Below are 57,671 nucleotides of genomic sequence, written 5' to 3'. Positions count from 1 at the left end.
ACCCAATTGTTTATCGATAAACATTCCGTCTCCTTTCTCAACTGTTCTCTATCAACATGATTTTTTATTTAAAGACCGCACTGGCTAATGCTTGCTGGATTTCAATGACACTGTTGTCACTCTTGAATTGTAAAACTTCTGAAGGTTCCACTGCTGAAGAGACCCAGATTTTTAATTCAGCATCCAAATCAAAATGACCGGAAGTTTCTACTGAAAATCGAGAGATGGAGCGATAAGGAAGGGATTTGTAGGAAGTTTTCTTTCCTGTTACTCCTTGCTTATCCACCAAGATCAAACGAAACTCTGTAAAGACGATTAAATCACGAATCAAGCTAAAAGCAAGTGTGACTTGCTCTCCCGGCACCAAGATATCTTCCAGATCTCTTTCTACTTTATCAACATTCTTTTGAGAGGCATTGCCCATCAAACCACTTAGTAATCCCATAGTTTCTCCTTTATAAGCGAAAACGGGTAGATTTTCGTCTTCTTATTCTATTGTTATGGATCGGTTTTGAAAACGTTCCTTATCCCATCTTTTCTTCCAACTCAACGTCAGGATACTTGTCCGCAAACCAACGGAGGGCAAAGTCATTTTCAAAGAGGAAGACTGGCTGGTCAAAGCGATCCTTGGCCAAGATATTTCGGCTTGAAGACATGCGCTCATCTAAGTCTTCTGGTTTGATCCAGCGAACAGTCTTTTTACCCATTGGGCTCATGACCACTTCGGCATTGTATTCATTTTCCATGCGGTGTTTAAAGACTTCAAACTGAAGTTGCCCGACAGCACCCAACATGTATTCACCTGTTTGGTAGTTGGTATAAAGCTGGATGGCTCCTTCTTGCACCAATTGCTCAATCCCTTTGTGGAAGGATTTTTGCTTCATGACGTTCTTGGCAGATACCTTCATGAAAATTTCAGGCGTAAAGGTTGGCAGTGGTTCAAATTCGAACTTGTTTTTACCAACTGTCAGCGTATCTCCAACCTGATAAGTCCCTGTATCGTAGACCCCGATGATGTCTCCTGCTACGGCATTGCTGACATTCTCACGGCTTTCGGCCATAAATTGAGTCACGTTAGATAACTTAGCGCCCTTACCAGTACGAGGCAGGTTGACGCTCATCCCACGCTCAAATTCGCCAGATACGATCCGCACAAAGGCGATTCGGTCGCGGTGACGAGGATCCATGTTGGCCTGAATCTTAAAGACAAATCCTGAGAAATCCTTATCATAAGGATCGACAAGTTCTCCATCTGTCTTCTTGTGGCCGTGTGGTTCCGGAGCAAACTTGAGGAAAGTTTCCAAGAAAGTCTGTACTCCAAAATTGGTTAAGGCTGAGCCGAAGAAGACGGGAGTCAATTCACCCGCAAGGATGGCTTCTTCTGAGAATTCGTTTCCAGCTTCTTGCAAGAGTTCGATGTCGTCTTTCACTTGTTCGTAGAAAGGATTGTTAGCAAAAAGCTTGTCTCCGTCTTCTAGACTAGCAAAACGCTCATCTCCTTTATAGAGTTCCAAACGTTGGTTATAAAGGTCATAGAGTCCCTCAAAGGCTTTTCCCATCCCGATCGGCCAGTTCATTGGGTAACTCGCGATGCCCAAGACTTCTTCCAATTCTTGCAAGAGGTCCAGTGGCTCACGACCGTCCCGGTCTAGCTTATTCATAAAGGTAAAGACGGGAATGCCACGGTGTTTCACAACCTCAAACAATTTCTTGGTTTGAGCCTCGATCCCTTTGGCAGAGTCTACGACCATAACCGCCGCATCCACCGCCATCAAGGTCCGGTAAGTATCTTCTGAGAAGTCCTCGTGCCCTGGGGTGTCTAGGATATTGACCCGTTTTCCATCGTAATCAAACTGCATGACAGATGAGGTTACCGAAATCCCACGTTGCTTCTCGATATCCATCCAGTCAGATTTAGCAAAGTTTCCAGTTTTCTTCCCTTTAACAGTACCGGCTTCCCGAATCTCTCCCCCAAAGTAGAGCAACTGCTCTGTAATCGTCGTTTTACCAGCATCCGGGTGGGAGATGATGGCAAAGGTACGGCGTTTTTTAATTTCTTCTTGTACGTTCATATTCCTAATTCTTTCTCTTTTTATTTTCTGATAAATTTACAAATTCATCTCTACATCGGATTTCTCCTCAATTTCTCTATCTTTTCTATTATAGCGAAAAGAGGCACTTTTTTCAATGATGGATCTTTTTGGGGACGCAAAAAAAGACCAAAATCCGTAGATTCTAGTCCTCTTATCATGACTGTTAGAAGGCTCCAAATCCTCCGCCACCGCCACCATCAGAAAAGCCACCGCCGTCAAAACCGCCACTGCCATCTGAGGAGTTAGTAGAGAAGCTTGAAACGCTATAGGAATCATCTGCATAACTCATCAAGGTAGAGCCGTCTAGGAAGGAATTTGAAGAGGTCGTTATCCAAACAACAGCATCCCAATCCTCATATGGTAAGGAAATCTGATGATTTTTGAGTACCTGACTCACTTTTTTAGCTTGACCATACATAGTTGCATAGACTAGGATACGATTCCATAGAACAACACTCTCCAGTTCCGCTTGGTTGAAATTTGGAATACTTTCGATCATATTTCGAAAGGCCATCCATTCAAATTGTGCATCCAAGTTCTCTAAGGATTGGAGATGTTCTTCGCGAATTTTCACAAGAATATAAAATGGAATGAAGAACAAAACCAAAAGAAAAATGATCCAAAAATAGAAGGAAGATAGGTGTGATCCAAATCCGAGAGATAAGAAACACATGCTCACAAATAAGATCAGTAAGAGCCAGAAATGTAGGGCGCAACCTGTTTTTGAAAAAGCTTCTTCTTTTTCAGTTAAGTCTCTAAAATAAGAGGGCAATCCTAATTTTGCAATTTCCTTTTCTACACCTTTTGACAATTGCTGGGCATCCTTTTTTAAAAGGGATTGAACTTCATTTCCGATCTTTCGAATACGGTCTCGTTGCGTGTCTGATTTAGCAGCTCGAAAGTCTTTTTTTAGGGCTACTTTATCAATTTTATACTTTGAGAATACCTCACGGATATTGATTTTAGATTCTTGATCAAAAATCATTTCAATAAACTTTAATTCAAAATCAGCCAAGCCTTCATAATGGAGACAGGTCAAGGTTTCCCCATTTTCATCCCTAGTCAACCGAAGATTTCCTCGATCAATAAGATCTAACATGGTTGCCTGGATGAGATGATTAAATTTTAGTTGCCCCTTCTCTCTAGACATCACCATCCGTTCAAAATCAAGTTGATACAGTGCCTTAGCTAGGACAAGAGGAGGTAAATTCTGTGGTGGTTCGTATAATCGTACTCCTTTTGAAATTCGACGAGTTCTGGTACTGATAAAATACCGGATCCATGGAATGAAAGCTAGGATAAATAAAAGAACAGATACAATTGGAACGACCTTGAGTAGAAGGGTCCGATAAAAGAATGTTTTTTGTTCAATGGATTTTTCTTTTTTGAGAAATGCATCTTTTCTATTTTCTTTTTGAATATGACTCGATTGGGACTGTCGTAAGGCATCTGTCATTGGCCAATAGGCATGTAGTTCGAGCTTTCCATTTTTTGGAAAATCCTTTGTCCAAATATGATAACCAGTTGCAGTCCGTTCGACTTGGGCTGGTGGATTAAAGTAACCAGTATGGGCATACAGTTTTCCCTGCTTGGCATCCAAGCCATCTACATAAAAATCTAATTTCGCGACTTTCTCATCTCCATCTGAAATAGGAAACCAATTCAGTTCTGCAATATCCTTGTAGAAAGTCAAGAGATGATCAATCTTCCATTTTACTTTGATCTTGACCGTTCCTCCGACGATACGGGCATTGTATATTTTTAATTGCCGACCATCTTCCAGGTCTGTCTCCTCTACACGAATCTCACGTTTTTCCCCATCCACATAGGCTTCCACCTCAGGATGACGATGAATCTTAAACCCTTTTGGAAGAGGATCTGCGCTTCCTAGGGTTACATATTGACCATGATAGCCTGTCTGAAACTGATAGGTAATCTCTTGTGTAAATGTTGCTTGGCTATCTTCCTGCAATTGGAGGTGTCCTACATAGGATTCAATCGAATAGCGAACTTCATCATCTGCATGTGCGATCGTGATTGTACAAACCAAACTCCAAATAAGGGAAATCATTAGCAAGAAACGCTTCATATATTCTCCTTTAATATAAAACAGGGTTGAGACCGAAATGTCCCAACCTTCCTACTTGTTATTTTCTCACTTTCACCCGCTCACTTCTGCGGCTGAAGAACTGATTAAAGAGTAATAAAGCAAGGGCTAAAATACTGGATACAACCAGATAGTTGAGCCATACCTTATCCCCTCTCATAATCGGAGGGCGGGCCATCAGGCCATAATTTCCTCCCGTCAATTGATTGACTCCAACCAGGAATAAATCTAAGCCAAAGGTATAGAGAACAATCTGACTATTTTTTAAGAGGTTTCGATCATACCATCTCAAAAGATAAATCAAGGAATTGATGAGGAGACAGTAATGTCCGAGGAGGAAAGAAAAGCTCGTAATATGAGGGAAAGTGTAGGGATCAAAGACTGGATAGCCCAAAGCAAAGATGGCTCCACTCACTCCCATCAAGGCAAAGAACTGTTTGCTTTTCCATCGGTCTGGTAAAAACAAGACCGCAAACATGGCCAAGCGGCAATGATAAAATGGTAAGCTATTGGACCAAGGAATGTGGTAGGCAAAATACCACAGATACAAGCAAATTAACTGGAAGCCTTGTAAGTATTGAAAGCATTTACGAAATTGCTCATTCTGATAATAGCGAAGTGACATCATAATCGCTGTCACAACGAACAAGACCATCACACTATACCAAAGTGCTGAGATTGCTGGTGGTGCTGTTGATTCTGTAGTGAAAAAATGATGCATAAAATCTCCTTATTTAAACAGATTTAGGTATTCTTCTTTTCTTACTGTACTGAACGATAATATTGATGAAAATCAGTGTCCCCGTCATGAGAACTGTCACGATCAAATAGTTGAGCACAAGGCCATGGTCACCGATCACAGGTGGGCGACGCATAAAGCCGTAGTTTCCACCCGTTGCGAGATTCGCAAGCTGAATAATGGCATTGACCCCAAACGTCATCTGACAGATCTTCCAAACAGCCCCTTCTTCCACCTGGTAGGATTGAACCAGATAGATCAAACAGTTGGCCAGGAGAGCCCAGTGACCAAAGACATTGTTGATCGAGGATACGTGAGGAAAAGGGTAGGGATAAAAAACGGGATGAACCAAGGCCATAATGGAGCCAAAGACTCCCACAAGTGCAAAATATTGCTTGAAGCTGCCCTTAGGAGCTAAGAGAATAATCCACATGGCCATCCGGCTATGATAGAAGGGAAGACTCTCTGAAAGAGGCAAGCGAGCAGCTAGATACCAAGCGTTGATAATCAGCAACTGGATCAACTGCCCCCAATACCAAAAGTTTTGGTAGCCTTTAGAGTGAGCAAATCGAATGGACAGAACTCCCACTACCACCAATGAAGTCGGCAATAAGAAATACCAGACCCCCAATTGAGGAGGGGCCGTTGGTTGACTGGTGAAAAATAAGTCCCAAAGTGTCATGATTTCTTTCCCTTATCTGCTCTTTTTATTCTGAACGCGAAACGATATTCTCTTCTACCATCTTGTATTTGTATTTATAGCGTTGATTGACCAAGCAAATACCAGCCACCATCACGATGCTGACCAAGAGGTAGTTCAAAAGAGCACCGTGGTCTCCAATGATTGGTGGACGCTTTAAGAAGCCGTAATCTCCTCTGGTCAAGAGGTTGACCAAAAAGATGACTGCATTCATTCCAAAAGTGATCTTAACAATTCGTAAGCTGTCTTGTTTTTCCGACTGATAAAAATCTTGCAGGTAAATCAAACTATTGGCAAACAAGGCCCAGTGACTAAAAATCAGATTGAGCACGGTAATATGGGGGAATGGGAAGGGGTCAAAGGCTGGATAAACCAAGGCCGCAATGGATCCTAGAACTCCCAACAAGGCAAAATATTGCTTGATATAGGTTCCTCTCGGAGCAAAGAGTATTGCAAGCATGGCCAAGCGACAATGATAAAAAGGCAAATTATCCGTCAAAGGCATGTGGGCGAGAATATACCAAGCATTGATGGTCAAGACTTGAATCAATTGTGCCCAGTACCAAAAGCGTTGGTAGCTTTTTGACTGCGCATATTTGATAGAAAAGTAGCCAACCACCAACAAGGAAGCTGGTAGGAAAAAGTACCAGAGTCCAAACTCAGGCGGGGCTGATTTTTGGTTCGTAAATAATAAATCCCAAAGTGTCATGTTTATATCCCTTTAATTTATAGATCGTTTTTAATCACAATACAAATCTCGTTTCCCATCATAAACCTCCCAAAGGAAATTCAATTGTTCTTCTGTATTGCGCTTGGTAGAAAGAGCAGGTATCTTCTCTCTCTCAAAAAATGCAAGATCGGAAATTTCCTGATTCTGTTGAAAACTTCCATCCAGCAATTCACATTCAAATACCAATTTCACATATTGGCGGCTTTGCAATTGGTAGCGATTGGTATCAAATACTGCCAACAAGCGATTGACACGTGCTACATAGCCCGTTTCTTCTTGGATTTCCTTTAAAATATTTTCTTTAGGAGAATAGCCAACCTCACCAAAACCACCCGGCAAGGCCCAGGTCTCTTCTCCCTGACCTTTCACCAGACAAAGTTTTCTATCTTTGACAATCCAAGCGCTAACATCAATTAAGGGGGTGTCATAATAGTTTGTCGGTCGAAACAAATCCGATAATTCTTGTGAATTCAGATCAGTCATTTCTCTCACAAGATCCTGTAAAATTTCACGAATATCCTGGTAGCGCTCTTGATCAAATGGATCTTTTGAGAAGGCTAAGCCTGTATTGGTGATTGAAATCAAGCGCTGAATGTCCTTCAGTACATTATTACTTACCATTCTCCAATTCCTCTACTAATTTGGCTAGATTCATGGAATTGCTTCCCTTGATAAGGATTTGGTCTTGCTCTTTCAAGCTTTCCTTGACTTGTTTGACCATATCCTCAAACTGGTCTTCCTCAGCTGTCTTCTTGAAATAATAGACATGTCCGAGTGGGAACATCTGGCTCGCTAACTGAGCCAATCCCGCAATGTCTTGGCCGTAGAAAATAACCGTATCCAAGACATCTGGCGAGAGACTGAGAATCATTTGGTTGTGTAGATCAATAGATTGCTCCCCTAGTTCTTTCATATCTGCCAGGACGGCTAATTTTCGACCATTTGGATTAGCAGGAATAGTCGAGAAAGTTTCTAAGATTAGGCGCATAGCCGTCGGATTGGCATTGTAGACATCGGATAAGATATCTGCTCCATTACTGGCCTTTTTCCATTCTGTCCGGTTGCGCGTCAATTGCAAGGTTTCAAAACTATCACGAATTGCAGCTTCACTCACTCCTTCTTTCAAAGCAACATAAGCTGCAATCATGGCATTGGTCGCATTGTATTTTCCTGTTACCGGAAGATCAATCGCTTCTTCTAAGAAATTAGCTCGGAAAGTTAAGCTATCCTTTCGCTCGATTAACTCAGTAATAAAAATCTCCTCGTCTGGCCCAAAGCGAACCAATTTTTGTTTTTCAGGGAGGTAGGCATTCACGATCGGATCAGCTGGAACCACCAGAAGGCCACCTTCTGGCATGCCATCCGCAATCTGGAGTTTTCCTTTTGCGATCTCACTTCGATCTTTAAAGAATTCCAAATGGGCTTCTCCAATCAAGGTGACAATAGCAGCTTTTGGATGCGCCAGTTCTGACAAGAGATGGATATCTCCTAGGTGGTCTTGCCCCATTTCGAGGACTAGTTTGTCTGTCCCTTCTGGCATATGCAAAACCGTATAAGGAAGACCAATTTCGTTGTTATAGTTTCCTTGTGTTTTATAGGTCAGGTAGGTGGTGGACAAAAGCTGTGCCAACATATCTTTTGTGGTGGTTTTACCATTTGACCCCGTCACTGCAAAAACATCCACTTTTGTCTTTTGAAGATAGGCTGCAGCTAGTGTTTGAAAAGCGCTCAATACATCTTCCACCAAAATATAAGGGTGGCCTTCTACCACTTTCTCTGAAAAAGTGGCTACAGCTCCATTTTCAAAAGCAGTCTCAATAAAGTCATGACCATCACGCGCTCCCTTTAAAGGAACAAACAGATCTCCAGGCCCAATCAAACGGCTGTCAAATTCAGGCTTGACGAGGGCCACATCTTCAAATTGGCTGATATCATTTTTTGCATGTACTAGATGAGCAACTTCATGTAATGTGAGATTCATATCCGACTCCTCAGTTCTCCGTAGCGTCTTCAAAAATTTGGACGCTCCTATCAAATTCTTCTCATTATACCATATTCTAGACCACAAAAAAAGTGGCTGGGACAGAAGTCCTAACCTCTTGATTGTTTTTGGATTGTCAAGCAAGACGCAGTGGTTGAGTGGGCTCTACTACACTGATTTCATCAGCTTTTACAGCCCTACTTAACTGTGCGGAGGTGGGACGACGAAATCGAATTCTAACGAATTACCGATTTCTGTCCCACTCTCTCTTTTCTTACAACAAATGCGCTTCGTGTTTTTGGAAGACTTCTTTTCCAAGCTCTACTAACTTGGTGATCAAATCTGTATAGTTGAGTCCCATATTGTCCCAAAGCAAGGGATACATAGACCATTGGGTAAATCCTGGCATGGTATTGAGTTCGTTTAAGAAGATGTCTCCTTTATCGGTATAGAAGAAATCACAGCGAGCTAAGCCCAAACCACCGATTGCACGAAAAGCTTTTTCTGCGTTGGTCCGCATGATTTTCACAACCTCAGGGTCCAATTGAGCTGGAATCGCCATGGTAATTTTGTTGTCGATGTATTTGGCATCATAATCATAGAAGGCCACATCTTTCACAACTTCACCTGGCAAGGTGCTCTTCACATCATAGTTTCCAAGCAGTCCAACTTCGATCTCACGCGCATTAACCCCTTGCTCTACTAAGACACGGCTATCGTATTTGAAGGCCAATTCGAGAGCAGCCCGAAGTTCTGTTTGGTTTTCAGATTTTGAAATCCCTACGCTTGAACCCATATTGGATGGTTTGGTAAAGACAGGATAAGAGAGAGTCGCTTCAATTGCAGCAATTTTCTCATCCACGTCATCGCCTTCCACTACAGCTACATAAGGAACTTGCGGAATTCCTGCAGACTCTAAGACCCGTTTGGTCGTGATCTTGTCCATCGCAACACTAGAAGCTAGGATACCACAGCCAACATAAGGCATCTTCAAGACTTCTAAGAAGCCTTGAATGGAACCATCTTCTCCCATCGGTCCATGAAGAACTGGAAAGACCACTGCTCCTTCCTTGTAAATCGCAGATGGAGCCACTTTTTTAGACCAGTCCACTGTATCGTTGGTCATCAATTTCTCATCATCCGCTGGTTTCTCTTCAAAAGCTTGCGTCTGGATGAAGTCTCCTGACTGCGTAATAAAGTAGGTTTGAACCGAAAATGCTTGGTAATCAATCGCGCGCATCACGCTTTCTGCTGAAAGAACAGATACTTCACGTTCTGCACTACGTCCACCATACAACAGGATTAAGTCTTGTTTACTCATAGTTTCTCCCTAATTGTTCCCTTGATTTCTTACTTGATAGTATACCACAATGATAGCCCTTTCGAAAGAACTTCTCTTATAATTCTGTCCGATTTTCGATCGCACGAAGCAAGGTCACTTCGTCCGCATACTCGATATCGGCTCCAACTGCCAGACCACGTGCCAAACGTGTTACTTTGATCCCTGCAGGTTTGAGCACGCGCGAGATATACATAGATGTCGCTTCCCCGTCTGCTGTTGCATTGGTCGCAATAATGACCTCTGTGACTGTTCCATCCATCAAGCGACTAATCAAACTCTTGAGATTGATGTCATCAGGTCCCACGCCATTCATGGGCGAGATCAAGCCATGTAAGACATGATAGTGGCCATGGTATTCCTGGATATTTTCCATAGCAGATACATCCCGGCTATCTTCTACAACAAGAATGAGGGATGGATCCCGCGTTTCATCTCGACAAATCTCGCAGGTTTCTTCATCGGTTAAATTGCCACAAATACTGCAATACCCCAGCTCACGCTTGGCATTGAGTAAGTTTTTGGCAAATTCATTGACATCATCATCTGACATACCAATGGTGTAAAAAGCCAGACGAGTCGCTGTTTTGATCCCAATTCCTGGCAACTTCGAATAGCTGTCAATTAATTTTGCAATAGGTGCTGGATAAAGCATAGTTTCCTCTCTAATTCATGGGGTGTTTCTGATTGTATAAGTTAATAATGTCACGCGTAATGGAATGACTGACTGTCGCTTGTAGATTGGTATTATGTGGAAAGACCACCGCTACCGCAATCTTTGGATTGTTTGACGGTGCATAAGCCACCACATTGGTATTAATGGCTTGTTTGCCTCCATCGACTGTGGTTTCGGCCGTACCGGTCTTGGCACTAATGGAGACACTGGCACCTTGACCAACAGTTTTCCCTGTCGTCAACCCACTCGTACCATTGGCAACCTGGTAGAACCCTTGCTTGATCAAAGCCATGTCCTCCGCTGAGATATGGACCTGATTAAGCTCCTTGGTTTCGATCGCTTTTTTCAACTGACCAAGGCCCCCTTGATCATTATTGTCATAGATGCCTTCGACGACATGAGGACTCACCCTCTTCCCATCATTTGCAACGGTTGCCGCATACTGGGCCAATTGCATCGGCGTATAGTTGTCAAACTGACCAAAGGCATTGGTCAAATAATTACCGACTGTATAGTCTTTTGGAATAAAACCGGTCGATTCATTGGGAAGGTCAATCCCCGTTGACGTTCCAAGACCATATTCCGCAAAAGTAGAGCGCAGTTTTTTCATAGCAGGTTCAACCTGATCCACTTGTAAGGTCATGTTTGGAGTGTAAGGCTGCCCCATCATCTTAAGGGCAATTTGGACCATATAGGTATTAGAAGAGTATTCCAAAGCTTCTACCGCATTGATGGAACGACTACCGTATTGGGTAAACCAAGAATTGATAGGAGCGGATCCTGCAAAAACAATCGGCTGATCGGTCAGAACCTGGTTCCCAGAAATGGCTCCATTTTCCCATCCAGAAGTCAAGGTTGCTCCTTTGACCACGGATCCTGGAACGAAGACGTTGGTCACTGTTCCCAACGCATCTGCCGATAGATCTTGACTACCAGCCTGGTGTTTAATCCCTGCCATGGCAAGGACCTTCCCCGTATCGGGCTCCAGAGCTACGGCATAAACACCTTCAGAGTAGGTCGCATTTCCAGCTTGCAACTCTGCGCTAAAGGCAGAGCGAAGGATATCTTCCACTCCTTTTTGGAAATCCAAATCAATCGAGAGCTTGAGGTTTTCTCCTTTGGCCCCTTTTGAAACGTCGACCACTTTTTCCATGTTGCCATTTTTATCTAGGAGAATTTCTTTTTCACTGCGTTTTCCTTGAAGGACATTTTCGTATTCTTTCTCCAAATAAGAGGTACCAACCCGGTCATTGAGAGCATAACCTTTTTTGACATAGTCCTCAACCTCTTCTGCTGGAAGCCCCGCCTGCTCGGTCGATACGTTTCCAATAATAGAAGCTAAAGGAGTGTCCAAAACCTTGCGGTCCCAGCTAGTCGTGATGGCAATTCCCGGAAGGTCCTGACTGTCCGCAGCGATGGTCGCAATCTGCTCAGCTCCTAGTGCCTGCGTCGTAATGATCCCTGTCGCAAAATTCTCCACCGCATTCATCTGGCTATAGAGATAAATAATCTTTTTCTCATCATCTGTATAGCCGAGTTTTGAAGGGTCGATACTATCCACTGCCGCTTGATAAATCTTGGCTTCCGGCAGGCGGTTGCCATCGGTATCAAATTTCTTTTTCTCAGGCAGGTGTTCCACGACCTCTTGGTAGACCTTGGTATTGGCTAGATAGTAATCCACTTCTTGCCGTTCGGTTACTTGAGGATTTTCTACATCGACATACTGTAAGAGTTTCCCAGCTGTCTCTCGCATTTCTTGGGCCGTCATTTTACGATCCCGCGTAAAAGTCAGGACCTGTTTGCCCACATTTTCCACCAAGGGTTTACCAGAAGCATCATAGATTTGCCCTCGCACACTCCCTTGTTTGACCGTCTTTTTCGTAGCTTTTGCCAATTTATCCGTATAGTAGGCTTGGTGAGTGATCTGCATATAGCCAAGTCGGGCAATCAGCACCAAAAAAAGAAGGCAAATCAAACTAAACAGCAGGTAGAGTCTGCGTGTAATCGAATGATTCTCAAACTTCCGTATTTTCTTCTTCATGAAATTTTCTATCCTTCTTTTCTAATGAACACTTACCTTCCATTTTACTATTTTTCCCAGAGTATCTCAAGAAAAGGAAGAGGCCTTTCCTGGAATTTTATAAAGAAAAAAGATTGGACAGGCTCGTCCAATCTCTTCTTTTAATAGGTCACAACATTGATTTTTCCTTTGTCATACTCCGCAATGAAAATATCCAAAACGTTGTCATAGCCTTCTTTTTCCAATTCAGCCAGCAACCACTCTTCACTTTTCCCAATTGTTTCCAAAATTTCAAGCTGAACCACGCCATCAGTAATGATCGGGTATTTAGGATTTTCATCCCCCGCACGGACAACGATCATTTGACCGTTTTGTTCAATGACAGCTCGTTTCACTCCCTTTAATTGGAAAATTCCTTGTGAACGCAATTTCAGGGCAACGTCTGAAGCAGAAAGTCCCTTGGATCGACAAGCTTCCGGATCAAGCTTCCCATCTTTGATAATGACAGTTGGTTTGCCATCGATCAAGTGCTTCATAAAACGGACATTGGTATTGAGCCATTTTAAGAGTAAGATCAAAATAGTCCACATCAAGAGAATCACAATGTATTGAAGAATGGTAATGGAGCTATTGTAGATGACCCCACCAATAATTCCCCCAAGAACAAAGTTCTGTATCTGGTCTACTGCAGAACTTGGTGCTAAGTTTCCTTTCCCGGTCACATTGATTACAAATACCAAGGAAATCAAGCCGATAGCTAATTTAATCAAAATGGCTAAAAAATCTACTGTCATTTGTTCACCTCCACAAGTTCCACGTCTGTTTTATACAGATCCATCTTTTCTAATAGGTAGCTATCTGGGTCAGAGCCTGCGATAGCTCGGTAATAAACCTCTCCAACCTTCAGGATCGCCCCATCTGTGGCTGCTGAAGTATTGACATAGACATCTTCTTTTTTGACATCCAACTCCTTTGAGACGACCTCAATAAAATGGAGTGAGCGTTGGAACTGATCATTATTACTTTGGCTATTTTGGAAATTGCTGATACTGATCAAGACCACTGCCACCAGAGTTAAAATGGAGATAATAGATAATTCGCGGAATTTGCTATCGTGCTTCTCCCGATAGGCTTTCACCGCAAAAAAACCAGTCAGAAGAACAAGCAAGCCAGATATCCCAATGGTCACCCAGTTTTGCTGACTGATCTGACTCAATACATAGTCATAAGAGTAAAATTTCATAATGAACTCCCTTTCTCCAAATGAATTCAAGCTATTATAATGTATTTCAGGGGAGAATTCAAGGCATTCTAATCAGAAAAAAATATATTTTTTGTTATAATAAAATTATCTATCATGTCAAGAAAAGGAAATACAATGAAACTCATTTCATGGAATATCGACTCGCTTAATGCTGCATTAACTAGTGATTCAGCACGCGCCAAACTCTCTCAAGAAGTCCTCCAAACCTTGGTTTCTGAGGATGCAGATATCATTGCCATTCAAGAAACCAAGTTATCCGCCAAAGGTCCTACTAAAAAACACCTCGAAATCCTTGAGGAGCTCTTCCCTGGCTACGAAAACACCTGGCGCTCTTCTCAAGAACCGGCTCGTAAAGGCTACGCTGGAACCATGTTCCTCTATAAAAAAGAGCTCACACCAGTTGTGACTTTCCCAGAAATCGGAGCTCCTTCGACCATGGACTTGGAAGGTCGGATCATTACTTTGGAATTTGATGAATTTTTCGTGACTCAGGTCTACACACCTAACGCTGGTGATGGACTCAAACGTTTGGAAGAACGTCAAATTTGGGACGTTAAGTATGCTGAATATTTGGCTGAATTAGACAAAGAAAAAACCGTCCTTGCAACTGGGGACTACAACGTTGCCCACAAGGAAATTGACCTTGCTAACCCAGCCAGTAACCGCCGTTCGCCAGGATTCACAGACGAAGAACGCGAAGGATTTACAAATCTTTTGGCCAAAGGATTTACAGATACCTTCCGCCATGTCCATGGTGATGTCCCAGAACGCTACACTTGGTGGGCACAACGTAGCAAGACTTCAAAAATCAACAATACAGGCTGGAGAATCGACTATTGGTTAACCTCAAACCGCATTGCAGATAAGGTTACTAAATCAGACATGATTGACTCAGGCGCACGCCAAGACCACACACCGATTGTCTTGGAAATTGAATTATAAGGATTTTCTTTATGAACTACAATGCAGTAATTCCCGAGTTTATGGTTTCGAATATAGAACAGTCCCGTTCCTTCTACTGTGATTTGCTCGGTTTCACCATCGAATACGAGCGCCCAGAAGAAAAATTTCTCTTCCTGTCTCTTGAAGATTGCCAGCTCATGCTAGAGGAGGGGACAGTTGAAGAATTAGCTGAACTAACCTACCCATTTGGCCAAGGAATTAACATCTCCTTTGGTATAGAGGATGTCCCTAGGCTCTATCAGAAATTGTTAGAAGCCAACTATCCTATTCATCGCCCATTAATTAAAAGAAAATTTCGTGTTGACGACCATTATATCTATCCTCATGAATTTGCAATTCTGGATCCAGATGGCTATTTTTTAAGATTTAGTGAATAAGAAAATAGATCACTAGAGTAGAAAAAGAAACAAAAAAAGAAAGAGACTAATCACATTGATTAGTCTCTTTTAGTTTTTTAAGGATTATTTCCCCGGAGTATTCGGATCTAGGCCCCAAGATTGCTCGAGAACAGGTCTTAAGGATTTAATCATATCTTCTGAACCTTGGATTATGATTGTGTATACTTTATCTCCTTTTTGGAATACCCATACGTATAAAGTACTCCCATCTTTAACTGTTACTTTTATTAAGAAAGCGTCCCCACCGGCAAATATAGCTTTTACACCTTCTATACTAGTTCGATTTTTGTGTTTTCCGAATGAGCTATATAAACGGTTCGCAAGTAACTCTGCGTCAAAGGTTTCGTTGGGGCCAAGTTTAACAGTATCTTTAGTGTTTGAATCCATTATTAACGCATTGTGTTTATCTGGTGATAAATATTCGAGCGCTTTGCTACTTCGAGTAGTGCGTACGACCCAATCTTTAGGGATATTGATATAACCATATTTTTCATTTCCGATACGTTGAGTATCTGCAAGGGATATTTCTTTTGCCCCAGAAGAAGACCCAGGAGTTGTTGTTTGAGTTGTTGTCGTTGGTGCATCCGTAGTTTCTTTAGTGACTTCAGTTGTTGGTGCTGCTGTAGTTTCGTTTGTTTTCTTTTCTCTATTTCCGCATGCTGCTAGTATAAATGCAGATAGGAGCGTCATAGAACCTAATAAGATTTTGTTTTTCACAATGCTTAACCTCCTTAAGTGGTTGACTTACAAATATTTTATCATTTTTTAGAGTTTATTTAAATAGGAAACGTTTTCGCTAAAAAGCATAGGGTACAACAAAAGAGAATTTCTTGTTGGCGACCATTATATCTATCCCCATGAATTTGCAGTTTTAGATCCAGATGGCTATTTTTTAAGATTTAGTGAATAGAATGATGATCACCCGTCTATAGTTAAGAGGCTGGGCCAAAAGTCCTAGCCTCTTAACTGTTTTTGGATTGCCGAGCAAGATGCAGTGGTTGATCTATCTTTCATCTAAAAGAACGAGATGGACTAACATTCGATACCTAAAAAACCGGAACCCTCACATGAAGGTTCCGACTTTTTTTATCCTCATTGATGGAACAATGATTGATTTATTTTTTCTTTTCGATGTGATCTTTGAGATCTTCTTGAGCTTTTTTATTGGATTCTGCTTTTTTCTTCAACCATTCTTCTTTGGCCTTGTTAAAGTCTTTTGTTGTGACAACATCTTTGGACATTTCAAGGTATTTGTAGAAGGTTCCTGTTCCTTTTGTACCAACCCATGAAGCAGCACGGCTGTATGGTACGGTCCGTTGAAGCATTGGAGCACCACCATTTGAAACAGTTGGAAGCGTAATCGAGCTATCTGTCAACCATGCTTGCGCTGCTGCATATTTTTCATAGCGTTTAGCTTGATCCAACAATTCAGCATCGGCGTCTTTCAACATGTTAGCGTATTGATCCAAACCAACTGTTGCAATGGCTGGATTGTTTGAACCTGCATCAATACCAAGATAGTAGAAGACAGAACCATTTACTGGGCTGATACTTTCGAGGTAAGTCGATGGGTCTTGGTAGTCAGGAGCCCAACCACCGCCTGAGATATCGTAATCTCTCGCAGCAGCAGTATCGCTGAAGTAGGTGATATTTTGGAAATCATCATCCGAAACCTTTTGAAGGTCTACAACGACATTGTCTGCACCAAGCGCTGACTCTACAGATTGTTTGAAGGAGCTAGCTTGTTGGACCATGCTGTTGTCCACTTGGCTGACAATGTAGTCCAAATGAATTGGGAATTGAACGCCTTGTTTTTGCAATTCAGCTTTGGCTTTCGCAAATGAAGCTTTGGCTTTTTCTGGGTTGTAAAGGCTAGTTTGACCATCGGCCAGGCTCACACCCTTCCATTGATCCCCATAGGTAACCAATTGTTTTTCAACGACCTTACCAAAATCTTCTCCATTGACTTGGACATAAGTTGGTGGTACCAAGGTGCTACGAAGGGTATTTTCAGCCGCATCAGATCCAGATACTTGTGCCGCATAAGATTTGCGGTCAAAGGCAAAGTTCACTGCTTGACGGAAGTCCTTGTTCAAGATTGCTTTCTTGGTATAAGCTTTTTGTTCATCCGTTGTTTTGGCTGTATGGTCATACTTTTGACGGTCCAAGTTGAATCCAAGATAGTAGGATGTTCCCAATTGCAAACCGTAGACAATGTTGTCGCCAAAGTTTTTCTTGACACTCTTATAAGTTGAGCTATTTGGCATAACAGATGCAAAGGAGTATTGACCTTTTTCAAAGTTCTTAATGATAGAATCTGGATTAGATCCATCGTTAAAGGTCAATTTGACATTATCGATATGAACATTTTTCGCATCGTAATAGTCTTTGTTCTTGACCAATTCAATCTCAGATTTTGAAGTCAAAGATTTCAAGTAGAATGGACCATTGTATAAGATGCTGCTAGGTTTCAAAGAACCAAAGTCTTTTCCTTGAGATTTCAAGAAATCCGCATTGACTGGGAAAAGAACGCCTGAGGTTGTTTTTGAGTTCCAGAAGCTTTCTGGACGGACCAAGGTATATTGGATGGTGTGATCGTCTAAGGCTTTCACTCCAACCGTGTTAAAGTCTCTGGTTTCCCCTTTTACATAGGCATCCAGACCTTTGATCGAATTTTGAATCAGGAAGAGACCTTCTGATTTCGATTCAACCGCATGTTTGATCCCTGTCACAAAGTCTTGAGCAGTTACAGCACCATATTCTTCCCCTTCACTCGTATACCATTTGGCATCCTTACGAAGTTTGTAAGTATAGGTTAATCCATCTTCAGAGACAGTCCAATCTTCTGCTAGACTTGGTACAAAGTTTCCGTATCGGTCATTTTCAAGAAGACCATCTACAAGGTTACTTGTGATATCTGAAGTTGTTGTACGAGTTGCAGCGATATAATCCAAGGTATTTGGGTCGGCTGAATAGACAAATGAGTAGGTTGCTTGATTGCTACTACCACCGCTACATGCTGCTAAGAGAAAGGCACCTGCAACGGAAACTCCTGCAAGAGCTAACAGTTTTTTTGCTTTCATCACTATCTCCTTATGTTAGATTTTCTACCATTATACACTATTTCTTAAAAAAAACCAAATTTATTTAAAAAAAGTTCGTTATTTCTGAATGAATATAATAAGATGTCAAGAAAATGCATCTTGAAATCAATCTCAAAGAAGCTGGATAAGCGAGTCTAGGCACCTCCCCTCACAGATCACAAAGCCTCAGTTTTCGATCATTTTAATAAATATACGTTTCAGCACAAAAAAGAACCTCTGCACTTTCTAGCAGAGGAACTGATTGCTAATCAAAATGATAGAGTTGTGGGTACTGATCACATTCAGGATTTTTAGGATGGCAGATAGCCCGTCCAAAATAGATCATGGCTTGATGGGCTGCTAGCCATTCGCTTTTTGGTAAAACATCCATGACTCGTTTTTCCACTTCCAAGGGCGTCGCTGACTTCTTGACAATGTCATGGTGCTTGCAGATCCGCTCCACATGGGTATCGACAGCAAAGGCTGGAATCCCAAAGCCTACACTCATGACGACATTTGCTGTCTTACGTCCTACTCCTGCCAGGCTTTCTAACTCTTCACGAGTCTGAGGCACCTGCCCATCAAAGTTGTCTAGCAATTGTTGGGCACATTTTTTGAGAAATTTGGCCTTATTTCGATAGAGGCCTAATTTAGAAATATGCTTGGCGATAGCTGCTTCACTGGCTGCTGCCATAGCTTGCGGGGTTGGAAAAGCCGCAAACAAACCTGGTGTCGCTTTGTTAACAGCCGCATCAGTCGTCTGAGCCGAGAGCATAACCGCTACTAACAATTCAAAATGATTACGAAAATCCAGACTCGGTTTCGCATCTGGAAAAAGGGCGATAATTTCTTCAATCACATGACGTGCCCGTTTTTTTGATAAAACCATATTCTCTCCTTTACATCACTTGTCTTTATTATAGCATGAAAGTACTCTATTTCTGGAAGAATCGGCTTTAAAAAAAGAAGAGGGACAAAATGAATTGTAAAAAAATTCATCCAATCCCACTTCTATCTATTGTTTGTTTTATACTAATCTCTTCAAGAAAGTCATCAAGGTTTGAGCAGAGCGCTCACCAGCCTGAACGATAAATTCATCAAAAGAGAGATTGGCCGCGTGATCTGCTGTATCACTCATGGCGCGAATGACCATGAAGGGACGTCCAGCTGCATGAGCGGCTTGGGCAATGGCTGCCCCTTCCATCTCAACTGCCAATACTTCTGGAAACTGCTCCCGAATCGATGCAACTTTTTCTTCACTCGCGATAAAGCTATCTCCTGTTGTAATCAAGCCCACATGTGTGGTTGCAGCTTCTCCTTCCAGAACTTTTTTCATTTCTGATACGAAATATCGACTGGATTCAAAGTAAAGCGGTTGACCTGCCATTTGACCATACTTGTAGCCAAAGGCTGTCACATCCACATCATGATAGGCCAGTTTGTCGGCAAGGACAATATCCCCAACAGCCATTCCCGGTGCAACTGCTCCTGCAGATCCGGTATTGATAATGGCTTCCACTTTAAAATCATTGGCTAGAACCGCTACACTCATGGCAGACATGACTTTCCCGATGCCACTTTCAACCAAAACGACTTCATGGCGACCAATCGATCCTGTATAGTAGACTTTTCCAAGACGCAGATGCTTTTCCCCATTTTCAAGGGCTTCAACCAGAATCTTTAACTCCTGGGGCATGGCTGCGATAATTCCAATTTTCATATCCATTCTCTCCTTGTGACGACCTTACAGACGCCAAATAGCAATGATCAAAACAATAAGGAGCACAATGATCCAGAATAAAATCTTATTGAGTTTGGATTGGACCACACTTTGTTTACGCTCTTCAATGCGACGACTCTTGGTCACAGTGGGCTCCACTTGTATCTGCAAGGTATCCTGTGAATAGCTCTCCTGCGGGCGCTCCATCCGGCTTTCTCTCATAGGACGTTCGTAGCCAAATCCCCTGTGGTCTGTCCGAATAATCTTCGTCTCTTCAGCATCGACCATTTTAGGACTCGAAATGTCCTCACCTCGCCTCGCTCGTTCAATCATTTCATCGGTTAATAAAGGTTTTCCCATTGGATCCTCCTCTATTTATTGATTAAGTCCCAGTATTGGATCGCCATGATGGTCTTGGCATCACAGATTTCGCCAGCTTGGATCAAGTCTTTAGCCTCCTTCAAGGTCACTTCTAGCAGCTCTAAGGTCTCATCTTCATCTTGTGGGCGTGGATGTTCCACTTTTTTCAAATTGGTTGCAGCATAGAGTTTGATCCGCTCGTTGCAAAATCCAATAGCTGAATAAAAATCATACAACAACTCTAGATCCGCTGTGTAACCAATTTCTTCTTCCAATTCACGCAGAGCAGCTGCTTGAGGATCCGCATTTTCACCCTTTTCCAACTTCCCTGCAGGGATCTCTACTGAAGTCCTCTCGATCGCCTTGCGGTACTGCTTGACCAAAATAGTCTTGCCCTCACCTGTGATCGGTAAAACAGCTACTGCTCCATTATGAAAAATTAAATCACGCTGCGCTTGACCTTTTCCGTCAGGTAGTTCTACTTGATCAGTCACCACTTGGAAAATCGGTCCCTGATAAATTTCCTTGCGCTCAATGGTTTTTTCTTCAAATTGCATGAGATTCTCCTATTTATTTTTAGGATGGTGTGGCAAGCGAAGAGCATACTCTTCTTTATTCACTTGACGGCCACGACCAATCGCAATCGCATCAGCTGGTACATCCTTGGTAATGGTTGATCCAGCACCGACTAAGGAATTGTCGCCTAATTCAACTGGCGCAATAATCGTCGAATTGGATCCGACAAAGACATTGTTTCCAATCGTCGTTTTAAACTTATGTTGGCCATCATAATTCACTGTGATGGTTCCTGCACCAAAGTTGACGTTGCTACCAACTTGGCAGTTGCCAATGTAGGTCAAATGACCCGCTTTGGTATTTTCGCCAATAGATGAACCTTTGACTTCGACAAAGTTCCCGATATGGACATCTTTTGCTAGGCTAGAACCAGGACGAATATGAGCATATGGTCCTACCGTTACACCATCAGCTACCGTGCTCTCTTCAATCATAGAGTTGGTGATGACAGCACCTGCACCAATTTCACTGTCCACGATATAGGTTCCATTAGTTAAGACGGTTTCAGCCCCAATTTTTGTGTGCCCTTTTAGGGTAACATTGGCTTCGATTTGCACTTCTGGTGCGATCTCAACATCGACATCGATATAGGCTGCATCTGGATTGACAAAGCTCACCCCATTGACCATGTGGGCTTGGTTAATGCGACGACGCATGATACCTTCTGCTGTTGCAAGGGCCACGCGGTCGTTAACCCCGAGGCTTTCATCAAAGTCTTTCAGCGTATAGGCTCCGACTTTTTCACCAGCTTCACGGAAAATACCGATGACATCTGTGATATAGTATTCACCTTGGGCATTGTTGGTATTGATATTTTTCAAAGCTTCAAAGAGGCGCGCATTGTCAAAGACATAAGTCCCTGTATTGATTTCTTTGATTTGTTTTTCAAAATCTGTCGCATCTTTTTGCTCGACGATGCGAAGCACTTCCGCATTGTCATTACGAACAATCCGACCATAGCCAAATGGATTAGCTGTTTCGGCTGTCAAAATCGTTGCCACATTCTTGTGGTTGATATGGAAGTCGATCAAGTGTTTGAGACTGTCACCCGTAATCAAAGGAGTATCTCCTGCAATGACGAGGGTATGCCCTTCAAGACCTTTCAAGACTGGCTCTGCCATCATGACCGCATGACCAGTTCCCAATTGTTCGGTTTGTTTGACAAACTCTGTTTGTCCCGCTAAGACTTGCTCTACCAATTCCGCCTTGTGGCCCACAACCGTTACCGTCTTCTCAGGTGAGATGGCTCCAACACTACGGAAAACATGTTCCAACATAGAGATCCCAGCAACCTTGTGAAGAACCTTAGGCAGATCTGATTTCATACGGGTACCTTTCCCCGCTGCTAAAATAATGGCATAATTTGGCATAACATTTCTCTTTTCTGTACAATATCGCTTACATTATACCATTTTTTAGCCCTTTTGGAAAATAAGACCCAAACCAAAAAACTCTCCTAGAAGGAGAGTCAGATTAAGATCAAATCTTCGTTGAGACTTTCCTTGGGTGAGTACGGACATCAGCGAACTTCTTCGAAGTTCCATGATTTAGTTTTGAACCTAAAGTTTCAAAACTCCCGAGCGCTTGAAACTTTTAGGTTTCAAGCGCTTTTCTCACAGCGGAAAGTCTCAAAAAATCTTTTAATAGTTCTAAGAACTGGGCAGTATTTTTAGCTTGACACAATCACTAGGTATTTTTTAATAGAAAACAGTTATTCTCTTTTCTGATTTTCTAAAAGAAAAGAGTGTTCTATAATGGATAAACCTTGCGAAATTCTTCTAAAACCACCTTGCTGTCAGGTGTAAAAGTCAGTCCCGCTTCTCCTAAGCAGTCTTTGAAAAAGTCTTCATGAACCTGACGCCAATAAGCTAGAGATTTGTCTCCTTCACCTTCCTTATAGGCATGATCGGCTGACACTTGATGAAAAGGCTGAACGGAAACCTTCGTGACTTCGACAATGCAGACAGCCTGATCTTGACTGTCTAAAATGACATCAAAGGTCCCTTCTTGTGGAAGGGGTTCGTCCTCTACTGCGTAGAGGTCATAAGCTGAGGCGGTTGCTGTTTTTTCGCCTTTAAAGACCAGTTCCGCTAAAAGGTCTGGGTCCACTCCAAAGGCCCAGGCATCTATCTCATCTCCAATAGAGGGATTGATTTGCTTGTAGGCATTCCACATTTCTTGAGGTGTCATAGGTTCTCCTTTTTTTCTTTTACCTTCCAATTTCTATAGCTTGTCAGTTCTAATTCTGGAAATCCTTCTAACTCTGCCTTTACCTTCAATACTAAGGGAGAAGCATTGTCTGCAGTAATTTCTTCCACATTCAACCAAATGGCATTGGCTGAATCATTGCTTCCATCAAGAACCTCCTGAGGAAGGGATTGTTGAGAGCTCTCGAAATCGAGTACGATATCATAAAAGGCCATGATATGATGCACTGCGAAGTCTTTCCCTTCTTCTTGAACCATCACGTCATACATCCTAGGATTAGCGTATCTGCTAATCGTATAGCCCGTCTCTTCCAGAACTTCTCGCTTGAGTGTTTCGGTCAGTCCCTCCCCTAGTTCCTGGCTACCACCCAGTAGATCAAAACGATGCTGATAAGGGCCTCTTGTTTTTTCAATGCAGAGCAGTTTCCCCTCTTGAAGACAGACTCCGTAGACACCAAAGTGATTTTTGATTTCCATCAAATCCTCCTACTTTCATTCAAAGCTCAGTCGATAGTGAAACCAGTATAGCTATTCTTTTTGCAACACCATCTCTTATTGACCCTAATCATTTCTTCTCTATTGATTTAATACCTTTTCAATATCAATTTTAGTAATTTTTCTAGATACCAATAATCCTGCAAAAACTGAAGTGAGTATCCCTATTAATACCGGGAACAACAATCTGGTAAGTTCAATATCTAGTGGTAATCCACTCAAAAAGATGATCAAATAAGAAATAGCAATTCCTATCACCAATCCCGCGCTTGTACCTCGTACTCCCATCATAAAGCTTTCAAATAAATATATTCTTTTTATCTGTCGATCAGATGCACCGATGATTTTAAAAGTTGCGATCTGTTTATGATTCTCCTGAATGGTAATAGCTAGAATATTGATGATATTAATAATCGCTACAATAGAGATAAGAACTATGATTAAGAGGATAAAAAGGTCGATGTAGGAAAACCATCTGGATAGCATATTGATAACATCCTGTTGTGTTGCTACAACAACATCTAATCCTGTTCCTGATAAAGATTGTTTTAAATTTTCATTTTTTAAAACAGTCTTTTCTATCTTGTTTGCTACTTCATTTAAATCAGTTCCATTTTTTACAGTAGCATTCAGATAGTAATACTTATTTGATGAAACGCTACTACTTTTTACATTGATTGCCATCATTTGATTTATTTCTGTTGGCAAGGTAGAAAATAACTGCGCTTCTTGCTTGTCTATAATGCCAGAAATTACAAACTTTTCATAATGATTATCAATCTTAATAGTCACCGTATCTCCGACATTCATTGATGTAGCCTTGTGTACGGAATCTCCGATTAATATTTCATTGTCCTTCTCTGGAAATTTCCCTTCAGCAATTCTAATATTCAGGTTTTTTAAATACTTTTCTTCTAAACAATGGATGGTATTGGAAACCGATGTTTTGCCATTTTGGAATTTGATATCATCCGTAAATAGTAGTTTCACACCTGTAATATTTTTTACTTCATCAATTTTTTTAACTCGATCAATATCATCACTAGAAAATAAAGGTAAAGCTTTATAATTCAGAGAATTTTCTTTATTACCAAAGGCAACAGTAACAACATTTTTATTTGCTACAGTCATTTCTTTAATCATTTTATTATAGAAAGAATTAGAAATGAGCATCACTAAAACAATTAGCAAAACAGAGATCGCTATTGACAGTCGAACTAATCTATATCTTCGTTTGTTAACTTCTAAATCTCTTTTAGCAATGAATAATATGGAATGATTCATTTTATCATCTCCTTACGTACTCAATTTTGCCATCAACAACTGTGCAAATAGACTGCATACTATTCGCCACCTTATCACTATGAGTTACTATTATAATCGTGATACCTAACTCCTCATTGATCCGCTTCAACAATTCTATTATATTTTGTTCGTTAGCAGCGTCTAAATTACCAGTAGGTTCATCTGCTATCAATATTTCTGGATTATTAATAAGAGCTCTTGCCAAGGCAACTCTTTGTTTTTCACCTCCACTAATCTTATCAATACTCTTGCTTAACATTTCCTTTGAAAGACCTAGAGTGTTACAAATTTCGTTAATGTTATTCTCTCCATTTTCAAAAAAATATCTTGGAAGTAGAATATTCTCTTTCACCGTGAAACCTGAAATCAAATTAAAGTTTTGGAAGACACAGCCAATATTCCTACGCCTTACCTTACTCAAATTTTTCATATCTAAAATGGAACTACCACAGACTAAGATATCCCCCTCATTTAAACTGGTAATCCCTAATATTAATTTAACAAGAGTAGTTTTTCCTAATCCAGAACGGCCAACTATTGCAGTCGTGCTACCTTTTTTAAATTCAAAATTACAATTTTTGAAAATATATCTGACATTCGATCCATCACTAAAACATTTAGTAACATTCACTAATTTAATCATGACTTCACCTTCATTCCACAATAACTTAGCAAATCAGTTATACTATTCGTTTCTTCTAAAACAATCTCTTAAGGTTTCAGGTAGAGCCCATTCAAAAAGTTCTTCTGAACTTACCCTCAGTTATCTTCATAATTGTTATTATCCCTGTCTTTTTTTGGTGAAAAAGGCTAGATCTCCATCGTGACCAATCATAAAGAAATCTGATTCATCCTGATCACTCTGGTAGGTTTAATTTCGTTCAGTAAGATCTTCTTTAGCATAGAGGTAAATACCTGTCTCACCACTGTCCTAACTTAATTGTTCACCTAGGTTTGATCCTCTTTCAGTAAGGAAAAAACAATTACATTTCTTAGCAAGATTTCAACTCTTGCTTTTTCATCCTCCTACTTCAAACTCCAACCACCATCAATGGTAAGGATTTGTCCTTGCATGGCAGATGCCTTCCCGCTAGCCAAAAAGAGGCTGACTTCTGCTACTTCTTCTGGATTAATCCAGCGCTTGATCGGCGTCTCACTGGCTACCCAGTCAGCCAATCCACCTGGTTCAAAATCCGCTGCGGTCATGCCTGTTTTGACAGCCCCAGGAGCAATCCCAAAGACCTGAATACCAGCTTCTGCATAATCCAGGGCCAACTGTTTGGTAAATCCTGCTAAGGCATGCTTGGACGAGGTATAAGCGTGACCGCCGCCTCCTGCCAGGCTAGAAGCAATGGAGCACATATTGATGATGATACCTTGCTTCTTCTCCAACATTTGAGTCAGATAATGCCGCGTCAGCTCCACCGGGGTCACATAGTTGATCTCAAAGATCTCCTGAATCTCCTGAGCGCTTTGCTCCAGAAGCGGTTTGTAATCATCCAAAACTCCGGCTGTATTGCACAAGACTTCTACCTCAGGACACCAATCAAAAATCGGCGTCAAATCAAGAGTTAAGTCCCTCTGTAAGAAGTGAAAATCACCTGCTAACTGGGGATCCGCTCCCTGGTCCACTCCATAGACCTGGTAGCCCTTTTCTAGAAAGAGTCGAGCTTGAGCTAGGCCAATCCCTGAGCTAACACCTGTAATCAAGACTCTTTTAGTCATGGACTTCCACCCAATCTGTCGCTAAAACATCACAAGGTGTTGGACTCCACATGGAGAAACCTTCACCCTCACCAGACACGTTGATGAGGAAATAAGGGGTCACTTCCAGAGCCACCCCATTTTGCTCGATAGTATCAAAGAGTTGGACGTAGTTTTCTGCTCCACCCCATCCTGTTCGCACATATTTTTTCTTAGCCTTTAAGCCTGGTAAAATCTCTTCAAATGTCATGTTTTTTCTCCTTTGTTATCTAGTTAACTTTCTCCCTTTATTATACCAAAAAAAGAGCTTTCTCTATGTAAAAAGCCAGAGTTCTTCTACTCTAGCTTTCATCTTTTATTGATTTTCTTCTGAATGGCGATACCCATAACCGAAATAAATTCCGACCCCGATCAAGAGAGCAACTCCGAAGGCCAGCCAGGTCGATAGGGAATACTGGGTCATAAAGGACAGACAGACCACAATCGACAGGATTGGCAAGACTGGAACCAATGGCGTTTTAAATTCACCAGGTCCAGGAGCCCCGTGTTCCTTGCGCAATTTCAAGAGGGCAAAGGCCAACATAACTAGGTAAGCCAAGGTACAAATATTTAAGAAGGAAGCGATACTGGCTAGTGGAAAGACTCCACCAGCAATAGCAGCCATCGATCCAGCTACTAGTGTTGCATTTTTGGGAATTCTAGTTTTTGGATCAAGTTGTTTCATAGCTTTTGGCAGGAGACCATCCCGCGCCAAACTGTAAATCATCCGTGAGAGGGCAAAGGTCATGGAAATGCAGACGGTAATTAGGGTCAAAATCGCTACCAGCGATACATAATTTCCAGCCCAGCCGGCTCCGACTTGACGAAGGGCAAAGGCAACCGCGTCTTCTACATTTAAGTTCTTAAAAGGAACCATACCAGTCAAAACCAGGGTGACCAAGATATAAAGAACCGTTGTGATCAAGAGACTGAGGACAATCCCGCGAGGGACGTTCTTTTGTGGTTCCTTGATTTCATCGACCGCCATTGAAATGGACTCAAAACCAAGAAAGGCAAAGAACATGAGCGAAGCGCCAGCCATAATCCCTGTTTGACCACCATAGATTTCTCCAAATCCATACGGAGCAAAGTTTGCCCAGTTACCAGGATTTAGGTGAAAAATCCCGACAAGGATAAACAAGGCAAGAGCGGAGAACTTGAGTAAGACCAGCAAGGAATTAAAGCGTAAGACGGCTTTGGCATTCATAAGGACCAAGGCTGTGACTAGGACCATGACCAAAATAGGTAAGAGATCCACATAAGTTCCCGCAGCTGGATCAAAAGTCCCATTTAAAGCCGTCGGCAGACGCCAGCCAAGATTGGCCAACAACCCCTTGAAATAAGCAGCCCAACCTGAGGCAACCCCTGATACGGCGGTCATGAATTCCATCACGGTCAACCAACCTGCAATCCAGGCTGGAAACTCTCCAAAAATGGCATAGAGGTAACTATAGGCTCCACCAGTTGAAGGGATACGAGAGGCAAATTCTGCAAAAAAGAGGGCAGATAAGCCGACGCAAAAAGCCGCAATCACAATCGAAATAATCAAGGCTGGACCAGCTAAATTCGTTGCTGCAGTACCCGTAATCGTGAAGATCCCTGTCCCCACCATGGCACCGATTCCTAAAATAATTAAATCCCACAACCGTAAATGGCGGTTTAACCCTGGGTGAACCTGTCCCAAAGCTTTTTTTCGAAATAGATTCATATCTATTCTCCCATCTAATGAGTTTATTCTATCATACTTGGATCAGAAAAGGGAGTGGGAAAGAAATCGGTCATTCGTTAGAATTCGATTTCGTCGTCCCACCTCCGCACAGTTGAGTAGGGCATCTTTGGAACTTGAAAAGCGAACAACTACTTAGGAAACTTGCTTAGCAAGTCCTATCTACCACCTCAAAGCAGTGCTTTGAGCACTCAACCACTGCGTCTTGCTTGACAATCCAAAAACAATTGAGAGGCCAGGACTTTTGTCCCAGCCCCACTTTTTCTTTCTATTTATCACTTTCCGTCCTATTCTTTTTCAAAGAACGAATCGTAAACCAATAATAAATAACCAGCCCAAAGATGATGATCACTGTGGGCAGAAGAACTGTCATACCAAGATTCTGAACTCCTTGTGCCAAGGTCCAACGATGTAAGAATCCAACCACTAAAAAGGCGACGATAGGAAAGACGAAGGCTTTGCCAAGCTCTTCTTTCCATTGCCAAAGAATGAGAGCGCCACTAGCTCCTGTCATAAGGAGAGTATCCCATGGATTCGGCACTGTCAACCAAGCAAGTGCTGGTAAGAAACGGACCCCCACGATCTCACTAGCGAAATAGACTCCTAGAACCAAAACGATTGCCACATGGATAGCTTTTTTCGACTTTTCTTCTGCAAAAATGAGGCGACGAAGGAGATAGAATAGTAGCCTAATTGCTAGGAGCCCTAAAATACCATCCATTAGATAGACGAGTGGTTTAATAACCAGGACTGCTTGCGAAGCAAAATCACTTAAGAGGCGATAGAAAATCACAATTCCCGAGATGATAGCCCCATATTTCAAAACAGATCGCGTCGATTCTTTGGGCATATTTTCGATGATTTGGTCTGCCATTTCCTTTGGATCGAGACCAAAATAGTCCTTTGCTGTCAAGCCATCCGCTTCTGCTTGCGAAAAGTCTAGTGCTAAATTATAGACCTGCCCTCTCAAAGCCTTCTCCTCATATAAGAAACCGGCGAAATTGAAATAATCCCATAGATCTTGGAAATAAGCTTGGTCCTCCTGGCTAAAGGTTTGAACCAAAACCTGCGTTTCTTCATAATAAATAACTGATGTCATCTTTCTTCCCCCTTTCTTTGGAGACGAAATACAACGAAGGTCAGGACTAGTCCTATGAGAGGAAGTAGCCAGCCTAATAAGTGAGCAGTTTCCTGATTCACAAGACGAATCCAGCATCCCGTAACTAGGAAAGTCAGGCCCATGACTAGTAGACTCGTTATCAAACGCTCCCTGCTTCTATAAGCCATAACCGCAAACCCAAATAGGTCTAGGACAGCAAGAACAACCGCCCAACCATCTGATAAGAAGAGACTCCCAATGTGGCCAAAATAGATCGAAAATAGTCGTACGATGTTCAGAAATACCATCAGGCAGATCACACTGATAAAAATAGCCCAAGACCACTTCATTTCACCATAGCTCTGTTTGGACCAAAGCCACGTGATGAACTGGCTAAACACCAAGAAATTGAGTAGAATGACAATATAGGTTAAGGGTTCGATTTTCAGTGGCGTCATCCAGGTAAAATCCATTAAATAACGCATGCCAACTAAGATCACTCCAAGTAGAATGACGAGTCCCACATAAGATCCTAGAGAGCGTTTAGGCAAATCTGAAAGAACTTGGTCCACCATAGCCCGTGGATCCTTTCCAAAATAATCCACTGCCCGAATGCCTTCTTTCTCAGCAACTTTTAGGTCGCAAACCATATTGTAGAGTTGTTCACCGAGTGCTTCATCATCATAAAAATAGGACTTGGCCCCAATATAAGCGACCATTTTTTTCACATAGGCTTGATCCTCTTTATTTAAATGAATCAATTCATCTGACATTTTTTCTGTATAACTTTCTACCATTCTTCCCCCTCCTTCTTGATACGTTCTACTTTTGTGACCAGCTCCTGCCACTGGTCCCAAAATTCCTCTAAGCGCTCTCTTCCAGCATCACTGAGTGAAAAATACTTGCGATCAGGACCATCTGGAGACGGCCTCATTTCCCCATGAATAACCCCTTGTTTTTCTAATTTTTGAAGCAGGGGATAAATGGTCCCAGCAACAATCTTATCAAATCCCATCTCTTTGAGACTTTGGATCAATTCATAGCCATAGATGGCCTTTTTTGAAATAATCTCAAGCACACAGCCCTCCAAGACTCCCTTTAGTAATTGGGACTCTTTCATCCTTCTCACCTCTTTCTTCACATTTTCCACTAGTTTGTTTTACATACTAGTTATTTCACTATCAGTATACTCTTTCTCGGCTAGTATGTAAAGCATAATAGTAACTTTTTTCAAAAAAATTTTTATTCCTTAAAAATCCCTTAAAATCAAGGTTTCTCTGTATACTCGTGTGTAAATATACAAAAAAAGTTCAAAAAACACTTTATTTTGTAGATTGATTGGAGTATAATAATTAAAATTATTCAAAAGGAGACACGAATATGAAAAAATCGAAGCTTGCTCTTTTAGCAGGTGTCGCCGCGGCTTCAACGCTTTTCCTTGCTGCATGTGGCTCATCTTCTAATGCGTCAAAAGGGACAACATACAACTACGTGTATGGTACAGACCCTGATTCCTTGAACTATTTGACTTCAAATCGTTCAACTACAAGCGACATTACTACCAACTTGGTCGATGGTTTATTTGAAAACGACCAATACGGTAACCTAGTGCCTGCTCTTGCTGAGGACTGGTCTGTTTCAAAAGACGGTCTGACTTATACCTACAAGCTTCGAAAAGACGCGAAGTGGTATGATTCAGAAGGAAATGAATACGCTGACGTCACTGCAAAAGATTTCGTGACATCTCTGAAATATGTAGCAGATAAAAAATCTGATGCACTTTACTTGGTTCAAAACTCAGTCAAAGGTTTGGATGACTATGTAAACGGGAAAACCAAAGACTTCTCAACTGTTGGGGTAAAAGCTGTTGATGATCACACTCTTCAATACACTTTGAACCAACCAGAATCTTTCTGGAATTCTAAATTGACGACTGCTACCATGATGCCAGTTAATGAAAAATTCTTGGAATCAGCTGGGAAAGACTTTGGTAGCGTGAAACCAAATGGTATCCTCTACAATGGTCCATACATTTTGAAATCCTTCACTTCAAAATCACAAATCGAGTTGGATAAAAACCCTGATTACTACGACAAGAAAAATGTTCACATCGATACGGTTAAATTGACTTACTTCGATGGATCTGACCAAGACTATCTTGCTCGTAACTTCTCAGATGGGAACCTATCTACTGCTCGTCTCTTCCCAACAAGCTCAACTTACAGCACAATTGAGAAGAAATTCAAGGATAACATCGTTTATACACCTCAAGATTCTACTGTTTACTACGCTTACTTCAACGTTAACCGTCAAAACTACGGTCATACGAAGAAGACGTCTGATGAGCAAAAGAACAGTACTAAGACAGCTCTTCAAAACAAGAATTTCCGTCAAGCCTTGAACTTTGCTTTAGACAGAACTTCCTACAGCGCTCAAGTTAACGGGAAAGACGGAGCATCAAAAACTCTACGTACCCTTCTAGTTCCACCAACATTTGTGCAAGCCAACGGAAAAGACTTCGGTACGCTCGTTGAAGAAAAACTTGCCGCAACAGGAGATGAGTGGAAAGGTGTTAGCTTTGCTGACGCGCAAGATAGCTTGCATAATGCGGATAAAGCCAAAGCGGAACTTGAAAAAGCGAAATCTGAATTGCAATCACAAGGTGTTCAATTCCCAATCCATATCGACTATGTCGTAGACCAATCTTCTAATGCTCTTGTCCAACAAGCAGACTCTATGAAGAGTTCTATTGAAACAGCTCTTGGTAAAGACAATGTCGTGATCGATGTACAAAAATTGTCTACAGACGATGCAGACAACGCTACTTACTTCGCCCAATCACCAGATCAAAAAGACTTTGATATGGATATCACAGGTTGGGGACCTGACTTCCAAGATCCATCTACTTACTTGGATATCTTGAACCCAACAGATGGTTCAACCTTGACTGGTATGGGACTTGATCCTAAGAAAGACCAAGCTCTCATCGAAAAAATTGGTTTGAACCAATACAAAGAATTGTTGGATGCTGCTAATGCTGAAAAATTGGATACCAATGCGCGTTATGAAAAATACGCTGCTGCCCAAGCTTGGTTGACTGAAAACGCAATGGTACTTCCAATCTACTCTAAGGGTGGAGTTCCATCTATCACGAAGGTAACGCCATTCTCAGCAGCAAATTCTGCAATTGGTATTAAAGGTGAATCAAGCTTCTTCAAATACCAAAAAGTTCAAGATAAGACAGTTACAACTGCTGATTACGAAAAAGCTTATAAGAATTGGTTGAAAGAAAAAGAAGAATCAAACAAAAAAGCGCAAGAAGAACTTGCAAAACACGTGAAATAATCGTGATAGAAAACACCGGGGATTTGATCCTCGGTGTTTTTTGTGCTAACAAAATGTTGTATGTTTCATCTTATTTCTAATCTTTTATAGACTCGAACGCTACCTCACGACAATCTTCCGATAACTTCTAGAAGTCAGAAGAAAGACAAGGACATAGGAGATGAAGAAGACAGCGCAGATAGAAAGAGTTGTTTGAAGCACCAAGCCCGCATTGGTTGCTCCTAAGATAGCAACGATTTTTGCGATCATCTTGTAGGCTACTCCTAGGTACAGGAAGGAGAAGAATAATGGAAGAAAAAAGACAGTGAGTATCTGTTTGCGAATGGTGGTGCCGGTTTGCTTTTGGTCCAATCCTACTTGTTGCAAGATCACAAAATTATCTCGATCCTCATGACCCTCTGAAATCTGCTTGTAGTAAATCACGAGAACTGTAGCTAATAGAAAGATCGCCGATAGAAAAATCCCGATAAATAGAAGAGTCCCTGCTGTTTCACGCCAATCTTTCTCTATACTGTATCGATCAAATCCACCAAAATAAGTCGCACCATATTGACTGATTTTGTCTGTCGAATACAGCTCTTTGATCAAGCCAGAAATAAAATCTTGGTTATCTTTATTTTTAGCAGTAATAGAGAATTCCAAATTTTTATCAACTTTTAGTCCCAGTTGGTTCAAGTCAGGGAGGACCAGGTACAAGCCCATTTGGTGTTGAAACAGGTCGGATTGAGGGAGTTTCCCTTGGATAAAATTGGAGTTTAGTTTTTCTTTAATCGTGAAGGTCTTCCCATTGATTTCTAATTGTGCGTCTAATTTTCCAGGATATTGATACCCATAGGCTAGGATTTCATTTTCCCCAAGCTCAACTTTTTGACCGGTCAGTTGCTCATAAGTCGCCTGATCAAAAAAGTAGACTGTTCCTTCTGACTTCAACTCCTGACCAGTTGATGGAGTGGACTGGTCATTCACCTCTAAGCTCCTTCCATCAATCTTTCGAATTTCAGCCGACCAGTATGTAGTCTGTGCCACCTGATAATCTGATAGATGTGTCGCATCGGCTGTTTTCTTAATTTGAGCTTGAACATCCTCAATAACCGATTCTGTTTCAGCATCTGAAGGCATATGCCCCACACTAATCATGTAATCAGAAGGGTAAACCGTATCTAGGTAATTCTGCCCTCCAATAAAGATATTGAGCGACCCGGTTAAGGTGACCAAGACCATGGTGGATAGAATACTAATGGTCGCAAGGCCCGCTGCATTTTTTCGCATCCGAGCTATTAAGTTGGAGACAGATATAAAATTCTCTGGCTTGTAATAGTAGGATTTCCGACCTTTGAGAAATCTTAAGAAGGTAATAGAGCCTGCGTTGAATAAGAGATAAGTCGCTAGAATGACCAAGATGACGGCAATAAAGAATCCTTGGACAGCCGCAACTGGCCGCTCAACGGTTAGCGCTATATAAAACGCAATTCCTAAGAGCCCAAGTCCTAACAGAGTTTGAACCAGCAAGAAGCGTCCCTTCTTCTCTCCTGCTTTCTTTTGCTGCATAAGGTGGAGGGAACTGTAGCGCAAGAGGCGGAAAGAATTCAACAAGAGAATGAGGCCAAAAGCTAAGGCTAACCCAAGTAAAGTGTTAAGAACAGCCTCTATCTGGAAGGTTGATTGAATGACGACTGGTAAACCCATACATTTTAGAAGCAAGGCGAAAATCAAGCGATCAAACAAGAGTCCCAAACCCAGTCCTACTCCAACTGTGAGAACATAGAAGAAGAGCAATTCCCATAAGGTCATGATGAGGAGATGCTTCTTCTCCATTCCCAGAACACTGTAGAGTCCCAGTTCTTTGGAACGATTTTTCATGACGTAGCCATTGGCATAAGCCACCAAAATGATGACGACCAGCTGGACGACGAAACTGCCAAAACCAAGAACAGTTCTCGCCGATCCCCCTCCGTAAGAATCCTCTAAATGAGGGGTCAATGACAAGGCGATAAAACTATAAAGGATCATGGTCGTTAAAATGACAGCTATAGCGAAAGGATAATACAACTTGCGATTTTGTTTGAGGTTGGAAAGTGCTAATTTACTTGTTAATTTAAACATCAGGATCCTCCTTTCCCGCCATGACCGTCAGAGTATCTGAGATTTCTTGGAACATCTGACGCTCTGTCTTTTCCCCACGAAAGATCTGGTTGTAAAGAATCCCGTCCTTGATAAAGAGCACGCGCTTGGCCCGAGCTGCTGCTGCGGTTGAGTGGGTCACCATGAGAATGGTTTGCCCCATGGTATTGATATCTTCAAAGACATCTAGCAAAGCTGCCGAAGACTTGGAATCCAGCGCCCCTGTTGGCTCATCCGCAAGAAGGATTTCAGGTGAGGTGATGATGGCCCGTGCTACGGCTACCCGTTGCTTTTGCCCACCAGAGATTTCGTAAGGGTATTTTTCTAAGAGCTGGTGAATGCCCAACTCCCGACTCACGCTATCGACCTTACTCATCATTTCCTTGATTGGTCTGCGGGAAAGGACCAAGGGCAGGAGGATATTGTCCTTGACAGATAAGGTGTCGAGCAGGTTGAAATCTTGAAAGACAAAGCCTAGTTTTTCCCGGCGGAAGCTGGAGGCGTCCTTGTTTTTGATGGTTGAGGTATCGGTGCCATTGAGGTAGACCCGCCCTTCCGTCGGCTGATCCAGCATGGCTAGGATATTGAGGAGGGTGGATTTCCCGGATCCTGATTCCCCCATGATAGCCACGTACTCACCCTTTTCCACGGTGAAGTGAATATCCTTTAAGGCTTCAACCTGCGTTCCTTGAAAGCGGGTTTTGTAAATTTTTTTGATATGTTGAACGTCTAGTAGGGTCATGGTCCATTCCTTTCTAGCTCGATAAAAGCTTCAATCGTTTTTTACAAATCTATTGTACTAAAACTGAAACGCTTTCACCATAACATAACCTTACATTTCCCCCTTTATTTCTTACATTTTTGTAAGAAAGCAAAAATAGGCTAGGACTTGAGGTCCTACCCTATTTTTTTCATTGATTATTCAGCTGATGAAGAGAGCAATGGCGCAATTGATTTATATGCACTTTCAAGAGCTTGTTTCATAGTGTCACGTCCAGATTTCAATTGTTGTACAAAAACAGTACGCCCTTGTTCAGGAACAACCGTATCATCTGAACCACCAGTTGAAAGTGCTGTATCAAATTGAGTTTTTGATTCGTCCAATGTCTTGAGAGCTGGTTCCACTTGTTGAGTATATTTAGATCTCAGTGATTCGGGAATTTGATCGCCAATATCTTGAGCATATTTTTTATAGTTATCCACTAATTTACTATAAAGAGTTTTCATATCACCAATTGTTTTGGCATTATCGATTTCATCATCAGTCAACAAGACAATTTCTGGAATTTTAACAGAAGAGGTTGCTGATTTAGATGATTTTGATGAACTGCTTGATTTGCTTTCTGAAGTAGATGATTTTTCTACTTTGCTAGAAGAAGCTTTTGCATCTTTGCTTGATGATTCTGAAGCAGTTTTACCAGAACAAGCTGCTAACGTTGCAACTGACAAGAGAGCCACACCGGCTGTAAGAAGTTTTTTCATTTTTTTCTCCTATAAATAAAGAATGAATATATTTTAAATGATTTTCCTTTAATTGTCAAACATTTTCTGTTTTCAAACGCATATATACCGCCGATTATCACTAGTTTTTAACATATTTTATATCCTAAAAATATCGTTTGTTTTGTATTTTTTATTCATTGTTTGGGATAAACAAAACCAGAAAAACAGTCGTTTTCTGGCTTATTCTTCTTTTTATTGATGAAGCAACTGTGTAAATTCTTCTTGAAGTTCCTTGTTGTCCGTTGGTTTTAGATACATCTTTCCACCATTGGTCGTTGGAGAATGAAAGACAATGCCTTCTCCTGTATCTGTAATGGCAAAGAAATAACTATGCACATCTGGATACTTGTCCCAATTGCTATAGCGTTCTACAATGCGGTACTTGGCATTTCCTTGACCGGTATCTGTATAAATGGCATCCATCTTACTATTTTCCCCTAGAGTATAGAGGTTGTCTGGTCCTACATCACCACCAGCGATGCCTTTTTGATAGTTGGGTTGTCCCATCTTTTCTCCCCAGGTCTTCATAAATTCTGCCAATTTTGCTGATTTTTCAGCATTCCAAGGCGTTTTTTCCTGGCTTTGGCTATTTCCCTCTGATGGTGCGCTGTCAAAAGTTTGCCAGTCAAAAGCCTTGAGATCCAGTTTATTCTCATCCGATTTTCCAAAGAGGCTATTCAGATCTGAACCAGGTACTTGGACTTCTTCTTCCTGGACTTTGGTCGCAGCTTGAGGCGTCTTTTCTATCCGTGAAAGCACAGCTACCCCACGGCCAGTTCCTGACATCCAGCTGACTTCTAAGACTTCTCCTCCCTGATAGAGGGTCGTCGCATTGCGCGCTCCACCGTGTCCAGCGACGAAACCTTCAGCTAGCAGAGTCGGTTTTTGGTCCTTGAGGTAATAAACTCCTGTCACAAAGTAGCTTCCATCGGTCTGCTGATTGGCGATGATCATCTCATCTACCCCATCGTTATTTAAGTCCTTAAAGGCATAGCGAACGGCATCTGGCTGATTGATCACGGTCTCGATCACCCAGCTATTGATCATCCGATCTTCTTTAGCTAATGCATCATTCAATTTGGAAATGGCATCTAAATCTTTTGAAGTGGCAAAAATCTTTTGGTAGTCTGAAAAAACAGACTGGTATAATTGTTTGTTATCTGCTTTTTTCGCTTGTTTCTTTGCTGAAGTCTGGCTTGTTGCAGCCTCTTTTTTGGGACTGGACTGACGTTGGTATCTTTGGTAACATCCTGTTAACATGACCATACTCGAAGCCACTATTCCTAACTGCACCCATTTTTTTCTTTTCATCTTATTTCCTATAATCTCCCTTATTTTCATACTAAACTTTATTATACTAAAAAAAAGGTGAGGAAGGAATCCCTTCTTCACACTTAGTTTATTTTATTCGGTTTGGCTCGACGATCCGTTTGACTTTCAATATGCTCTTTCACCAAGGCAACTACCTCATCATTGGTTGGAAGGTCCGAGTGCTGTGCATCTTCCCCCGTCACCGTAATCTCCGTATAGCTAGCTGCTTGGTTTTGGTAGATATACTTCCCAGCAGAAACACTGGCATCTGGGACCAACTCATCTGAATCATAGGTAATGGTCCCTGCTACTGAATACATATGAAGGGTTTTGGGGATGGTTTCTTTTCCTTTGATAAAATCGGCCAACATCTCAGATTTATTTTTGATATTGGTCTCCGTGAAATTGTAGGGAGTTCCGATGGTCATAAGGGTCTTGAGATCCACATCATAATCCCCTAGATAATTTTCAATAAAGGCTGTATAAATCAAGCCACCGTTGGAATGACCCAAGCCCTTAAAATTATTAAAATTATATTTTTCTTGAAGGGCTTCGAAGGCTTGATTAAATAGTTTGGCTTGCTTTTTAATGTTGCTATAGCCATCTTTGTTATTTTCAAAACCAACCACAATTACCGGCTCATTGTCCTTGGCATCAATACTACCACTATAGGTGATATGCCCATCATTCCAAACCTTAACCTTAAGCAGACTGTGTTTGGTTCCTTGACGGCCTTGGTTGAGCTTGGTCACCAAGCCATCGAAGCGGTTCTCTGTCGCAGAGCTTCCCGGGATCATGATGATGGGAGACAGTTTGGAATTATAAAATTTCTCGATTTTTGAAACATTGGTCCGAGTCCAGCTATAAGAAGGAATGGCTAAAGCGATCAAGAAAAGACTGACCAAAGTAAGGACGATCGCTGTTTTTTTAGATGACTTCATCGCTTTCTCCTTTCACTTTTAAATCTTTTCGGATACGATTTCCCATGCGGACAAATGGTAGATAAAGGAGCACATCGACGGCAAAACAAAGAAGGCTTACAGCTAAGGCTCTCAGACTTCCTCCCGTTCCAATAAAAGCATAAAGAAGGCTAGGAGTCCCATCTGGCACCGGATAGACGGCTGCAGGCATCAGCTTGAAGCACAAAGCCACAGCTGCTATCGCCATATTCACCAAAGGGATCAATAAAAAGGGAATCACATAAAGCAGGTTGAGAAGGACCGGTATCCCTAACATGAAAGAAGCCCCATTGTTAAAGAGACTTGGAAACAGACTGAGGAGGCTGACTTTCTTGTCCTTTTGACTTCGTGAAACCAATAAGATTGCAACCAAAAGCGCTAGGACGGCTCCAATTCCAGCTACCAGACCAAAACTGCGGTACAAATTGGTCAAGGTATAGAGATGAGGAATGCCTGTCGTTGTATGATGCGTCACAGCGTAGGTAAGATTTTCCAAAGCAAAGTTATCATCCGCAATTGAGTTCAAGGCAAAGGATTGACTATTACCAAACCAAGCAGATAGCCCACTAAATAGTCCCATGACAAAGGTGGACAGCAGATGATGACTGCTTACCATTAGAGAAGCCAAGAACTGTCGGATAGTCTGAAAAATATTAAATTGATTTCCAAGAACCAAAAGAAGATTGAGGCTGACCCCTAGAACTAAGGACAAGAAAATGGGACGCACAGTCTTGGGCTGATAGATGAAATCCTTGTCCACAATCTGGTCGTCACTAGCCTTGGATAGACGAAAGATTTGCCCGATTAGATAGCCTAAAAAAATCGCTAAGATGATATTGGTCGTCGCAGGTAAGTTGATACGCGTCAGTTGCCCGTCATGGAGGGGGCCCACCAACAATTCCTGAGAGCCTACTATTAGACTGACCAAAAGAGCTGTCACTCCAGCTGTCCCTGTACTTCTACCATAGTGCCCAGCTGTATATTTTCCAGCGAAGTAGGTCACTAAAAGCCCAGCTAGACCTCCTAAAAAATTGGAAAAATTAATGAGGACTTGACTAATGGCCTGATCCCATGGCAACCAGCTATCCATCGAAAAGAGCTGATGGATATAGCCTCGATCGGAGAAGACCGATAAGGCAATCACCCGAACGATTCCTGAAAATAGGAAAAAAGGAAATAAGGAAACCAGGGTTTTCTGGGAAATTTGAATCAAACTTTTTTCTCGTAACCAGAAAAACTTCTGGACTAAATACTTGGTCATGGGGCCTCCTGTTCGAGTTGATTGACTTATTCACGTTTACTGCTTTCTTCTTATTATATCATACTGGCGAGCCTTTCCTTTCGTTTGGAGAAGCATCGTCTTTTGAGAATGCTGTTAATATTTTCAAAACTTTTCAAAAACTCTTTGACAGGGGTCTTCATTTCCTCTATACTATTTGTTAGCTAACAAAACGATGGATCAGGTTACCGTTGGTCTTGCTATGCTCCTAGCGATTGGAGCTGACGGAAAATCAAATCGTTTCCATGGATTTTCATCCGATTTTATACCATAGTCCATATCTTTAGGAAGATTTAGGAGGAATCAGACACCGATGTCACAAGAAAAAATTTCAGCCAAGGTCCTATACGCTATTTTTGCAACAGGGATCCTTTCCTTTTGCGGGGTGGCTGGAGAAACTGCCATGAATATCACCTTCCCAATATTGATGAAGGAATTTGAAATCAATACCGCAACCGTTCAGTGGGTCACCACCATCTATCTTCTAGTGGTTGCCTGTGTAGTCCCCTTATCTGCCTACCTCAAACGCTCCTTCAAAATGAAATCCATCTTTTTAGTTGGAAATCTCTTATCTGTCTTAGGTGTTCTCATTGACTTCTTAGCTCCAAGTTTTGGCTTTGTGGTTCTGGGTCGATTGGTCCAAGGAATGGGGGTTGGTTTTGCCCTTCCTCTGATGTTTAATATCATTTTAGAGCAGGTCCCAAAACGCAAGATCGGTCTCATGATGGGAGTGGGGACCCTGATTACAGCCATCGCTCCCGCCATTGGGCCTACTGTCGGTGGTCTCTTGACGGCTAACTTCGGTTGGCGGTCCATCTTTTTGGTTCAATTCCCGATCCTTCTAGCTTCGCTAGTTGCAGGACTTCGCTCCATTGAACAAATCAGTACAGTCAAACGAGAAACCCTTGATATCATGAGCCTTCTCGCCATTATTGCTTCATTTTTAGGCTTGATTTTAGGGATTCACGGTCTTTCTGATCATGCTTTCTTTAGTTTTTCTGTCCTTGGTTGGCTGGTGATTGGGTTTTTGGGACTGGTTCTCTTAGTCTGGCGGTCCAATCAGTTAGAGACTCCCATTATCAACCTAGCCATCTTAAAGAACCATCTCCTCACTGGCCATGTTCTTGCCTTTTTCACTTTCCAATTAGGCTCTCTTGCCATGAGTTTTCTCTTGCCCAATTATGTCCAATTGGTCAACCATTCGAGTACCACGCTTGCAGCCTTGATGTTGCTTCCAGGAGCCATCATTGGAGCAGGTTTTGCTCCCTTCTCTGGTCTCATTCTAGATAAGTTGGGCGCCCGTAAACCGATTCTCCTTGGAGCTGTTTTAATCCTTCTGGCCCATTTCCACTTCACCCTTTTTGCCCTGAAGCTGACAAATGGCTTGATTCTTATCTTTTACATGATCTTCATGACCGGTATGGGACTGGCCTTCGGCAATATTTTGACCAACGGACAAAAACAACTCTCTCTGGAAGAGCAACCCGATGCGAACGCGATCTTTAACACTCTGCAACAATTTGCAGGCGCTGTCGGAACAACCCTGGCTTCCTTGATCGTTGCCATGAGCCAAGCTAATCAAAAGATGGACTTCACCCAAGCCACTGCTAAAGGAAGTCGCAACGGTTTTATGGTCCTATTTGCCTTAGGCATCTTCCAACTCCTTCTCTTATTTTGGGTTGTTGGGAAAGAACAAGATACGAATTAATTTTTCTCATCAGAAAGGAGCTGGGAATAAACTGTCCAGCCTTCGATCTTTGATAGAAATAACTGTATGACGCAGTGGTTGATTGCTCAAAGCACTGCTTTGAGGTGGTAGATAGGACTTGCGAAGCAAGTTTCCTAAGTATTTGTTCGCTTAATTAAGCTCCAAAGAAGACCTAATCAACTTTGCGGGGGTGGGAAAACGAACTCTTCTAAATTAGTTGGAGTTCTTTCCCACTCCCTTTTTATTATCCTTTTCTGACCCGCGTGACAATGCTATCAGGATCTTCAAAGGTAAGGCCACTTCCGCTAAATAAACCTTGCTAGAATAGGCGTATTCCCTATTCTTTCTTTTTTGCTTGCAATGTCAAAGATTATAACTTAAATTTCATTAAATTGTCGAACTTTTATCATTTGAGTTAAAATCCTTGCTTTCTTTCTGTATTTTATTTATAATCATTCTAAACAAGATGAAGGAGACATTGTATGACTGAAATGAAACATGGAGTAGATGAATCATTTAGCGACCGCTTGAATATCTTGAGAGCTGCTGTTCTCGGGGCCAATGATGGGATTATTTCTATTGCTGGGGTGGTGATTGGGGTAGCCAGTGCCACACCAAACATCTGGATCATTTTCCTATCTGGCTTGTCGGCGATTCTGGCAGGTGCCTTTTCGATGGCGGGCGGTGAGTATGTCTCTGTTTCCACACAAAAAGACACGGAAGAAGCCGCTGTGAACCGCGAACAAACCTTATTGGATCGCGATCCCAAGTTAGCGAGAGAATCTCTCTACCACGCTTATTTTCAAAATGGAGAATGCGAAACTTCCGCAAAGATTTTGACAGAACGGGCCTTTCTGAAACATCCCCTCAAAGCCCTGGTCGAAGAGAAATATGGTATCGAATACGAGGAGTTTACCAATCCTTGGCATGCTGCTGCATCTAGCTTCCTTGCTTTTTCGGTTGGTTCCCTTCCTCCAATGCTCTCTATCATTCTCTTTCCAACTGCCTATCGCATTCCGGTGACGGTCTTCGTTGTTGGACTATCCTTGATCTTCACTGGCTATACCAGTGCAAAACTGGGAAAAGCACCAACCAAGCCAGCCATGCTTCGCAACCTCATCATTGGCCTTCTCACCATGGGTGTGACATACTTCTTCGGACAACTCTTTAGTATCTAAAAAGCTGAGACTTCTGTCTCAGCTTTTCTTATGCTTTTAATAGATCTTGTGCTTGTTTTTCCAGTCCTGCGACCGCTTCATCTGTCAAGACCAATTCACCTGTTTCCCAAGCTTCTGGGTTAACGGTTGTTCCAGTAAACTCTCCAACCACTTGAGTCCGAACGAAAGGCAAGAGCGCTTGGTAAGCCGCAAACATTGGTTCGTGTCCAGCATTGGCTACTGAAGAAACCGTTACGATCTTGTCTTGAAGGGCAGATGGACCACGAGTTTCTGATAGGTCAAGGGCACGGCTCAGCCAGTCGATCAGATTTTTCACCACGCCTGGAATGGCAAAGTTATAAACTGGCGAGAAGATCCAGATGGCATCCGCAGCAAGAACCGCATCACGCGCTGCTTGTACAGCTGGCAAGGTTGGTGTTTCCAAATCTTGGTTCATCATTGGGATGTCCTTGTAGTCCAAGTAAGTCACAGTTGCTTTTCCTTCAAGAAGACTTTCTGCTTTCTTAGCCATTTGGTGGTTAAAAGATCCTTGACGAAGGGATCCGACAATAAATAAAATGTTTTTCATAGTTGTTTCCTCTTTCTGTTGTAAGATTATTTATTACAATAGCTATTATACAGGCTCGAAATGTAATGTCAAGGATTACAACTCGTTTTTTTAAACTTCTATTCCAGTTCACTAGGTGAGGAGCAAGAGGAGTGAGAAAAAAAGGTTGGATAAAAGTTTCCAACCTTCAATAAATCATAACCGTATAAATCTGTAGAGGATCAAGATCCAAAAATAACGAACTCCTGACGATCTTTACAATCCATTTTAGAACTACTTTTTTCTCAGCAAGGTAATTCTCGAAGTTTCATTGTTCCCAAAATTCTGTTCACGCTACTACTCCTCGTCAGACGAATCCGTAGCCAACATTTTTTTGATGGATTCGCTGGATAAATCCGTCATTTCAGCAATCATCTCGATACTCATCCCCTTCAAAGATAGTTTTTGAATCAGAGACTGCTGACCAGCTTGAACTCCCAACTCCATGCCTTCTTGTCTGCCTTGTTCCAATCCCTGTTCGATACCACGCTCGAGACCTTGTTCTAAACCTTGTTCAAGACCTTGTTCGAGTCCCTGTTCAAGACCTTTTTTCAACCCTTTCTGAAATCCAGCTTCCAGTTGTTCTTTCCGAAAGGTATCCATGCTCATTTCCCAATTTTCTCTGATACGAATCCGTTCATCAATCATTTCTTTTTCCTCCCTTGTCCAATTTGATGGGATCAGGAGTGATTCTGCCTGCTCGATCACTTGATCTGGTTGATGACTGAATGGGCGATTGCCAAAAAATTCAAGCCATTGTCTCCAGTGAGCATTCAACTCCGTATCTCTACTTTCATTATACTTATCCAACTCTAAAAAGGCAACCTTTAACATATTATGAGCTACTCCATCCTTTCGAGAGCTATAAAGAGGTGTCCCGTCTACCGTATGGCGCATTTCATAGACATTGACAGGTGAATCTAAATGAGGAAAAATACTTCGCTCCAAGATAGCGATCCCATAGACCGGCTCCAGCTCCTGGTACATAGAATGGGTCGCTCCTTTCTTTCGCTTGCGTTGGACATTTTCTACCAGTTGATTGGCTAAATAATAGTGGAAACGATTCAAGAAATACTCTTGCTTCAAAACTTGAATCTCAATGATGACTTCAAGCCCACTATCTAGCCTTGCTCTTACATCAACGGATGTTTCAAAAGGAAGATCTCCTAAAAACCCCTGCTCATGGATCTGGTCTCCTTCTAAAATCTCAACGGACTCTACTGGCAGATCCAATACTTCGCGGATAAATTTGGCTGTCACATCCGGCAGACTAAAAATCTTTTTTGCCATTAAATCCAAGGTGGGCGATACATACTCGTGTCGTTTCTTCATAGCAACCTCCAATGATTTCGTGTAGGGAATCCCCTCACTTATACCATTCGAAAAAATTGCAGAAAAAAGGGAGTGAGAAAGAACTCTGACTAGTTAAAAAGAGTTCGTTTTCCCACCCCCGCATAGCTTCAACAGTCTCGGAGACTGTTGAAGGTTGTGGATAAAGGAAACTTTGTTTCCCTCATTAGGTTATCTTTGGAGCTTAAAAAGCGAACAAAGATACCAATCAACCACTGAGTCATACTTTTATGCCTATTATACATCGAAGGGTGAACAGATTTTGCCCACCCCCCTCACTTTTATGCGTGCTCCAATCCTTTTCGTGTATTTTCTTTGATAGTTTCGGCTGAATGGAGTAATTTTTCTTTTTCTTCTTCTGTCAAATGCAAATCCAATCGTTCAAGAATTCCTTTTCGACCCACGATCGCTGGGTAGCCAAGATAGGTTCCATATTCTGGACGATAGTTAGACACTGGCATTTCCTCGTGGCTATCATTGATCACAGCTTCTGCCAGGCGTTGGGCTGCTGCTGCAATCCCAAAATTGGTATAGAATTTGCCAAAGAAAACCGTGTGGCCACCGCGCAAGGACTCGTAGTTGATGGCGTCAAGCTCTTCTTGAGAGAAGAGATCGGTAATAGCATGTCCTTTGACACGGACCTGACTCCAAGCGACAAATTGAGAATTTCCATGCTCACCAAGATTGTAGCCTGATACACTAGCAGGAGAAACCTGCAAACGATCAGCGACTGCACGCTTCATCCGAGCTGTATCCAGCAAGGTCCCTGTCCCAATCACCTGTTCTTTTGGAAGGCCAGTATATTGTTGATAGAGTTGAGTGACGGCATCGACCGGATTGGTCACTACCAATAAGACCCCGCTAAAGCCAGAAGCCTTCAAATCACGCGCTACTTGCACCACTTGCTTGCTGGAAAAGGGAAGCTCTGCAAAACGGTCATCAGTGTTATTAGCCTGCAACTCGATATTTCCAAGAGTCGACACCACCACATCCGCATCTTTTAAAGCCGCGTAGTCATTGACCGTGATATGCACCGGATACCCCGTATTGGCAACCGTATCACAGAAATCCAAGGCATCTGCCTTGACCTTTTTCTCATTGGTATCAATCAAGACCAAGTGATCACAGGTGTGTTTCAAAATCATGCTGTGGGCCAAGGTCGCACCCACATGCCCCAAACCAATAATACCAATTTTTCTTGTCATCAGAATCCTCTTTTCTAGTATCGATCACACTGTTGGTGAGGATAGCTCTTTGTTGACTCTATTCTACCACAATTCTAGAAAGGCGGATTGAAAAAATGGGAAAATTTTCAAGTTTTTTCAAAAAAGAAAAGAGGCACTGCCTCTTTTAACGACTCAGGAAAGCAGTGTCTCAATCTCTTCAAGCGACAAACCTGTCATCTCTGATATCAGATCAGGTGTCATTCCTCGTGAGATCATCTCGCATACCAACTGTTTACGACCTTGCTCCAAACCTTCTTCTCGCGCTTCATCAATCGCCGTCTCCATGGTCATATCATAATTTTCTTGAATCCGAATACGCTCGTCTATCATGGTCTTCTCCTCCTTGGTCCAGCTAGATGAATCTAATAATGAATCTGCGTGGGCAACGGCCTGACTGGGAGCTTTTGTAAAGGGAAGATTCCCAAAAAACTCCAACCACTGTCTGCCTGCATCTGTCAGGTTCTCATCTTTATTATACTTGTCTAGCTCTAAAAAGGCAACCTGCAGAAGATTTTGGTGCTTACCATTTTTATAATAGGCCTTGAGTTGCTTGCCAGACCGGCTATTGGTCAGCCAGTATTTGTTGATGGCGGCCTCTTCGTCTAGTAAGAGCGACTTCTCCAAAATCGCAATCCCATAGACGGGCTCCATCTGCTCGTACATCTTATGTGTCTGTCCTTGCTGGCGCAGTTTTTGCACATTCTCCACCAGCTGATTGGCCAAATAGTAATGGAACCGATTCAAGAAATACTGCTGCTTGCGAATCTGGATCTCGATGATCACCTCGGTTCCATCATGGAGCTTGGCTCTCACATCCACCGCAGTGGAGAACAAGTCATCCTCCTCATAGGCCATGCTGTGGGGCTGGCTTCCCTCCACAATCTGAGCGTCCGCTACATCCAGCTCCAAAATGTCTCGAATAAAAGCCGTCGTCACCTCCGGCAAACTAAAAATCTTCTTGGCCATGATGTCCAAGGTCGGCGATACATGCTCGTGTCTCTTTTGCATCCCTGCTCCTTTTCGATAAAAAATAGAGGGAAGGTCCCTCTACTTCTATAATTCGAAAAAAATTTGGGAATATCCTTTCCCTACTACCATCTCCTCATACCTTACCCCTTAAACTCCTCGACAAATTTCTTGAGTTCGGCATCGGCTTCTGGCGTTGTTCCATGAAGCTGGCTGAGCATGTCTAGAAGAGAGGCTGTCTGGGTTTCAATAGTGGCGTTGGTTTGGTTGATCTTGGCCACGATATCTGTCAGTGGCTCTACCTCTTCTTCCTCAAAGGTATCCACATAGCGCGGGATATTGAGGTTGTAGTCATTCTCAACGATCTCCTCGAAGCTAGCCAGATGGGCAAACTTATCCATGTCCTCTCTACTCTTATAAGCCTTAAGGATCTTCTCGATATGGGCATCCGTCATGATGTTCTGGTTCTTGCCCTTGTCAAATTCCTTAGAAGCATCGATAAAGTAAACGTCCCGATTAGTCCGGTTCTTTTTGAGAATGATGACCGTCGTTGGGATGCTAGTATTGAAGAAGATATTGGCAGGTAGACCGATCACGGTATCAATAGCCCCTTCTTCCAGCAAGGCCTTGCGAATGGTTCCTTCAGCATTGCCACGGAAAAGGACCCCGTGAGGAAGGACGATAGCCATCACACCATTGTCTTGTTTCAAGTGGTAATAACCGTGCAAGAGAAAGGCGAAGTCAGCCTTGGATTGAGGCGCGAGCTTGCCAAATGGGGAGAAGCGAGGATCTTGGAGAAAGCCGGAACTTGCGGACCACTTAGCTGAGTAGGGTGGGTTCATAAGGACCCCATCAAAGTTGGTCGGCTCTTGGGTCGGCCAGTCTTCGTCCAGCGTATCGGCATTATGCAAGAACTGGTTTTCCACCGGAACCCCGTGTAGGATCATGTTCATCCGAGCAAGGTTATAGGTAGAGGTATTGAGCTCCTGACCAAAGTATTGGACGGTTTGAGGCTGGTGAGAAAATTTCTTGGCATTGAGCAAGAGGGATCCTGATCCCATGGTGGCATCGTAGATGGTAAAGCCCTGCTCGTCTTCACGCCCTAAAAAGGCAATCTGGGTCATGAGCTTGGCTACAGGCTGGGGCGTATAGAACTCTCCTGCTTTCTTACCAGAGTCGGTCGCAAACTGACCAATCAAGTACTCATAAGCATCTCCAAGCATATCTCCCGCATGACCTGCCACATCCAGCACTGCTAGCTCTTTCATAACGGCAGCCACTAGCTGGTTTTGTTTTTGAGGTGTCGCCCCTAGCTTCTTGGAGTAGAGATCAATGTCCTCAAAGAGGTTTTCATAGAGGTCGTCACTTTGCTCGATGTCTCGGAAGCCTTGAGCCAGATCTTCCAGCTGGAAGGTCCCTTCATTGACCCGGTCCACCAAGGCCGTAAAGGTCAAGTCGGGCTTGATAACATAGTTGAGCTCATCTGTGATGACAGAGATCAGATCCTCTTGAGAGTCTGGATCCTCATAGTAGGTTCGGTAAAGCGCCAAGGCTTCATCCAGACTCTCTGTCTCCTCTTCCATGGTCTCCGCCACGAAGAAGAGCAACTTATCTGAGAGGTACTTGTAAAAAATCATCCCCAAGAGATAGGACTTATAGTCATTGGCATCCATCTTAGAGCGGAGCACATCCGCTGAGTTCCACAGGGCTTGGTAGAGCGCCTGGGAGGTTTGTGTTGTTTCCATAGTAATTCTTTCTGATTTCTTTTAGACCTTTTCTTGTTCCAGTGGGACGACGGCGAGGGTCTTGCCCAGACTAGCTAAGACTTTCAAAACCGTGTCCAATTGAGGACTGGTCTTTCCTGTCTCCATCCGAGCGATGACCGGTTGACTGACTCCACTGAGTTCTTCTAGTTTCTTTTGGCTAATGCCCTTTTCATGCCGAGCTTCGATCAGCTCCGTCATAATCGCGACTCGCAGGTCACTTTCCAGGATTTCTTCCTTGGTGAAGAGCTCTGCTCTCACATCTTTCCAATTGCTGCCGATGGCACTATTCTTCATCTCTTAGCCCTCTTTCCTTCAAATCTTGCAACTCTCGCTTGGCTTTCTCGATCTCTCGTCTAGGTGTCTTTTGCGTCTTTTTGACAAAAGGATGCAGTAAGACAAAGCTACCATCCAGCCAAGCCACGAATAAAATCCGATCCCGTAAAGGTCTCAACTCCCAAATCTCCGCATCCAGATGCTTGATGTAGGGTTGGCCAGCACGCGTTCCATGCTGGCTCAAAAGCTCGATGTAGTCGTTGAGCTTGTTGAGTTTGATCCGGCTGTCCTTATTATCGCGACGTGTCAACTCCCTCATGTAGTCTAAGACCGGTTGATTCCCCTGTTTGTCCTTATAAAAATAAATAGCGTGCACAAAGCAACCCCTTTTCGAATTCATTATAACTCTAAAGTTATTAAAAGTAAATACTTTTAAGTTATTAAATACTAAGGAGCACCTTCGAAAGGATCAAAGGGGCTCACTTATACTATTCGAAAAATGCTGTGCATATAGTTGCTGATAAGGATCATTTTTGAAGGTTAGATAAACATATCTTGTAAGAGTTTCTTTTTAAGTGTTTCTAGCTGAGAAATTTTATCTTGGTGAGAAGCGATGAGGTTATCAAGGTTTGAGAAGTAGGAGCCGATGGCTTGTTGTTCTTCCATGGAAGGAGCTTGTATTTTTAGAGAAGAAACTTGTTCCAAGGACAAATTTGGTTGTGCACCTACTGTAGGATTTTTTCGGATATAATCTTTCACAACTTCTCCAGATAATACTACTAATAAAAAATAAGTATCTAATTTATATCCTCTAATAATTGCAAGAGCTTGATTTGTATTAGCCGGAAGAATATTATTTCTAACAATTGCAGTTCTACCAAGAGTACCCGCAATCGAAAATAATATATCTCCTTCACATAATATAGATCTCTTCAAACTTCCCAAATGTTCTTCCTCTGAAATTTTAACAATGGGATAGATTTCGTTATCTTTCAAGTTTTCAACTTTGACAAAGTTGACCTTTCCTTGTTCTGATTGCGATTTTGCTGTAGTTCCTTTTGTAATCAAATCACAAAACTCACCTAGTTTGATTCGTTCCCACTCACCTTCAAATCCATCCAAACGAATCTCAGGTACCGTCTGTCCAGCTTTTGGAAACATCTTGGAGAGCATGGTCGCCTTGAGAGATCGGTAGTTAGCAAAATTGTCCTTATAGCTAACCAGAAGGTCGTCGATGGTACGGAAGAGGGAACCAATGGCCGATTGTTCTTCTATTTCGGGATAATACACTTTGTAATTCCCAAGTTGGGGAGCTGTTAGTTGAGGAACACCCGTAGACTCATTTAAAATTCTCATTGAATTAATCTGATTTTGAAGATAATCAACATCAATATTTTCCGATTGAAGAGTTAGAAGTCTAACAATTGGAGTAAAATTTTCATGTCTAGCTACTGCATATCCAACATCTCCACGACCTGTAACAGTCACCGCAGGAGCTTTCACTTTATAATCGTCATAAAATCCAACTATCCCTTTGTTTGTCAAAGCATTTGCAACAACTGGATATTGCCCTTTATTCTTTAATTTAGACCTATCAATATCTCCTCCAGCAGAAATTGAAACTATATTTCCAATTTTATCCTCATTCCATAGACCTTCAAATTGTTTAAATCTAACTTTGGGGATATTATTATTTCTCATTTTTAATATCCATTTCTTTTTTTTTGAAGTAAATTAATACAATTTAATAAAGTACGATACTCCGAAGATGATGATTTCCCGTTTAAGTTCAAATAGTTTGCCAAATCATACATTGACATTAATAAGTAATCTAATCTATGTATGTAATTTTCTAACATTAACAATTTATAAAAATCTCTGATTGTTTTCTGCTGAGTGGGAGATAGATCATTAATATTACCTATTACAATAGTATAATTCTTTGTATCCCTATGGAATACTTCTTTAATTTTATTATAATCACCATGCAATATATACTCAATATCTCTATCTATACTAAAATCAGTTTTTTTTCGATTACAATCATAACACGATAATACAAGGTTACTCATCCCATTTTTATTTCTTTTAAAGCAATTATTAAATCTAGGAGATTTTTGATAAACAACATGATCTATCTCAAACATTTTCTTCGGAATTAAATCTAAAGAAACGCCACAATAAACACATTTATTATCGTAAACTTCCATAAATTCCTTTTTGTATTTATTACGAACTAGTCTATAAAAATTCTTTGCACTAGGATGATCAATTCTGATATTCCTTAACAAAACTCCTTTCTTCTTTTTAATATCGTGCAACTTCTGTTTTTCAAACTTAGTAAGTCTATAATCCATCATATTCATCTTTAACTCTATTCTTTTTCTATTTTTGAAACAAACATCTGAAACTCTTTAATAACTTTATCTAAATCTTCCGAAGATAACTGATCATACTCACCTGTTCCTTTTATTGAATTTTCAATATTTTCTACCAAATATTTATCAATTTCAATTTTCTCATTTTGAATCCGTTCAAGTATTTTTCTAAATTCTATAACATTCTGTATTTTTTTATTTATCAAAGGTATAATTTCACGAGAATAGAAATCAAATGCTGACTTTTGAATATCATCAACATCACTCACATCAGCTTCTAAGTCATATTTTTCAATTGTTTGAAAATCTTCTCCAATCGCCTTTTGAGATATAACAATAACTTCTATATAAGGAAAGATCTTCTTTAAAATTAGTTTAAATTCTTCACCAGAAAAAACAGCCCCAACCCCTCTATTTTCAAACAACCTAGAATCAATAATAACAACATTGGCATTTCTTATAGCTTGATTTTCTAACAATGTTTTATAAGAGTCGTCTTGTCCAAAAATAATAGATGAATAGTTTATTTCATCTTTATTATAATAAGATTGCAAAAATAAATTTAGATAAATATCTGGACTATCATCCACATAAACTATATTAATATTTTCCATCACTTTTCACCTAAATAAAATTCTATATTAAATCCATTTTCATTAAAAATTTTTGTGATTTCTCCTCCTGAGTCAATCACAGTATTATTTATAATCCACATACCAAGTCCATGACCGTTTTCTCTAGACGTTTCATGGACTTCTAAAATACTCATTGGATCTTGATTATACTTCTCATTCAACCCTTTCCCATTATCACAATATTTAAATTTTAAAAACTCACCATCTTTATTTATTAAAATATTCACCATTAAATTTTCTTTACTATCATTATTCTGTATACTGTTTAAAATAAGGTTGTCCAATATTACTTGGATTACATCACTGTATGTTTGAAATTCTATATCTTCACTAATTGTAACGATAATTTTTAAACGACCATAATCTCTTTCCCAGTTTTTCTGAATATTATCAATCTCATCTTTAATATTAATTTTTATTTCTTTATTTTCTTTATTGAATCTTTTCACTTCCAATTCAGATAACATTGTATTTATAAAAGAAAAAATTTTCTTATTTATATTCAATGTTCTTGTTAAATAATAAGGAATACAATCAACTTTATTAGTCGTTGAATTTAGTTCTTCCCAAATACCTTTATTTTTTAACAGTTCAATTACTCTAGGTATGCTAGAGATTATTGTTAATCTATCATTTTTAAGTTCATGTGCTATTGATGAAGATTTCAATCCTATAGTTGCCAACACATTTAATAAACGAACATCATATTTATATTTCTCCTCCTTTTCTATTCTAATTCTTTCACTATTTTTTTCATTAGTTCGAAGTTCTTGTAATTCAAAAGACAAAGTATTGAAATCATCATCAGTTAACTCACTCAATTTTTTTTGTTTATTTGCAATTGAATCAACAATGTTTAGTTTGTTTGATTCAAAAGCCTGTTTTTCATTTTTGGCAAGAGACCGGATTATGGACTGACGGTATCTTTCAAATCTACTAATAGATTTGATAATAATTTCTACAAAAAAATTATAATAAATATTTTCATCTAAACCTTGTCTATTAGACAAATCTTTTAAAAATCGGTTCTCATCTTTGTCAATTATAATTCTACCTGAAATCTGGTTTTCTCTAACTCTCCATGCACCTGATAAATGTGAAGCAGCAGCAGGAGATTTCCTACTTCTTTTTCCTATTCCTAACCAATCTTTACTACCTTCATATGAAGAAATACTGAAAGAGTTTCTATAAAGAATAATACCATCTCCTTTTATTGGCGACTTAAGTGTAAAATGTTTATATAAATATCTATTTAAATCGACCCTCAAAGGTTTTATATAGAAATATAATTCTCCCGAAAAATCACCTATATCTTTAAGAATCTGTTTCAAATAATTATCTGTTCTATACTTATCAAAAATCGGTTCAACAGACTCCTCTGCTATAAGTTCTATCAAATCATTTCTATTTTGATACTCAATAAACAGATCGTCTTCAAAAGAAGCATGATTAATGTCTACATCAGGTACTATTTCACTTACCTCAGATCGAAATTCATCTGAATCAATATGAGTAGTCAGTTTCATTTTTTTACTATCATAGCTGAATTTTATAGATGATAAACAATTAATTCCTAGTTTAGGTTTTTGGAAAATAGGATACACAGGAAATCTAACATCATTATACGTAAGTATTATTTCCATTACATTATCATGGTATACCCTACCCAAAAAAACACTTAATTTCTCAACTCTTTTTTTTGTCCACCGCTCTCGTAAATTTCCAATAAATATCTTTGTTCCTTGAAAATCACAATCTAATAAATCAATCGTAGATGACTCCCAATTAGTCTTCCAAATAACACCTCTACTAGAATTTTTTTTTGATTGTAACTCAATATCTTCTCCAAGTCGTGCCAATGCAAACCTACCAATCCCCATTGAGCCTGCCATTTTTTTATGTACACCGTTAAATTCAACAATCTTATTAACTTTATGGGACTTTCCGACGTGCATCCAATATTCTTTTATATCGTTATAATCCATTCCAACACCGTTATCTTCAATAGTAAGAAGATTATTTGAAAATATAATTTTTAAAGTCTGCGCTCCAGCATCAAATGCATTTTTCACAAGTTCTAAAATAGCAGATTCATCCGTTGAAAAGTTTTGCTTTCCCAAAAGCTCTGCTAACGTACTATCTTCAACAACATAACTCAAACTTTCAACCATTCTATAACCTCCTAAAAAGTGTAATTTTCAATATCCTGAGAAGTTATTCGATAAGAATTACCATTTATAGGAATTCCAATATTTTTAACATATTCAAGAAAATTATCACTACTTAATATTTTTTTACCATAATCCAAAGAATAACAATCAATACCTTTAGATTTAACAATCATACCAGAATATGCAATATCTTCTTTTTCTAATTCATGAACTTTAGCATTATTTGTTACAACTGTCGATATGAGCAATTTAATCGTAAATATCCCATTTATAGCTTGGCTTCGACCATACTCAAACCATTGAGAACCTTTATCTCTTTTTCTTCTAAGGAGATTGTCTTTATTGTTAAGTAAATAAGAATAAATATTAGGATAATTAGTTATCATTTTATCTTCACTTATTTTACAAACTTCATCATTGATAACCTCATAGGGAAATATTATTAATTCATTTTTTCCATAGGTCACTGACCTAGGAGAGAATGCTTTTCTAATAAGTTCTTTTTCTAAAATTATATCGTTAACAACAATATCTCCGTTTTGTTTTAGAGAGTAAGATCCATCTTTCAAAAGAAAGACTTCATTACACAGAGTAGCAATAGAATGTGTTACCGTATAATAATCTCCAAATCTTCTATACTCTTTATTTATACTATTGTGCTTTGATAAAATCCACTTATCACTAAGATCTTTTTTATTTATAAAAATCCTATTTTGGGTTAAACTATCGTCGAAAATAATTAATCCATTTTTATCTGTTTTATCAAATCTAATAATAGAAGACTTAACTAAAGCTTTATCAAATACATTAATCTTGCTGAAATCAATAATGCCATTTATATATTCCATCATAATTTCTCGTAATCTTTTACCAGAAACTGTTTTAAAAATACTACTTGGAATTAAATAAGCCATCCTTCCTTTATCACTCAATAAATTTAGACTTTTTTCTATAAAAGCATAACAATAATCGAATTTTCCTTTTGAACATGATTTGAACTGTTCTTTCAAAAATAATCTTTCATTCTCTTCAAGTTCAGAATATGTAATATAAGGGGGATTTCCTATAATAAAATCAAAATTATCTGTCGGTATCCAACGTAAAAAATCTTCATTATAAATTTTCCAATTTACACTAGGAATTCCATTTTTATGAAGAATAGAATTTAAATTATTTATACACCTTTTATACTGAAGTAAATCAATTTCAAAACCAAAAATATTTTCTGAAAGCCCTTGTGCTATTAACTGAGAATCTCTACCAAAATCAAAACTATCCTTTATATATCTTGTAACAATCTCAGACAAAACTTGCCCATCTCCACAAGAATTTTCCAGGACTTTTTTGTCAAATAAATCATACTTATAATCTACAGCATCTAGCAAATTGTATACATAATTTATTGGCGTGAATACTTGATGTTTTTTTAACATATAATTCCTTCCTGTATCATTGTTCCAAATATAGAATTACAATTTAAATAAAAATTAATAATAGTATGCAATATAAAAAATAATATTAGAAATTGTCTTTTTATTATTTGTATTGTTATATAAAATAATTAAATTTATACAAAATAATTATCCCTGTTCTAATAGAAAGAATTACTCATTTAATTAATTAGAAATAAAAATTATTTCCATATATCTTCAACATTTCACATTAATTGCAAATAAAAATAATTATTTATAATTCTATTTCATAATCAATCTTTCTTCACTCCTCTATCTCCCCACTCTCAGCGGTTCAATCACCTCTTCGATCAGTTGGGTATAGGCTTCTTTGATTTGTTTTTTGTAGCTGAGTGGGTTGAGGGCGTCTGCTACTTCTGCCTTGTAGTCTTTGTAGCGTTGGCTCTTGGTCAACTGGCTTTCGCCGGCTTGTTTTTTGGCACCCTTGCGGTAGTGTTGGATATAGTAGCGGAGTTCGTCGGCTCCGATATACCAGTTTTTGGCGAAGCTTTCGATATGGCTATCGATGACGGATTCGATCATCTGGTCCAAAACTCCGGTGATAGATTGTCCTCGGTAGCGTTCGGGCTCTTCTTGGACTTGAGTCCAGAGGTTTTGGATGATCTCCGCCAGACTTGGATTGGTCCGGTTCAGGCTCTCGATATAGCTATCCACAGTTGCGATATCCTTGTCACTGAGAGCTTGCTCCTCATTTTCCTCCTGCTGGATCATACTTTGGATCAGCATGAGGATATAGGCATAGTTGATCTCATCGACTTGGACAGACTCCAGCTCATAGTGGATGTCCAGCTCGTCTTCGCTGTCCACTTCTGGATCCCTGCTCTTGATCTCCGCCAGGATATTTTGATAGAGGCCCAGATAGGCTTCGAGCTGGCTGTCGCTGAGGCCCGTTTCCCGATAGATCTCTTCCTTATCATACTCTGAGTAGACGCGGATCGAGGCTTGGTACTTGTCAAAGACCTGATAGGCTTTGGCGACCTTACGGAGCTGGGCCGTTTGGGCCTGCTCGAGGGCGACTCCCTCTTCTTCGAAGTCTGTGACTTGGCCTTTAAACTCTGCCCAGGCTTTTAGGAAGTTGCGCTTTTCTTCTTCCCAGCTTGGTGCTAGGACCTCATTTTCTCCCCCATTGGAGTAGAGCTTGAGGGCATTGTCGACGGCTTCCTTAAAGGCTTGAGGGCGCTGGAAGGTGATGATATGGCCGAAGTGCTTCTTGTCATCAAAGATCCGATTAGTCCGGCTAAAGGCCTGAATCAAGTCCTGTGGGCGCATAGGCTTGCGATCGATAAAGAGCGTAGAAAGACAAGGTGCATCAAAACCGGTCAAGAGACGGTCGACCACGATGACCAGATCCAACTGCTCATTGCGGTAAAGGTACTTGTCCTGCTTTCTAGCCAGGCGATTATTGATATCGCTATTAAAGCCCCGCAGATCCGCTAGGCTAAAATGCGTACCAAACTCTTGGTTGTAGTCCTCCATGACCTGCTTCATGTGGTCTTGGTAGCCGATGGATTCTTCCTCATTTTCAGTCACCGAGTAGGTGATGGTAAATTTTGGAAAATCTGGTAGGTATTGTTTGACCCGCTCGGAAACTTTGACCCGTTCCTTGCCAGCGAGAATACTCTTAAGCAGATTGTAATAGGCCTGTGCTCGTGGGATGGACTTGACTGTCAAAATAGCTTCATAGCTCTTTCCGACCCCTTTAGGGATATTGAGCTGTTGCTGGCTCTTATTGAGAATGGCATCGAGAACCTCTAGCATGTGCTCCTTGTCCTCATAGGCCTGGTCTGGGATCTCTTCTTCTAGGAGATCAGAGATGATGGTATTGCGGTAGTCTACCTTAAAGCCCAGAACCGCTCCATCATGGATAGCTTCCTTGACCGTGTATTCATGTAGGCGGTCGCCATACTGTTGGTGGGTGGTCTGAGCCAGGTCTCCCACTTGTTTGCGTTTGTTTTCCTTAAAGATCGGAGTTCCTGTAAAGCCGTACCAGAGAGAGTTTTTGAAGTAGGCCTTGATCTCTTTTTGTGTCTGTGGCGTGACTGCTGAACTGCACCCCAAAAGTTAGACAGAAAAAAATCTAACTTTTGGGGTGTTTTTATTATGAAATTAACTTATGAAGA

54 protein-coding genes and 2 pseudogenes (1 of these 56 running past the window's edge) are annotated in these 57,671 nt (G+C 41.0%); 6 read left to right on the top strand and 50 right to left on the bottom strand.

The features are described 5' to 3' along the window. The 14 genes from GMC92_RS00285 to GMC92_RS00215 form a co-directional block, all read right to left on the bottom strand. A protein-coding gene (locus GMC92_RS00285) for a magnesium transporter CorA family protein (protein WP_155199422.1) crosses the window boundary here: on the bottom strand, nucleotides 1–24 show its 5' portion. The gene continues 885 nt to the left of window position 1, outside the view; the window shows 24 of its 909 coding nt (coding positions 1–24); it begins with the start codon at nucleotides 22–24; its stop codon lies off the left edge, out of view. Nucleotides 25–64: 40 nt separating this feature from the next. Then, complete coding sequence (locus tag GMC92_RS00280; protein ID WP_003015210.1) at nucleotides 65–445, bottom strand: PH domain-containing protein; 381 nt, start codon at nucleotides 443–445, stop codon at nucleotides 65–67. Between the two features lie 79 nt (nucleotides 446–524). Then, nucleotides 525–2,072: a peptide chain release factor 3 gene (locus tag GMC92_RS00275; protein WP_023917622.1), complete on the bottom strand. Its 1,548-nt coding sequence runs from the start codon at nucleotides 2,070–2,072 to the stop codon at nucleotides 525–527. Between the two features lie 184 nt (nucleotides 2,073–2,256). Beyond that, the gene (locus GMC92_RS00270) at nucleotides 2,257–4,182 is read right to left on the bottom strand and encodes a DUF2207 domain-containing protein (protein WP_155199421.1); all 1,926 of its coding nucleotides are present in this window, start codon (nucleotides 4,180–4,182) and stop codon (nucleotides 2,257–2,259) included. Between the two features lie 58 nt (nucleotides 4,183–4,240). Beyond that, a complete protein-coding gene (locus tag GMC92_RS00265) occupies nucleotides 4,241–4,921 on the bottom strand; it encodes a YwaF family protein (protein WP_155199420.1) in 681 nt (226 codons plus the stop codon). Between the two features lie 13 nt (nucleotides 4,922–4,934). Continuing rightward, nucleotides 4,935–5,621: a YwaF family protein gene (locus tag GMC92_RS00260; protein ID WP_155199419.1), complete on the bottom strand. Its 687-nt coding sequence runs from the start codon at nucleotides 5,619–5,621 to the stop codon at nucleotides 4,935–4,937. Nucleotides 5,622–5,646: 25 nt separating this feature from the next. Continuing rightward, nucleotides 5,647–6,348 carry a YwaF family protein gene (locus tag GMC92_RS00255; RefSeq protein WP_155199418.1) on the bottom strand — a complete coding sequence of 234 codons (702 nt, stop codon included), beginning with the start codon at nucleotides 6,346–6,348 and terminating at the stop codon, nucleotides 5,647–5,649. 30 nt (nucleotides 6,349–6,378) lie between these two features. Next, nucleotides 6,379–6,990 carry an NUDIX hydrolase gene (locus GMC92_RS00250; protein ID WP_155199417.1) on the bottom strand — a complete coding sequence of 204 codons (612 nt, stop codon included), beginning with the start codon at nucleotides 6,988–6,990 and terminating at the stop codon, nucleotides 6,379–6,381. Next, the gene (locus GMC92_RS00245; protein WP_155199416.1) at nucleotides 6,980–8,350 is read right to left on the bottom strand and encodes a UDP-N-acetylmuramoyl-tripeptide--D-alanyl-D-alanine ligase; all 1,371 of its coding nucleotides are present in this window, start codon (nucleotides 8,348–8,350) and stop codon (nucleotides 6,980–6,982) included. The genes GMC92_RS00250 and GMC92_RS00245 overlap by 11 nt, the downstream gene beginning before the upstream one ends. A 274-nt stretch (nucleotides 8,351–8,624) precedes the next feature. Further along, the gene (locus GMC92_RS00235) at nucleotides 8,625–9,671 is read right to left on the bottom strand and encodes a D-alanine--D-alanine ligase (protein ID WP_155199415.1); all 1,047 of its coding nucleotides are present in this window, start codon (nucleotides 9,669–9,671) and stop codon (nucleotides 8,625–8,627) included. 76 nt (nucleotides 9,672–9,747) lie between these two features. Then, on the bottom strand, nucleotides 9,748–10,344 hold the full coding sequence (gene recR, locus GMC92_RS00230; protein ID WP_155199414.1) for a recombination mediator RecR: 597 nt from the start codon (nucleotides 10,342–10,344) through the stop codon (nucleotides 9,748–9,750). Between the two features lie 10 nt (nucleotides 10,345–10,354). Continuing rightward, nucleotides 10,355–12,406, bottom strand: coding sequence for a penicillin-binding protein PBP2B (gene pbp2b, locus GMC92_RS00225; protein ID WP_070595111.1), 2,052 nt, complete (start codon nucleotides 12,404–12,406; stop codon nucleotides 10,355–10,357). 140 nt (nucleotides 12,407–12,546) lie between these two features. Beyond that, on the bottom strand, nucleotides 12,547–13,179 hold the full coding sequence (locus tag GMC92_RS00220; RefSeq protein ID WP_024055948.1) for a DUF421 domain-containing protein: 633 nt from the start codon (nucleotides 13,177–13,179) through the stop codon (nucleotides 12,547–12,549). After that, the gene (locus GMC92_RS00215) at nucleotides 13,176–13,628 is read right to left on the bottom strand and encodes a DUF3290 family protein (protein WP_024055947.1); all 453 of its coding nucleotides are present in this window, start codon (nucleotides 13,626–13,628) and stop codon (nucleotides 13,176–13,178) included. Before GMC92_RS00215 ends, GMC92_RS00220 begins: the two co-directional genes overlap by 4 nt. 135 nt (nucleotides 13,629–13,763) lie before the next feature. Between GMC92_RS00215 and GMC92_RS00210 the strand changes: the two genes are divergently transcribed. Both GMC92_RS00210 and GMC92_RS00205 read left to right on the top strand, forming a co-directional pair. Then, complete coding sequence (locus GMC92_RS00210) at nucleotides 13,764–14,591, top strand: exodeoxyribonuclease III (RefSeq protein ID WP_155199413.1); 828 nt, start codon at nucleotides 13,764–13,766, stop codon at nucleotides 14,589–14,591. A gap of 11 nt (nucleotides 14,592–14,602) precedes the next feature. Continuing rightward, nucleotides 14,603–14,989 (top strand): bleomycin resistance protein, encoded by a 387-nt coding sequence (locus tag GMC92_RS00205; protein WP_021152848.1) that lies wholly within the window; start codon nucleotides 14,603–14,605, stop codon nucleotides 14,987–14,989. A gap of 84 nt (nucleotides 14,990–15,073) precedes the next feature. On the opposite strand, the gene GMC92_RS00200 is transcribed toward GMC92_RS00205, so the two are convergent. After that, nucleotides 15,074–15,727: a hypothetical protein gene (locus GMC92_RS00200; protein ID WP_201036872.1), complete on the bottom strand. Its 654-nt coding sequence runs from the start codon at nucleotides 15,725–15,727 to the stop codon at nucleotides 15,074–15,076. 100 nt (nucleotides 15,728–15,827) lie between these two features. Here GMC92_RS00200 and GMC92_RS00195 point away from each other — a divergent pair. Then, nucleotides 15,828–15,920, top strand: a pseudogene (locus GMC92_RS00195) (bleomycin resistance protein); the annotation flags it as partial. A gap of 205 nt (nucleotides 15,921–16,125) precedes the next feature. On the opposite strand, the gene GMC92_RS00190 reads toward GMC92_RS00195, so the two are convergent. The 16 genes from GMC92_RS00190 to GMC92_RS00115 form a co-directional block, all read right to left on the bottom strand. Continuing rightward, nucleotides 16,126–18,093 (bottom strand): peptide ABC transporter substrate-binding protein, encoded by a 1,968-nt coding sequence (locus GMC92_RS00190; protein ID WP_155125153.1) that lies wholly within the window; start codon nucleotides 18,091–18,093, stop codon nucleotides 16,126–16,128. Between the two features lie 265 nt (nucleotides 18,094–18,358). Continuing rightward, complete coding sequence (gene nth, locus GMC92_RS00185) at nucleotides 18,359–18,982, bottom strand: endonuclease III (protein ID WP_049506625.1); 624 nt, start codon at nucleotides 18,980–18,982, stop codon at nucleotides 18,359–18,361. 138 nt (nucleotides 18,983–19,120) lie between these two features. Beyond that, complete coding sequence (locus GMC92_RS00180; RefSeq protein WP_155199412.1) at nucleotides 19,121–19,813, bottom strand: 5'-methylthioadenosine/adenosylhomocysteine nucleosidase; 693 nt, start codon at nucleotides 19,811–19,813, stop codon at nucleotides 19,121–19,123. A 24-nt stretch (nucleotides 19,814–19,837) separates the two neighbouring features. Then, a complete protein-coding gene (macP, locus tag GMC92_RS00175) occupies nucleotides 19,838–20,173 on the bottom strand; it encodes a cell wall synthase accessory phosphoprotein MacP (RefSeq protein ID WP_155171489.1) in 336 nt (111 codons plus the stop codon). A gap of 11 nt (nucleotides 20,174–20,184) precedes the next feature. Then, nucleotides 20,185–20,730, bottom strand: a complete 546-nt coding sequence (locus tag GMC92_RS00170) for an NUDIX hydrolase (protein ID WP_155199411.1) — start codon at nucleotides 20,728–20,730, stop codon at nucleotides 20,185–20,187. A 9-nt stretch (nucleotides 20,731–20,739) separates the two neighbouring features. Next, nucleotides 20,740–22,119, bottom strand: a complete 1,380-nt coding sequence (gene glmU / locus GMC92_RS00165) for a bifunctional UDP-N-acetylglucosamine diphosphorylase/glucosamine-1-phosphate N-acetyltransferase GlmU (protein ID WP_155199410.1) — start codon at nucleotides 22,117–22,119, stop codon at nucleotides 20,740–20,742. Between the two features lie 379 nt (nucleotides 22,120–22,498). Continuing rightward, nucleotides 22,499–22,939, bottom strand: a complete 441-nt coding sequence (locus GMC92_RS00160; RefSeq protein WP_134974710.1) for an ASCH domain-containing protein — start codon at nucleotides 22,937–22,939, stop codon at nucleotides 22,499–22,501. After that, entirely contained in the window at nucleotides 22,936–23,433 is a 498-nt protein-coding gene (locus GMC92_RS00155; protein WP_155199409.1) for an NUDIX hydrolase, read from the bottom strand. The genes GMC92_RS00160 and GMC92_RS00155 overlap by 4 nt, the downstream gene beginning before the upstream one ends. Nucleotides 23,434–23,532: 99 nt before the next feature. After that, nucleotides 23,533–24,735, bottom strand: a complete 1,203-nt coding sequence (locus GMC92_RS00150) for an ABC transporter permease (protein WP_049486388.1) — start codon at nucleotides 24,733–24,735, stop codon at nucleotides 23,533–23,535. A 4-nt stretch (nucleotides 24,736–24,739) separates the two neighbouring features. Then, entirely contained in the window at nucleotides 24,740–25,399 is a 660-nt protein-coding gene (locus tag GMC92_RS00145; protein ID WP_024055043.1) for an ABC transporter ATP-binding protein, read from the bottom strand. 383 nt (nucleotides 25,400–25,782) lie between these two features. Then, nucleotides 25,783–26,481 (bottom strand): 3-oxoacyl-ACP reductase, encoded by a 699-nt coding sequence (locus tag GMC92_RS00140; protein WP_049474267.1) that lies wholly within the window; start codon nucleotides 26,479–26,481, stop codon nucleotides 25,783–25,785. After that, a complete protein-coding gene (locus GMC92_RS00135) occupies nucleotides 26,474–26,710 on the bottom strand; it encodes a DUF2829 domain-containing protein (RefSeq protein WP_000141913.1) in 237 nt (78 codons plus the stop codon). The genes GMC92_RS00140 and GMC92_RS00135 overlap by 8 nt, the downstream gene beginning before the upstream one ends. Nucleotides 26,711–26,815: 105 nt before the next feature. Continuing rightward, the gene (locus GMC92_RS00130; protein ID WP_155199408.1) at nucleotides 26,816–28,207 is read right to left on the bottom strand and encodes an APC family permease; all 1,392 of its coding nucleotides are present in this window, start codon (nucleotides 28,205–28,207) and stop codon (nucleotides 26,816–26,818) included. A 286-nt stretch (nucleotides 28,208–28,493) separates the two neighbouring features. Continuing rightward, nucleotides 28,494–29,324, bottom strand: coding sequence for a hypothetical protein (locus GMC92_RS00125; RefSeq protein ID WP_155199407.1), 831 nt, complete (start codon nucleotides 29,322–29,324; stop codon nucleotides 28,494–28,496). Beyond that, nucleotides 29,321–30,121 carry a hypothetical protein gene (locus tag GMC92_RS00120; RefSeq protein ID WP_155199406.1) on the bottom strand — a complete coding sequence of 267 codons (801 nt, stop codon included), beginning with the start codon at nucleotides 30,119–30,121 and terminating at the stop codon, nucleotides 29,321–29,323. Before GMC92_RS00120 ends, GMC92_RS00125 begins: the two co-directional genes overlap by 4 nt. Further along, a complete protein-coding gene (locus GMC92_RS00115; RefSeq protein WP_003012258.1) occupies nucleotides 30,115–30,444 on the bottom strand; it encodes a PadR family transcriptional regulator in 330 nt (109 codons plus the stop codon). The genes GMC92_RS00120 and GMC92_RS00115 overlap by 7 nt, the downstream gene beginning before the upstream one ends. Before the next feature lie 260 nt (nucleotides 30,445–30,704). Between GMC92_RS00115 and GMC92_RS00110 the strand changes: the two genes are divergently transcribed. After that, on the top strand, nucleotides 30,705–32,669 hold the full coding sequence (locus GMC92_RS00110) for a peptide ABC transporter substrate-binding protein (protein WP_155199405.1): 1,965 nt from the start codon (nucleotides 30,705–30,707) through the stop codon (nucleotides 32,667–32,669). Between the two features lie 99 nt (nucleotides 32,670–32,768). On the opposite strand, the gene GMC92_RS00105 is transcribed toward GMC92_RS00110, so the two are convergent. The 6 genes from GMC92_RS00105 to GMC92_RS00080 form a co-directional block, all read right to left on the bottom strand. Beyond that, nucleotides 32,769–34,772 (bottom strand): FtsX-like permease family protein, encoded by a 2,004-nt coding sequence (locus GMC92_RS00105; protein WP_129299576.1) that lies wholly within the window; start codon nucleotides 34,770–34,772, stop codon nucleotides 32,769–32,771. Then, the gene (locus GMC92_RS00100) at nucleotides 34,765–35,532 is read right to left on the bottom strand and encodes an ABC transporter ATP-binding protein (RefSeq protein WP_031576714.1); all 768 of its coding nucleotides are present in this window, start codon (nucleotides 35,530–35,532) and stop codon (nucleotides 34,765–34,767) included. Before GMC92_RS00100 ends, GMC92_RS00105 begins: the two co-directional genes overlap by 8 nt. A gap of 176 nt (nucleotides 35,533–35,708) precedes the next feature. Further along, a complete protein-coding gene (locus tag GMC92_RS00095) occupies nucleotides 35,709–36,272 on the bottom strand; it encodes a hypothetical protein (RefSeq protein WP_021152825.1) in 564 nt (187 codons plus the stop codon). Between the two features lie 213 nt (nucleotides 36,273–36,485). Then, the gene (locus tag GMC92_RS00090) at nucleotides 36,486–37,604 is read right to left on the bottom strand and encodes a DUF4767 domain-containing protein (RefSeq protein ID WP_155199404.1); all 1,119 of its coding nucleotides are present in this window, start codon (nucleotides 37,602–37,604) and stop codon (nucleotides 36,486–36,488) included. Between the two features lie 83 nt (nucleotides 37,605–37,687). Next, the gene (locus GMC92_RS00085; RefSeq protein WP_155199403.1) at nucleotides 37,688–38,545 is read right to left on the bottom strand and encodes an alpha/beta hydrolase; all 858 of its coding nucleotides are present in this window, start codon (nucleotides 38,543–38,545) and stop codon (nucleotides 37,688–37,690) included. Further along, entirely contained in the window at nucleotides 38,532–39,824 is a 1,293-nt protein-coding gene (locus tag GMC92_RS00080) for a PTS transporter subunit EIIC (protein WP_155199402.1), read from the bottom strand. The genes GMC92_RS00085 and GMC92_RS00080 overlap by 14 nt, the downstream gene beginning before the upstream one ends. A 331-nt stretch (nucleotides 39,825–40,155) precedes the next feature. On the opposite strand from GMC92_RS00080, the gene GMC92_RS00075 reads away from it, so the two are divergent. Both GMC92_RS00075 and GMC92_RS00070 read left to right on the top strand, forming a co-directional pair. Further along, complete coding sequence (locus tag GMC92_RS00075; RefSeq protein ID WP_155199401.1) at nucleotides 40,156–41,550, top strand: MFS transporter; 1,395 nt, start codon at nucleotides 40,156–40,158, stop codon at nucleotides 41,548–41,550. Between the two features lie 482 nt (nucleotides 41,551–42,032). Next, complete coding sequence (locus GMC92_RS00070; protein ID WP_118095773.1) at nucleotides 42,033–42,728, top strand: VIT1/CCC1 transporter family protein; 696 nt, start codon at nucleotides 42,033–42,035, stop codon at nucleotides 42,726–42,728. Nucleotides 42,729–42,756: 28 nt separating this feature from the next. Here the strand turns inward: GMC92_RS00070 and GMC92_RS00065 are convergent, their stop codons facing one another. From GMC92_RS00065 to GMC92_RS00005, 13 genes and pseudogenes are all read right to left on the bottom strand, one after another. Next, entirely contained in the window at nucleotides 42,757–43,296 is a 540-nt protein-coding gene (locus GMC92_RS00065; protein WP_155199400.1) for an NADPH-dependent FMN reductase, read from the bottom strand. Between the two features lie 315 nt (nucleotides 43,297–43,611). After that, nucleotides 43,612–44,646 carry an Rpn family recombination-promoting nuclease/putative transposase gene (locus GMC92_RS00060; protein ID WP_155199399.1) on the bottom strand — a complete coding sequence of 345 codons (1,035 nt, stop codon included), beginning with the start codon at nucleotides 44,644–44,646 and terminating at the stop codon, nucleotides 43,612–43,614. 299 nt (nucleotides 44,647–44,945) lie between these two features. Continuing rightward, the gene (locus GMC92_RS00055; RefSeq protein WP_003006122.1) at nucleotides 44,946–45,869 is read right to left on the bottom strand and encodes an L-lactate dehydrogenase; all 924 of its coding nucleotides are present in this window, start codon (nucleotides 45,867–45,869) and stop codon (nucleotides 44,946–44,948) included. A gap of 153 nt (nucleotides 45,870–46,022) precedes the next feature. Beyond that, complete coding sequence (locus tag GMC92_RS00050) at nucleotides 46,023–46,898, bottom strand: Rpn family recombination-promoting nuclease/putative transposase (RefSeq protein ID WP_155199398.1); 876 nt, start codon at nucleotides 46,896–46,898, stop codon at nucleotides 46,023–46,025. Nucleotides 46,899–46,999: 101 nt separating this feature from the next. Next, nucleotides 47,000–48,601 carry a type I restriction-modification system subunit M gene (locus tag GMC92_RS00045; RefSeq protein ID WP_155199397.1) on the bottom strand — a complete coding sequence of 534 codons (1,602 nt, stop codon included), beginning with the start codon at nucleotides 48,599–48,601 and terminating at the stop codon, nucleotides 47,000–47,002. Between the two features lie 21 nt (nucleotides 48,602–48,622). Beyond that, complete coding sequence (locus GMC92_RS00040; protein ID WP_021144391.1) at nucleotides 48,623–48,916, bottom strand: helix-turn-helix domain-containing protein; 294 nt, start codon at nucleotides 48,914–48,916, stop codon at nucleotides 48,623–48,625. Next, on the bottom strand, nucleotides 48,906–49,271 hold the full coding sequence (locus tag GMC92_RS00035; RefSeq protein ID WP_338324019.1) for a type II toxin-antitoxin system RelE/ParE family toxin: 366 nt from the start codon (nucleotides 49,269–49,271) through the stop codon (nucleotides 48,906–48,908). Before GMC92_RS00035 ends, GMC92_RS00040 begins: the two co-directional genes overlap by 11 nt. Before the next feature lie 164 nt (nucleotides 49,272–49,435). Then, nucleotides 49,436–50,596 carry a restriction endonuclease subunit S gene (locus tag GMC92_RS00030; RefSeq protein WP_155199395.1) on the bottom strand — a complete coding sequence of 387 codons (1,161 nt, stop codon included), beginning with the start codon at nucleotides 50,594–50,596 and terminating at the stop codon, nucleotides 49,436–49,438. A 2-nt stretch (nucleotides 50,597–50,598) separates the two neighbouring features. Then, nucleotides 50,599–51,261: an HNH endonuclease gene (locus tag GMC92_RS00025; RefSeq protein ID WP_155199394.1), complete on the bottom strand. Its 663-nt coding sequence runs from the start codon at nucleotides 51,259–51,261 to the stop codon at nucleotides 50,599–50,601. A gap of 8 nt (nucleotides 51,262–51,269) precedes the next feature. Further along, complete coding sequence (locus tag GMC92_RS00020; protein WP_155199393.1) at nucleotides 51,270–51,887, bottom strand: hypothetical protein; 618 nt, start codon at nucleotides 51,885–51,887, stop codon at nucleotides 51,270–51,272. Further along, nucleotides 51,887–54,079: a sensor histidine kinase gene (locus GMC92_RS00015; RefSeq protein ID WP_155199392.1), complete on the bottom strand. Its 2,193-nt coding sequence runs from the start codon at nucleotides 54,077–54,079 to the stop codon at nucleotides 51,887–51,889. Before GMC92_RS00015 ends, GMC92_RS00020 begins: the two co-directional genes overlap by 1 nt. 11 nt (nucleotides 54,080–54,090) lie before the next feature. Beyond that, the gene (locus GMC92_RS00010) at nucleotides 54,091–55,512 is read right to left on the bottom strand and encodes an Eco57I restriction-modification methylase domain-containing protein (protein WP_155199391.1); all 1,422 of its coding nucleotides are present in this window, start codon (nucleotides 55,510–55,512) and stop codon (nucleotides 54,091–54,093) included. Between the two features lie 291 nt (nucleotides 55,513–55,803). Next, nucleotides 55,804–57,603 (bottom strand): annotated as a pseudogene (locus GMC92_RS00005) (type I restriction endonuclease subunit R, EcoR124 family); the annotation flags it as partial. Between the last annotated feature and the right edge of the window lie 68 nt (nucleotides 57,604–57,671).

This window comes from Streptococcus parasanguinis, from assembly GCF_009717775.1.
In the GTDB taxonomy this organism is placed as follows: domain Bacteria; phylum Bacillota; class Bacilli; order Lactobacillales; family Streptococcaceae; genus Streptococcus; species Streptococcus parasanguinis_AG.
This window is presented reverse-complemented; position numbering and strand designations above follow the sequence as displayed.

Coding starts and splice junctions, on each gene's coding strand:
- GMC92_RS00280 (WP_003015210.1), bottom strand. CDS start 445: ATGGGATTACTAAGTGGTTTGATGGGCAATGCCTCTCAAAAGAATGTT.
- GMC92_RS00275 (WP_023917622.1), bottom strand. CDS start 2,072: ATGAACGTACAAGAAGAAATTAAAAAACGCCGTACCTTTGCCATCATC.
- GMC92_RS00270 (WP_155199421.1), bottom strand. CDS start 4,182: ATGAAGCGTTTCTTGCTAATGATTTCCCTTATTTGGAGTTTGGTTTGT.
- GMC92_RS00265 (WP_155199420.1), bottom strand. CDS start 4,921: ATGCATCATTTTTTCACTACAGAATCAACAGCACCACCAGCAATCTCA.
- GMC92_RS00260 (WP_155199419.1), bottom strand. CDS start 5,621: ATGACACTTTGGGACTTATTTTTCACCAGTCAACCAACGGCCCCTCCT.
- GMC92_RS00255 (WP_155199418.1), bottom strand. CDS start 6,348: ATGACACTTTGGGATTTATTATTTACGAACCAAAAATCAGCCCCGCCT.
- GMC92_RS00250 (WP_155199417.1), bottom strand. CDS start 6,990: ATGGTAAGTAATAATGTACTGAAGGACATTCAGCGCTTGATTTCAATC.
- GMC92_RS00245 (WP_155199416.1), bottom strand. CDS start 8,350: ATGAATCTCACATTACATGAAGTTGCTCATCTAGTACATGCAAAAAAT.
- GMC92_RS00235 (WP_155199415.1), bottom strand. CDS start 9,671: ATGAGTAAACAAGACTTAATCCTGTTGTATGGTGGACGTAGTGCAGAA.
- recR (WP_155199414.1), bottom strand. CDS start 10,344: ATGCTTTATCCAGCACCTATTGCAAAATTAATTGACAGCTATTCGAAG.
- pbp2b (WP_070595111.1), bottom strand. CDS start 12,406: ATGAAGAAGAAAATACGGAAGTTTGAGAATCATTCGATTACACGCAGA.
- GMC92_RS00220 (WP_024055948.1), bottom strand. CDS start 13,179: ATGACAGTAGATTTTTTAGCCATTTTGATTAAATTAGCTATCGGCTTG.
- GMC92_RS00215 (WP_024055947.1), bottom strand. CDS start 13,628: ATGAAATTTTACTCTTATGACTATGTATTGAGTCAGATCAGTCAGCAA.
- GMC92_RS00210 (WP_155199413.1), top strand. CDS start 13,764: ATGAAACTCATTTCATGGAATATCGACTCGCTTAATGCTGCATTAACT.
- GMC92_RS00205 (WP_021152848.1), top strand. CDS start 14,603: ATGAACTACAATGCAGTAATTCCCGAGTTTATGGTTTCGAATATAGAA.
- GMC92_RS00190 (WP_155125153.1), bottom strand. CDS start 18,093: ATGAAAGCAAAAAAACTGTTAGCTCTTGCAGGAGTTTCCGTTGCAGGT.
- nth (WP_049506625.1), bottom strand. CDS start 18,982: ATGGTTTTATCAAAAAAACGGGCACGTCATGTGATTGAAGAAATTATC.
- GMC92_RS00180 (WP_155199412.1), bottom strand. CDS start 19,813: ATGAAAATTGGAATTATCGCAGCCATGCCCCAGGAGTTAAAGATTCTG.
- macP (WP_155171489.1), bottom strand. CDS start 20,173: ATGGGAAAACCTTTATTAACCGATGAAATGATTGAACGAGCGAGGCGA.
- GMC92_RS00170 (WP_155199411.1), bottom strand. CDS start 20,730: ATGCAATTTGAAGAAAAAACCATTGAGCGCAAGGAAATTTATCAGGGA.
- glmU (WP_155199410.1), bottom strand. CDS start 22,119: ATGCCAAATTATGCCATTATTTTAGCAGCGGGGAAAGGTACCCGTATG.
- GMC92_RS00160 (WP_134974710.1), bottom strand. CDS start 22,939: ATGACACCTCAAGAAATGTGGAATGCCTACAAGCAAATCAATCCCTCT.
- GMC92_RS00155 (WP_155199409.1), bottom strand. CDS start 23,433: ATGGAAATCAAAAATCACTTTGGTGTCTACGGAGTCTGTCTTCAAGAG.
- GMC92_RS00150 (WP_049486388.1), bottom strand. CDS start 24,735: ATGAATCATTCCATATTATTCATTGCTAAAAGAGATTTAGAAGTTAAC.
- GMC92_RS00145 (WP_024055043.1), bottom strand. CDS start 25,399: ATGATTAAATTAGTGAATGTTACTAAATGTTTTAGTGATGGATCGAAT.
- GMC92_RS00140 (WP_049474267.1), bottom strand. CDS start 26,481: ATGACTAAAAGAGTCTTGATTACAGGTGTTAGCTCAGGGATTGGCCTA.
- GMC92_RS00135 (WP_000141913.1), bottom strand. CDS start 26,710: ATGACATTTGAAGAGATTTTACCAGGCTTAAAGGCTAAGAAAAAATAT.
- GMC92_RS00130 (WP_155199408.1), bottom strand. CDS start 28,207: ATGAATCTATTTCGAAAAAAAGCTTTGGGACAGGTTCACCCAGGGTTA.
- GMC92_RS00125 (WP_155199407.1), bottom strand. CDS start 29,324: ATGACATCAGTTATTTATTATGAAGAAACGCAGGTTTTGGTTCAAACC.
- GMC92_RS00120 (WP_155199406.1), bottom strand. CDS start 30,121: ATGGTAGAAAGTTATACAGAAAAAATGTCAGATGAATTGATTCATTTA.
- GMC92_RS00115 (WP_003012258.1), bottom strand. CDS start 30,444: ATGAAAGAGTCCCAATTACTAAAGGGAGTCTTGGAGGGCTGTGTGCTT.
- GMC92_RS00110 (WP_155199405.1), top strand. CDS start 30,705: ATGAAAAAATCGAAGCTTGCTCTTTTAGCAGGTGTCGCCGCGGCTTCA.
- GMC92_RS00105 (WP_129299576.1), bottom strand. CDS start 34,772: ATGTTTAAATTAACAAGTAAATTAGCACTTTCCAACCTCAAACAAAAT.
- GMC92_RS00100 (WP_031576714.1), bottom strand. CDS start 35,532: ATGACCCTACTAGACGTTCAACATATCAAAAAAATTTACAAAACCCGC.
- GMC92_RS00095 (WP_021152825.1), bottom strand. CDS start 36,272: ATGAAAAAACTTCTTACAGCCGGTGTGGCTCTCTTGTCAGTTGCAACG.
- GMC92_RS00090 (WP_155199404.1), bottom strand. CDS start 37,604: ATGAAAAGAAAAAAATGGGTGCAGTTAGGAATAGTGGCTTCGAGTATG.
- GMC92_RS00085 (WP_155199403.1), bottom strand. CDS start 38,545: ATGAAGTCATCTAAAAAAACAGCGATCGTCCTTACTTTGGTCAGTCTT.
- GMC92_RS00080 (WP_155199402.1), bottom strand. CDS start 39,824: ATGACCAAGTATTTAGTCCAGAAGTTTTTCTGGTTACGAGAAAAAAGT.
- GMC92_RS00075 (WP_155199401.1), top strand. CDS start 40,156: ATGTCACAAGAAAAAATTTCAGCCAAGGTCCTATACGCTATTTTTGCA.
- GMC92_RS00070 (WP_118095773.1), top strand. CDS start 42,033: ATGACTGAAATGAAACATGGAGTAGATGAATCATTTAGCGACCGCTTG.
- GMC92_RS00065 (WP_155199400.1), bottom strand. CDS start 43,296: ATGAAAAACATTTTATTTATTGTCGGATCCCTTCGTCAAGGATCTTTT.
- GMC92_RS00060 (WP_155199399.1), bottom strand. CDS start 44,646: ATGAAGAAACGACACGAGTATGTATCGCCCACCTTGGATTTAATGGCA.
- GMC92_RS00055 (WP_003006122.1), bottom strand. CDS start 45,869: ATGACAAGAAAAATTGGTATTATTGGTTTGGGGCATGTGGGTGCGACC.
- GMC92_RS00050 (WP_155199398.1), bottom strand. CDS start 46,898: ATGCAAAAGAGACACGAGCATGTATCGCCGACCTTGGACATCATGGCC.
- GMC92_RS00045 (WP_155199397.1), bottom strand. CDS start 48,601: ATGGAAACAACACAAACCTCCCAGGCGCTCTACCAAGCCCTGTGGAAC.
- GMC92_RS00040 (WP_021144391.1), bottom strand. CDS start 48,916: ATGAAGAATAGTGCCATCGGCAGCAATTGGAAAGATGTGAGAGCAGAG.
- GMC92_RS00030 (WP_155199395.1), bottom strand. CDS start 50,596: ATGAGAAATAATAATATCCCCAAAGTTAGATTTAAACAATTTGAAGGT.
- GMC92_RS00025 (WP_155199394.1), bottom strand. CDS start 51,261: ATGAATATGATGGATTATAGACTTACTAAGTTTGAAAAACAGAAGTTG.
- GMC92_RS00020 (WP_155199393.1), bottom strand. CDS start 51,887: ATGGAAAATATTAATATAGTTTATGTGGATGATAGTCCAGATATTTAT.
- GMC92_RS00015 (WP_155199392.1), bottom strand. CDS start 54,079: ATGGTTGAAAGTTTGAGTTATGTTGTTGAAGATAGTACGTTAGCAGAG.
- GMC92_RS00010 (WP_155199391.1), bottom strand. CDS start 55,512: ATGTTAAAAAAACATCAAGTATTCACGCCAATAAATTATGTATACAAT.